We start from the raw sequence: 57,156 nt of genomic DNA, 5'->3' as shown, positions 1-57,156 counted from the left end.
CGGCAGAGAGCCGTGCCGTAAAGCCGGCGATCATCGCGCTGCTGGCCACGAAATCGATCCACATGCCAGCCAGGTGATACGCCACCGCATCGGCCTGGTTCGCCAGCTTCAGCGGGATGTAGTTGCCGAGCATCATGCTGTAGGCGGCCAGCGCATACAGCGTCAGGCCGACCACGTGTGCAATCGGCAGCATGGCCGCGGCAATCGCCAGTGCCGGGAGATAAAACGAGACGAACGGGTTGGTCGCGCCACCCGTGAAATACAGCAGGGCGGATAGCGCGGTCAGGTCCACCAGCAATTGAACGGTGATCTCGATATGCTGCACGGGCCGGTTGCGCCGCACCCGCCATCCGGTGAGCAGGTTAAACAGCGCATGCAGCCCCATCACGCTCAGCAGCGGCACCACCGGCAGTTGCACGCCAAATACCAGCGGCGCGAGCAGCATCAGGACCAGTTGGGTGGCCAGGAGGCTCCATCGCAGCCAAAAGAGGCGGCGTAGACTGGAAGCGTCCAGCAGTGGCGCGGCAAGAGACAGGGTGGAAAGCATGGTGGGCAAGTGTAAACGTGCGCACCGCGCGGTTCTCCGTGCGGCGATGCGTCAATCAGCCGCACAATTGTGCACCCAACCTATCTCCCCACAGACGCTGTGCTTTAATGCGCAGCACGTTTGTCCCCGACAGGAGCCCTTGATGATGACGTCCCGATCGATCCGTTCTTCCGCTTGCTTGGCTGTGCTTACTGCAGGCCTGCTCGCAAGCGCCGCCGCTTTCGCACAGGTCACGGTGCAGGACGCCTGGGTGCGCGGCACGGTGCCGGGCCAGACATCCAGCGGCGCGTTCATGACGCTGCAATCGGCCGACGGTGCCAAGGTGGTGGGCGTGTCGACGCCCGTGGCCGGCACGGCCGAGATCCACGAGATGAAGATGGAGGGTGACGTGATGCGTATGCGCGCGATGCCCTCGCTGGACCTGCCCAAGGGCCAGACGGTGCAGCTCAAGCCGGGCGGCTACCACGTGATGTTGATGAACCTGAAACAACCGCTGGTGAAGGACACCACCGTGCCGCTCACGCTCAAGGTGGAGCTGGCCGACAAGCGCGTCGTCGAGCAAAAGGTCGAGGCCCGCGTGCGCGACCTGACCGCCGGCAACATGCCCGCCATGAACCACGGCGGCGAACACAAACATTGATGGCTTGCGGCGAGTGTCGCTTCAAGCCACGCAAGGACGCATTCCCATGGCTAACAAGACACTGGGCACTCGCCAGAAACTGACGTTCCGCATCGAGCCATCAACGAAGGCCGGCACGGCGCGCCCGCGCAACCTTCTCGTGCCGCTCGCGCGCGGCCGTAAAGCCGGCGCCCATACCGAAGGCGGCCACGCTGAACGCCAGCGCGGGCGCGCCGACGTCCGCCGCGCACTGCGCACGCTCGACGACGACAGCAAAGACAAAGACTGATCAACTCGCTTCAGGCGCTGCCTTTGCCTGCGCAATCGCTTCGCGCAGGCAACGCTGGCAGCGGCAGCCCTGTCCCGGGCGCCGCGCGCTGGCGGGCAGCGTTTCTTCGGTCATGCACCAGCATGTTGTGTCGGGCTGCGTGCCATCGCCGATGGCTCCGCAGCGCAATTCTGCGCCGCAGATTGCACATACGGCGTTGGCGGCCCACGGGGTCACGCTGCGCTGCTCCCGTCATCGTCTTGCCCGAGCTTGTGCATCGCTTGACGCAGAAACCCCATCTGGTGCGAGAACCGCGTACACGCATCGCAGGCAAACAGATGCACGCGCAGGCGTAGCCGCTCGCCTGTGGACAGGTCGCGGTCCATCTTCGACACCAGCATGCGGTGGGCTTCTTTGCAGGTGGGCAGTCCCCAGCGGTTCGGCATGGTTGTTCTCTGTGATGCGGCTTGGGTGCGCTTACGGGCGATTCAGGCGGCGGCGGGCTGATTGCCGAACCAGTGCAGGTCAAGGCACTCGCGCAGGCGCATGCGGGCACGGTAAAGCAGTGCCCAGGCATTGGTCGCGGTGATCTGCAATTCCTGACAGATTTCGTCGGTTTCCAGCTCCAGCCACTCGCGCATCATGAACACGCGGCCAACGCGCGGGGGCAGGCGATCGACGCACATCTGCAGCACGTCGAAGAACTCGCGTCGTGACAGCGCGGCATCGGGGTCCCCCCAATCGGACGGCGGGCTCGTGTAGTGACCGTCGGCTGCGAATAGGCTGTCGAAGACGGCCTCGTCGGAACGCATGCCGGCTTCGTCGGATTCACCGCCCGCAAGCAGCGAGACGCGCACTTCGCGACGCCCTGAGCGGATCGCATCGATGATTTTGTGCTTGAGTATGCCGATCACGTACGTCTTGAGGGAGGCGTTGCCGGCAAAACGCTCCGGGTGTTCGAGCACCGCCAGGATGGTGTCGGCCACCGTGTCTTCAGCCAGGGCCGTGTCACGCAATTGCAGTTGCGCAAAGCGCAGCAGGTGAGGGCGCAGCGCGTCGAGTTGGTCGGGTGCGATGGCCATGTTTCCCCAGGGTGTTCTTTCGTGGCAACGGTATGGCGGGCACGCAAGGTGCGCTATCAGACCGTAGCGCCTTTTCTTGTAAAATCGCGCCTGCCGAAAATGGGCTGCTTCGTTTTTGTAGCACGCGACATTCGGCGCTCCATCATACCCGCCCAACCGGATGTCACCGTCATGACCGCTTCTGCTGCCCCCGACCCTGCTGGCCTCGCCCCCGAACTCGCGCACGTTGCGCCGGCGTTGAAGGCTGAAATTCTCGCGCAGGCCCTGCCTTACATTCGCAAGTTCCACGGCAAGACCATCGTCATCAAGTACGGCGGCAACGCCATGACGGAGGAAAAGCTCAAGCACGGCTTCGCGCGCGACGTGATCCTGCTCAAGCTGGTCGGCATGAACCCGGTGGTGGTGCACGGCGGCGGTCCGCAAATCGACGAAGCCCTGAAGAAGGTCGGCAAGCAAGGCACCTTCATCCAAGGCATGCGCGTGACCGATGAAGAGACCATGGAAGTGGTCGAGTGGGTGCTTGGCGGCGAAGTCCAGCAGGACATCGTCATGCTGATCAACCAATACGGCGGCCAGGCGGTCGGTCTGACCGGCAAGGACGGCGGCCTGATCCGCGCCAAGAAACTGAAGATGCCGGACCGCGAGCGCCCAGGCGAATTCATCGACATCGGCTTCGTGGGCGACATCGAGACGATCAACCCGGCCGTGGTCAAAGCGCTGCAGGACGATGCATTTATTCCTGTCATTTCGCCCATCGGCTTCTCTGACGAAGGCCAGGCCTACAACATCAATGCCGACGTCGTGGCCGGCAAGATGGCCGAGATCCTGAAGGCCGAGAAGCTGGTCATGATGACCAACATTCCGGGCGTGATGGACAAACAGGGCAACCTGCTGACCGATCTGTCGGCGCGCGAGATCGACGAGCTGTTTGCCGATGGCACGATCTCAGGCGGCATGCTGCCGAAGATCTCGTCGGCGCTGGATGCTGCCAAGAGCGGCGTGAACTCGGTGCACATCGTCGATGGCCGTATCGAGCACTCGCTGCTGCTGGAAATCCTGACCGAACAGGCGTTCGGCACGATGATCCGCTCGCACTGATGCGAACCACTCGGGCGGTGCGGGTGCGCCATGCTGCGCGCGCCTTCCCGCGCGAGGTGCCGGCGGGCTCCCCACCCGCCCGGCAGCCGGTCTGGCTGTTCGACCTCGACAACACTCTCCACCACGCATCGCACGCGATCTTTCCGCAGATCAACCGGCTGATGACGGCGTACGTGGCCCGCGTGCTCGGCACGGATGACGCCACCGCCAGCCAGGTGCGCGTGGATTATTGGCGCCGCTATGGCGCCACGATTCTGGGCATGGTCCGCCATCACGGCGTCGACCCCGATGATTTTCTTGCCGAGGCCCACCGCTTTGAAGACCTTCGCGCCATGGTGCGCGCGGAGCGCGGCCTCGCCCAATTGCTGCGCGCCCTGCCGGGGCGCAAGATTTTGCTGACCAACGCGCCGGCCGCTTACGCGCGCGAGGTGCTGCGGCTCATTGGGCTGAAGCGCGCGTTCCTACGCGAAATTGCCGTCGAACACATGTGGGTGCACCGGCGCCTGCGTCCGAAGCCCGACCCGCTGATGCTGCGCCGCTTGCTGGCGCGCGAACGTATTGCGCCATCGCGCGCCATCCTCGTCGAAGACACGCTTTCTCACCTCAAACGCTATCGGCGCCTGGGGATCGGCACGGTATGGGTGACGGGCTATCTGCGGCGCGTGCCGCCCGGCGTGCTGCCAACTTCCGCTGCCGACGCATTGCATCCAATGCAAGCGTCAGCGGTGGGCGCGCGTGCAAATTCACCACATCAACCGGCTGCCACACCGATTTTGTTCGCCAACCGGCCCGGCTATGTGAGCGTGAAAGTAAAATCGGTGCTTCAACTAAAACGAAGGCTTGTTCGACGCGGCTAGGCAGTGGTAACTCCGCGCTCGGAACGGGAGAGGGGCCAGGAAGTCATGAGCAACGCGCAAACGGAGTTTCCGACCGCCGAGCCGGTCGCGGACGTCGCCATAGAAGCACTGCCAGTACGCAAACGCCCCCGCCCGGGCGAGCGCCGTGTGCAGATTCTGCAGACGCTTGCCAGCATGCTCGAGCATCCGCGTGGTGAAAAGATCACAACTGCGGGCTTGGCTGCACGGCTAGATGTCTCCGAAGCGGCGCTGTATCGCCACTTCGCCAGCAAGGCGCAGATGTTCGAAGGGCTGATCGAATTCATAGAGCAGACCGTCTTCGGCCTCATCAACCAGATCACCTTGCGTGAGGAACACGGCCTGCGTCAGGCGCATGCCATCGCGCACATGCTGCTGTCGTTTGCCGACAAGAATCCGGGCATGACGCGCGTGCTTGTGGGCGATGCGCTGGTCGGCGAAGACGAGCGCCTGCCCGAGCGCATGGCGCAGTGTCTGGATCGCATTGAAGCGTCGCTCAAGCAGAGTCTGCGCATGGCGGTCACGCAGGGGGCCTGGCCGGCGGATGCCGACATCGCTTCGCGTGCCAACTTGGTGGTATGTGCGGTGCTGGGGCGCTGGCATCGGTACGCCAAGAGCGGCTTCCGGAAGTCGCCGGTGGAAGGTGCGGATGCGCAGTTGCGAGTGCTGTTGGCCTGAGCGTGCTTCGTCCCAAGTAAAAGCCCCGCGATGCGGGGCTTTTTTGTCGCGTGCAGCGTGGGTCAGCCGATGGTGCGCACCGCCTTCGCCAACGTATGAAACCGCGTCGCAATCTGCTCGGTTTCCACATGGCCGTAGCCGAGCAGCAGCCCCGGCAGGCGACGCGCATCGTCCTGGTAATAGCGTGAGAGCGGGCGCGTGACGACGTCATTGGCGAGTGCCAGATCAGCAACGGCCACATCGTTGGTGCCGGCCGGCAAGCCCAGCACGAGATGCAAGCCCGACGCGCCGTCATGCACGGGCAGCGCGTCGCCAAACTCCTGGGCGATGGACGCCAGCAGCGTCTCGCGCCGTTCGGCATACACACCACGCATGCGCCGGATGTGAGAGACGAAATGGCCCTCCGCAATGAAGTCTGCCAGCACGGCCTGCGTGAGAATCTGGCCGCCGCGGAACATCTCCGACAGCCCCGTCGTAAACGCATCGGCCAGCGCGGGCGGCACGACCAGATAGCCGATCCGCAAACTGGGGAACAGTACTTTCGAGAACGTGCCCATGTAGAGCACGCGCCCGCCTTCATCCAGCCCTTGCAGTGAGGGCAGCGGGCGGCTGCCGTAGCGGAATTCGCTGTCGTAGTCGTCTTCGACGATCCATGCATCGGTTGCATGGGCGGTGGCCAGCAGCGCGCGGCGCCGCGCCAGGCTCATCACCGAGCCGAGCGGATATTGGTGCGAGGGCGAGACCACCATGAGCTTCGGCGGCTTGCTGCGCTGACGCCCGCGCGTGGGGATGTCAAAGCGCATGCCTTCGTCGTCCACCGGCAGTGGCACGGTGCGCACGCCCGCAGCGGTGAGTACGCTGCGCACGCCCCAGTAGCCGGGGTCTTCGATCCATGCGCTGTCGCCGGCGTCGCACAGCAGTTGGGCGATGAGCTGGAGCGACGGGTGAATGCCTGCGGTGATGATGATTTGCTCGGGCTCGCAGCGCACGCCACGCGCGGTGCGCAGGTAATCGGCCAGCGCGGTACGCAGAGGAAGGTAGCCGGCGCCAACCGGATACGTCAGCAGCGCGGGTGAAGGCTTGCGCAGCAGCCGGTTGTGCAGGCGCGACCAGATGCGCGCCGGAAACATCCGCACCTCCGGCACGCCCGGCATGAAGGCGCCCCATTGGCGCGAGCTGGCACCTGCATCGCGCACCAGCGCACGGCCGCGCGTTGAGAGCATCGGCGCAGACGGCGTGGCCGCTTCTGTGATCGGCTCGGGCGCCACCGCGGCAACCGCTGCAGCCGGTGCGGGGGCAGCGTCCAGCCGGTCTGGTGCGGTATCAGCGACGAAGGTGCCGCTGCCCACGCCCGCCGACACATAGCCTTCCACGCCAAGCTGCTCATAGACGTGGATGACCGTGTTGCGCGCAATGCCCAGCTCGGTAGCCAACTGTCGCGATGACGGCAGGCGCGTGCCCGGCTGCAGCTCGTCGCGCAGGATGCCTTCCTGCAACACGCGGTACAGGCGACGATGGTCGGGCTCGCCGCCCGGCTCTGCACGGTCGAAGCGGCGTTGCAGGTAGTCCACCAGCATGCTGGCGCGGTGGGTGGGTGAGTGATCGGCCATGGTGCGCGATGGAGCCAAAGTGGTTCCAAAAGAAAAACCTGATTGGGTCTTATTGTACAGAGCCAATGGGAACACACTGGCTCGCGTCGCCTCTTTCTTGACCCAACGCACACGACCGCCATGAACGCCCGAGACCCGCAACAGAACGCCCAATGGAATGCCCGCCGCCTGGCCGCCACGCCGCGCGGCGTTGGTGTGATGACCGACCGCTACGCCGAGCGCGCCGAGAACGCCCTGTTCTGGGACGTCGAAGGCCGCCGCTACATCGACTTCGCAGCCGGCATTGCCGTCGTCAACACGGGCCATCGCCACCCGCGTCTGGTGCAGGCTGTGCGCGAGCAGTTGGATCACTTCACACATACCGCTTTCCAGATCGTGCCGTACGGTTCGTACGTCGAGCTGGCCGAGCGCCTGAACGCGATCACGCCGGGCACGCACGCCAAGAAGACCGCGTTCTTCACCACCGGCGCCGAAGCAGTGGAAAACGCCATCAAGATCGCACGGGCGCACACGGGCCGCCCGGGTGTGATCGCACTCACGGGCGCGTTCCACGGCCGCACGTTCATGGGCATGTCGTTGACGGGCAAGGTGGTGCCGTACAAGACGGGCTTCGGGCCGTTCCCGGGAAGCATTTATCACGTGCCGGCGCCGGTCGCCCTGCATGGCGTGAGCACGCAGGATGCGCTTGACGCCATCCAGCGCCTGTTCAAGGCTGATATTGATCCGCGCCAGGTGGCAGCCATCATCTTCGAGCCGGTGCAGGGCGAGGGCGGCTTCTACCAGATGCCCGCCGATTTCGTACGCGCCGTGCGAGCGCTCTGCGATGAACACGGCATCGTGATGATCGCGGACGAAGTCCAAACCGGCTTTGCCCGGACCGGCAAGCTGTTCGCCATGGAGCACACCGGCGTGCTACCGGACATCACGACGATGGCCAAGGGCCTGGCCGGCGGCCTGCCGCTGTCCGCCGTCACGGGCCGTGCTGAGATCATGGACGCACCGGCTCCGGGCGGGCTTGGCGGCACCTACGCCGGCAACCCGCTGGCGGTGGCGTCCGCACATGCGGTGCTTGACATCATTGCCGACGAGAAACTCTGCGAGCGTTCCGCCGCGCTGGGCGCACGTTTGGTGGATGCACTGAATGCTGCCAAAGGCAAGCAGCCGCGCATTGCGGAAGTGCGTGGCGTGGGCGCGATGGTTGCTGTCGAATTCAATACGCCGGACGGCAAGCCGGACGCCGATTTCACCAAGCTCGTGCAGCAGCGCGCGCTCGAAGCCGGCCTGCTCCTCCTGTCGTGCGGCGTGTACGGCAACGTGATCCGCTTCCTGTTCCCGCTCACGATTGAAGACGCGGTGTTCGAAGAGGGCCTTGCCATCCTGCAACGCGCACTGGAGGGCTGACACCATGACCCGCACCGATTTGCCGAGCGCGCCGGTTACGCCACCGATCGCACTGAAAGACCCCGGCCTGTGGCGCACGCAAGCGTTCCTCGCCGGCATCTGGGCCGATGCCGATGACGGCGCCACGCGCGACGTGACCGACCCCGCTACCGGCCGCAAGATTGGCACCGTGCCCGGCATGGGCGCCGCCGAAACGCGACGCGCCATCGATGCCGCACAGGTTGCGCAACGCGCCTGGCGCAAGGTGAGCGCACGCGATCGCGCCAAGATTCTGCGCAAGCTGGCCGATCTGATGATGGAGCACCAGCAGGATCTCGCCGCCATCCTCACGGCCGAACAAGGCAAGCCGCTGCCCGAAGCCGCCGGCGAAATTGCCTACGCCGCGTCGTTCATCGAATGGTTTGCGGAAGAAGCACGCCGCATTTATGGCGACACGATTCCCGCGCCGCAGGGCGATCGCCGAATCGTCGTGCAGAAGGAACCGATCGGCGTGAGCGCGGCCATCACGCCCTGGAATTTCCCCATCGCGATGATGACGCGCAAGGTGGGCCCCGCGCTGGCAGCCGGTTGCTCGATGGTGGTGAAGCCCGCGCTGGAAACGCCCTACTCGGCCCTGGCATTTGCCGAGTTGGCGGTGCGCGCCGGCGTGCCGGCAGGCTTGCTGTCGATCGTCACGGGCGATTCGCAGGCGATTGGCGGCGAACTGACCTCCAACCCCGTCGTGCGCAAGCTCAGCTTCACGGGCTCCACCGCGGTTGGCCGCTTGCTGATGCGCCAGTGTGCCGACGACATCAAGAAGCTTTCGCTCGAACTGGGCGGCAACGCGCCGTTCATTGTGTTTGATGATGCCGACGTCGATGCGGCGGTGGAAGGCGCGATGATCGCCAAGTACCGCAACGCGGGCCAGACCTGCGTGTGCGCGAATCGCTTTTACGTGCAGCGCGGCATCTATGACGCATTTGCCGCCAAGCTGGCCGACGCCGTGCGTGCGCTGCGCGTGGGCAACGGCACAGAGCCCGGCGTGCAGCAGGGCCCGCTGATCCACATGCGCGCGATGGACAAGGTGCAGCAGCATCTGGACGACGCTGTGCACCAGGGCGCGCGCGTGCTGGTGGGTGGCAAGCCACATGCGTTGTCTGCACAGGGTGGTGCGTTCTTCGAGCCGACCGTCGTTGTCGATGCGAAGCCGGGTATGCTGGTCGCGCATGAAGAAACGTTCGGCCCGCTGGCTGCGCTCATTCCCTTCGACACGGAAGAGGAAGCCGTGGCCGCCGCCAACGACACCGAGTTCGGCCTCGCTGCGTATTTCTACACGCGCGATCTGGGCCGCGCGTGGCGCGTTTCGGATGCGCTGGAGTCGGGCATGGTCGGCGTCAATACGGGGCTGATCTCGACCGCCGAAGCGCCGTTTGGCGGCGTCAAGCAATCGGGGCTGGGCCGCGAGGGCTCGAAGTACGGCATCGACGAGTACCTGGAGATCAAGTACATCAACATGGCCGGCCTCTGACCAACGTATGGGCGCGGATCGGACGCATCACGATGCGGTGATGCGTCCGCCGCCGCTTGCTCTATAATCACCTTCCTCTGGCGCGCCGATTTGACGACTGGCTTGCGGGCGCGCGGGAGTTCAGATATCCACAGATGTGGCCCTGGGCTCTCATTACAAATGCGGCTAAAGAGGTTCGGTCAGAGCGGGGGTGGTGAAAGCAAGCGCCCCACGTGCGCCACATGAGAACCCGATTGGTTGCGTGAACAGCGTTGCCGGTCGGGTTTTTTCTTTGGTGCCATGACAGACATCCAGGCTGACCCCGCGGTCACCGCAGCCGATGCGGCGCAGGCCGATACCTCCTCTCCGAAGGCACATCAGGGCAAGCCGGCCAACGCCATCGGCCTGGTCGTGCCCGAGCGCATGCATTTTGCCGAGCCGCTGCCACTGCGTAACGGCTCGCAGATCAGCGGCTACGACCTGATGGTCGAAACTTACGGCACGCTCAATGCCGACCGCTCCAACGCCGTGCTTATCTGCCACGCGCTCAACGCATCGCACCACGTCGCGGGCGTGCACGCCGAGGGCGAAGTCGGTTGGTGGGACAACATGGTCGGCCCCGGCAAGCCGGTCGACACCAACCGGTTCTTCGTCATCGGAGTGAACAACCTGGGCTCGTGTTTCGGCTCGACGGGCCCCATGAGCCCGCATCCGGAAACCGGCCTGCCTTATGGCGCGCGCTTCCCCGTGGTGACGGTGGAAGACTGGGTGAACGCGCAGGCACGCGTGGCCGATCGTTTCGGTATCCAGCAGTTTGCGGCGGTGATGGGCGGCAGCCTCGGCGGCATGCAGGCGCTGGCCTGGAGCCTGATGTATCCGGACCGGTTGCGGCATTGCGTGGTGGTGGCGTCCACGCCCAAGCTGTCGGCGCAGAACATCGCCTTCAACGAGGTGGCGCGCAGCGCGATCCTGTCTGACCCCGATTTCCACGGGGGCGATTACTACGCGCACAACGTCAAGCCCAAGCGCGGTCTGCGTGTAGCCCGGATGATCGGCCACATCACGTATCTGTCGGACGAAGACATGGCCGCGAAATTCGGCCGCGAGCTGAAGGCGGAAGACATCCGTTTCTCGTTCGACGTCGAGTTCCAGGTCGAGAGCTACCTGCGTTACCAGGGTGACAAGTTTGCCGAGTACTTCGATGCGAATACGTATCTGCTGATCACGCGTGCGCTCGATTACTTCGACCCCGCACTGGCCTACGGCGGGAGCCTGACCAAGGCCGTCGCGCATACCAAGGCGAGCTATCTCGTCGTCAGCTTCATGACCGATTGGCGATTCGCCCCGGCGCGCAGCCGCGAGCTGGTCAAGGCACTGCTCGACAACAAGCATCCCGTCACCTACGGCGAGATCGACGCGCCGCACGGTCACGACGCTTTCCTTCTGGAAGACGCGCGCTACCACGCGCTGGTCCGCGCCTATTACGAACGCATCGCGCAGGAGATCGGCGCATGACAACGCAAACGCTGAACCCCGCAGCGCCGTCCGCGGTGCCGAACATCCTGACCGACCGCGCGGACTTTCGCGCCATCGCCCGCTGGATCGAGCCAAACTCCACCGTGCTCGACCTTGGCTGCGGCGACGGCAGCCTGTTGCGCGTGCTGCAGGATGAGCTCGACGTGCTGGCCTACGGCATTGAGATCGACGATGCGGGCGTGCTGGCCTCCGCGAAAAAGGGCGTGCACGTGATCCAGCAGAACATGGAAGGCGGGCTGGCACTGTTCGAAGACAAAAGCTTCGATACGGTCATCCTTTCGCAAACGCTGCAGACCATCCACAACACGGCGCAGGTGCTGCGCGAGATGCTGCGCGTGGGCCGCGAGTGCATCGTGTCGTTCCCGAACTTCGGCTACTGGCCGCATCGGCTTTCGATCTTCCGTGGGCGCATGCCGGTGTCCAAGTCGCTGCCGTACGAGTGGTACAACACGCCCAACGTGCGCGTGCTGACCATCCGCGACTTTGAGGCGCTGGCGCCCAAGGTTGGTCTGGTGATTCTCGATCGTGTTGTGCTGCACGAAGGCAGCGTGGTGCGCTGGGGAGCCAACTGGCGAGGCAGCGTGGCCGTGTACCGGGTGCGCGCGGGCTGATTGCCTTGGCAGCCGCGGGCGCCTCTGGTGTGCTGGTTTGTGCGCACCCGCACGTAGCAGATTGGCGCGTTACACTGGGCCATCTTCCGTTGAGGAGCGCGCGATGAGCAGACAGGTCCGGCGCAGAAGTCCGCGCATGCTGCAGGCGGTGTTGGCGTTGGTGATGAGTACGGCGATGTCGTTGGCAGCCGCTGCAACGTCACCTGCCGACACACAGGGCGATGCCGCCGCCCTCACCCAGATCGCCATCGCGCATTACGAGAAGAACGATTTCGGCCACGCCTTCGACGAGTTTGCCGAGGCTGCACAGCGCGGCAACCGGCTCGCGCAATTCAACTACGCGATGATGTTGATGCGCGGCGAAGGCACCGTCGCCCGCCCAGAAGAGGCGGTCAAATGGCTCCGCCGTGCCGCCGACAACCACATGACCCACGCGCAGTTTGCCTATGGCGAATTGTTTGAGCGCGGCGAGTTGGTACCGCGCTCCCTGGAAGAAGCCAACAAGTGGTACGAGCGCGCCGCGGCGGGCGGGCATGTCGAGGCACAGCGTGCGCTGGCCACCAACTACTTCACCGGGCGCGGTTTGCCGCGTGACTACGGGCGTGCGTTCAACTGGTACAAGAAGGCGGCCGAGGGGGGCGATGGGCCTTCGCAGTACATCGTCGGCAGCTATTACGAGCGTGGCGAACCCGGCGTAGTGCCTCAGGATATCGAGCTGGCCAAGAAGTGGTACGGCCGGGCGGCTGCACAAGGGGATGTGGGGGCGCTCGGCAAGCTGCGCGAGCTGGTGGAGAAAACCTACCGCGCCAAGCACGGTGACCCGCCCACAACGGCGCGCCAGTCCATGTAGCGCATCCAAGAAAAAACCGCCGGGCATGGCTGCATGCACCGGCGGTTTTGCTTTGGAGCGTGTCAACCGTTGATCAACAGCAGCGGCCGACGCGCCCCGCGTAGCGCGCGTCCTGGCGTTCGCGGAAGAAGTCTTCGTACGTCATGACGGTCTGGCCCGGATGGGTCTCCTGCATGTGGCGTACGTAAGTTTCGTAGTCCGGCACGCCAACCATCAGGCGCAGCGTCTGGCCCAGGTAGCGGCCGAAGTTTTCGAGTTCTTCGCGCATGCCCGTGCTCATGCGCCCAGCGCTTCGTACGGCGTTTCGTTGGCGGTCGGACGGCTCGCGGCGCGCGCCTTGAGTACCGTGCGCAGGCCATACCAGGCGATGCTCACCACCACGAGAATGAACAGGCCGCACAGGAATGCGTCGATGCGGTCGTTCAGCACCACCTGCTGCATCTGCGCCATCGACTTGGCCGGGGCGAGCAGCTTGCCTTCGGCAATCGCGCTGGCGTACTTGTTGGCGTGGGCCAGGAAGCCGATCTTCGGGTCCGGATCGAACAGCTTCTGCCAGCCGGCGGTGAGCGTGCAGATCAGCAGCCAGATGGTCGGCAGCAGCGTCACCCACACATAGCGGTCACGCTTCATCTTGACCAGCACGCAGGTGCCCAGTGTCAGCGCAATCGCGGCGAGCATCTGGTTGGAGATGCCGAACAGCGGCCACAGCGTATTGATGCCACCCAGCGGATCGACCACTCCCTGGTACAGGAAGTAACCCCACAGCGCGACGGTTGCGGCCGTGGCAATGAGGTTGGCGACGAGCGAATCCGTGCGCTTGAGTGCCGGCACAAAGGTGCCCAGCAGATCCTGCAGCATGAAGCGCCCGGCGCGCGTACCTGCATCCACCGCGGTGAGGATGAACAGCGCCTCGAACAGAATCGCAAAGTGGTACCAGAAGGCCATCATGGCCTGGCCGCCCACCACCTGGTGCAGGATGTGCGCCATACCCACGGCCAGCGTCGGCGCGCCGCCTGCGCGGGCGAGGATGGTGTTCTCGCCGACGTCCTTGGCGGTCTGGATCAGCACGTCAGGGGTGATGACGAAGCCCCAGGTGGACAGCGTGTGTGCCACCGTATCCGGCGTCGCGCCCACCAGCGCTGCCGGGCTGTTCATCGCGAAGTAGACTCCCGGGTCGATGACCGAAGCGGCCACCAGCGCCATGATGGCGACGAACGATTCCATCAGCATCGCACCGTAGCCGATGAAGCGCGCCTGGGTTTCGTTCTCCAGCAACTTGGGCGTGGTGCCCGACGAGATGAGCGAGTGGAAGCCCGACACCGCGCCGCACGCAATGGTAATGAACAGGAACGGGAACATGTTGCCCGACCACACCGGACCACCGCCGCCTGCAAACTGCGTGAGCGAAGGCATCTGCATCTGCGGCGCAACGATCAGGATGCCGATGGCCAGTGCCATGATCGTGCCGATTTTCAGGAACGTCGACAGGTAATCACGCGGGGCAAGCAGCAGCCACACCGGCAACACCGAGGCGACAAAACCGTAGCCGATCAGCATCCACGTAAGGGCCTTGCCGTCGAATGTGAACAGCGGCGCCAGCGCGGCGTTTTCGTGCACGGCCTGACCGCCGATGATGGCCAGCATCAGCAGCACGAAACCGATGATGGAGATCTCACCGATGCGGCCCGGGCGGATGTAGCGCACGTACACGCCCATGAAGAGCGCGATGGGAATCGTCGCGGCTACGGTGAAGGTGCCCCAGGGCGAGCCAACCAGCGCTTTCACCACAATCAGTGCCAGCACGGCCAGGATGATGATCATGATGAGGAACGCGCCAAACAGCGCGATCACGCCGGGCACCGTGCCCATCTCACTCTTCACCAGGTCGCCCAGCGAGCGGCCGTCGCGGCGCGTGGAGATGAACAGCACGATGAAATCCTGCACCGCACCGGCAAACACCACGCCGGCCAGAATCCAGAGCATGCCGGGCAGATAGCCCATCTGCGCGGCCAGCACGGGGCCCACCAGCGGGCCAGCGCCGGCAATCGCCGCAAAGTGGTGGCCAAACAGCACGTGCTTGTTGGTGGGGACGTAGTCGAGCCCGTCGTTGTAGCGCCAGGCGGGCGTCTTGCGGGTGCCGTCCAGGCCGAGCACCTTGTCGGCAATGAAGCGGCTGTAATAGCGATACGCGATCAGGTAGATGCATACGGCGGCCACCACCACCCATAGCGCGCTGACTGCCTCGCCGCGCGCAAGCGCAACGGTGGCAAAGGCAGACGCGCCAAGAATGGCAACGACCAGCCAGATCAGGTGTTGCCTGACGAAGCTCATGTCGGTCTCCTCGAACCTTGGTCGAAGTTATTTGCTGAACGCGGGATGTGGGTTCATCCCTGCAGTAAGTCCTGCCCCGTGACAGGGGCGTGTAGTATTTGCCAGCCTCACCCCGCGCCACAAGCGGAGGACTACGCAGCACACGTCCGTAGTTCTACGCAGGGCCCCACACCCGATCGAGACCGCGTCGCCATCTTGCGTTGCAGCAAAGCGCCGCGTTTTTGCCATGAAGCTCCGCCAGAAAATCCTGCTGCTCGCCGTTGCACCGCTGACCATCGCCATGCTGGCGATCATGTTGACCGTGCGGCATCAGTCGATTGCGCTGGCGCGGCACGAGCGACAGTTGGTGGAATCGGCGTACCTGCAGGCCAAGGAAACCGAGCTGCGGTCTTACGTCAAGCTTGCGCAGAGTGCCATCGCGCCGTTGCTTGCGTCCGGCCAAAGTGGCGACCCTGCCAAGGACGAAGCCACGCGCGACGAAGCCATGCGCACCCTCGCCCGCCTCGACTTCGGCACCGATGGCTACTTTTTCCTCTACGACTTGCGTGGCCGCAACCTGATGCACCCGCGCCAGCCCGAACTTGTCGGGCGCGATCTGTGGGACCTGACGGACTCCGGCGGCCAACCGACCATTCAGAAACTGGTGGCTGCCGCGCAGGCCGGCGGCGGGTTCGTGCGCTATATGTGGGACAAGCCATCGACGCACCAGAGCGTGCCCAAGCTCGGTTATGTCGAGCCCATTCCGCAGTGGGGCTGGATGGTCGGCACTGGTTTGTATCTGGACGACATCGAGCAGACCCTGCGAGAGATTGACCAACGCGCGCAGGCCAACATCGACCAGACACTGGCGTGGGTGGTCGGCATTGCCGCGATCAGCATCCTGCTGGTAGCCGGCAGCGGTTTGGCGCTGAACGTGAGCGATCACCGCCAGGCTGACGCCAAGCTGCGCCAGCTCGCGCAGCAAGTAGTGAAGTCTCAGGAAGACGAACGCGCGCGTGTTTCGCGCGAGTTGCACGACGGCATCAGCCAAGTGCTGGTGTCGACCAAGCTGCTGCTCGAAACCGCGCACGGACATCTCGAAGCGTCACCTGCATCGCCGCCGTCGATCGAACGGGCGGACAGCATGTTGCGTCGTGCGCTTGATCGGTTGAACGGCGCGCTCGGCGAGGTGCGGCGCGTGTCGCACAACCTGCGCCCTGCGCTGCTGGACGATCTCGGTTTGGCGGCTGCGCTGGAGCTGCTCGTGCGAGAAACGCGTGAGGCGCACGAAGACAGCCAGCCGGGGTTCGCGATTGCGCTCGAAGTTGTCGGTCCGCCCGTGCAGTTACCGGACGCATGCAACACCGCGCTGTTCCGCATTGCGCAGGAGGCTGTCTCGAACATCGAGCGCCATGCCACGCAAGCCACGCGCATCGGCGTATTGCTTGAAAACGATCTGGATGCCGTGCGCCTATCCGTTCGCGACAACGGCCCCGGCTTTGATGTGGAATCCGTGCAGGTGGACCCGCAGCACGGCATCGGCTTGCGCAACATGCGCGAACGCATGGCCGCGTTGGGCGGCACCTGTACCGTTGCCTCGGGCCCGCACGGCACCGAGGTGTGCGCTGTGCTCCCGCATGTCGTCATCGCTCAACTGGCTTCTGCTCCCTCTTCTTCCCTCGTATGAATATGCGACCAGCCGCGCCCGTCAAACTGCTCCTCGTCGACGATCACCCGCTCGTGCGCGATGGCGTGCGCATGCGGCTGGAAGCCGTGCCGCATTTCGAAGTGGTGGGGGAAGCTGGTGACGCCGATGCCGCTCTGCGTGCCGCGCGCACCTTGTCACCCGATCTGGCGCTGATGGACATCGGCATGCGCGGTATGAACGGCATTGCGCTCACCGAGAAGTTTGCCGAGGAATTTCCCGAGATTGCCGTGCTCGTGCTGTCGATGCACGACAACCTGGAATACGTACGGCAAGTGATTCGCGCCGGCGCGCGTGGCTACGTGCTCAAGGATGCGCCCGCCAGCGAACTGGTCGAGGCCATCGACGCTGTGCTGGCCGGCCGGCCGTTCTACAGCGCGCAGCTGGCGATGCGCATGGCCGAGCAGGCCGTCATGCCCACGCCGGTCGAGGCGCTCACGCCGCGCGAGCGCGACATTCTTGACGGCATCGCCAAGGGCTATGCCAATAAGCGCATCGCCGACGAGCTGGGCCTATCCGTTCGTACGGTGGAATCGCACCGCCTGAACCTCAAGCGCAAACTCGGCATCGAGGGCCAAGCGGAACTGGTGAAGTTTGCGGTCGAGCTGGGAAAGGGCCGCTAGACGGCCTTCGTGGCTTCCACGTAATCGCGCACCATCGCCTCGAACGAGGTGTCGCGGCCAAAGCCCATTGCGTCGGCGCGGGCGGTTTCGAAGCGCGCCGGCCAGCTTTGCACGATGGCCTTGATGCGCGCGTCCGGCTCCCATCGGATACGCGAGACCGGCGCATCGCCCGCCACCTTGCGCAACGCCTCCACCATCTCGCCCACGCGCACCGTAATGCCCGGCAGGTTCAGTGATCGGCGATTGCCCCATGCCGACGCCGACAGCGTGTACGCGTGCAGCAGCGAGGCCACGACCTGACGCGGCGAGGCAAGCCACAGCTCAGTCTCGGCTTCCACGGGGCAGATGGCTTCCTCGCCGGCCAGCGGCTCGCGGATGATGCCGCTGGCAAAGCTCGAGGCCGCGCCGTTCGGTTTGCCCGGGCGCACCGACACCGTCGGGATGCGCACCGCGCGCCCGTCGATGTAGCCCTTGCGCGAATACTCACCGACCAGGAATTCGCCCATCAGCTTCTGCACGCCGTACGAGGCCTGCGGCGTGGCCGCCGTGTTGTCGGTGACAACGGAGGGCAACTGGCCGCCAAACACCGCCACGGAGCTTGCGAACAGTACGCGCGGCGCACGGCCGGTCTTGGCGTGCTGCGCGCGCAGCGCATCGAGCAATGCGCGCGTGCCGTCCAGGTTCACGCGCATGCCCAGGTCGAAGTCGGCCTCGGCGGTGCCGCTCACCACGGCGGCCAGGTGGAACACGCCGCCCACGTTTTCGTCGATCACCTGGGCGATGAAGGCTGGGTCGGAAGCGTCGCCCGTCACATAGCGCACACGCGCATCGGCAATCTGGCCGGCCACCTGGTCCAGCACGATGAAGGTCTCAACCGGCTGCACCGAGCCGTCCGCACCGGGCAGGCCGGGTTGCTGGAGCAGTGCCGCCAGCACGCGCTGGCCCAGGAAACCGGCGCCGCCGGTGATGACGATGTTCATGGTGTCTCCTTGTTGCCTGGCCTGAGCGGCCCGACGTTTTGATTGATGCCTAGGGTAAACAGGGATGAAGCTCTGCGACTCAACTTGTATGATGACACGACGAATTTACGCTTGCCAAGACATCCCTGCCACCATGTTTGAACGACTCGACGCCGCGCCTTCCCTGTCCGACCGCGTGGCCCAGACCCTGATGGACAAGATCGACGCCGGAGAACTGCGCCGCGGTGAGCGCATGCCGTCCGAAACCGTGCTCGGCCAGGAATTCGGCGTGAGCCGCACCGTAATCCGCGAGGCCATCTCGCGTCTGCGCCACGAAGGCGTGGTCGAAGCGCGCCAGGGCAGCGGCGTGTACGTCACGCAGCAGGCTGGCCTCAAGCCGCTGCGGATCGATGCGGCGCAGGCCGGTTCGATCGATGCCGTGCTGCACATCATCGAGCTGCGCCGCGCGCTGGAGGCTGAAGGCGCTGCGCTGGCCGCCCAGCGCCGCACGGATGCCGAGATGATCGAGATCGACGCCGCACTCGACAGCATCGACGCTGCGGTGGCGGCCGGCGGTGACGGCGTGACCGAAGACCTGCGCTTTCACCACGCCATCGCCGCGGCCAGCGGCAATCCGTTTCTGGTGCAGGCACTCGGCTTTTTCAGCCAATACCTGGAAGAAGCGATTGGCGTGACGCGCAGCAACGAAGCGCGCCGCGAAGACTTCGCCCGCCAGGTCCGTGACGAACACCGCGCGATGGTCGAGGCGATCCGCCACCGCGACGCACTGGCTGCACGCAACGCCGCGCAAACCCACATGTTCAATGCCGCACGTCGTTTGGCCGAAGGGCGCGACGTGGCGCAAGACTGATTTTTGGAGTCATTCATGACGCAATCGATGGCTGATCGGAAGGTCGGCGTGATCGGACTCGGCGCCATGGGCCTGGGCATTGCCAAGACCCTGCGCAATCACGGCTACACCGTGCATGCCTGCGACGCGCGCCCGGGTGCCGCAGCGGATTTCGCCAAGGAAGGCGGTGTGGCCTGCGCAACGCCGGCGGAGGTTGCCGCTGGTGGGGATGTGGTGGTCTCGGTGGTGGTCAACGCCGCGCAGACCGAGGCCGTGCTGTTCGGAGAGGCAGGTGCAGCGGCCGCCATGCGACCGGGCAGCACGTTCGTCATGTGTTCCACGGTCGACCCGAACTGGTCGATTGCGCTGGAGGCACGCCTCGCGCAGCAGGGCATCCTGTATGTGGACGGCCCGATTTCGGGCGGCGCTGCCAAGGCCGCTTCGGGCCAGATGACGATGATGACGTCGGCCACGCCCGAGGCGTATGCGGCGGCGGGCCATGTGCTCGACGCCATGGCCGGCAAGGTCTATCGCCTGGGCGACAAGGCTGGCGCGGGCAGCAAGGTCAAGATCATCAACCAGTTGCTGGCCGGCGTGCACATTGCCGCCGCCGCCGAAGCCATGGCCCTGGGCCTGCGCGAAGGCGTGGCAGCGGATGCGCTGTACGAAGTCATCACCCATAGCGCGGGCAACAGCTGGATGTTCGAAAACCGCATGGCCCACGTGCTGGCCGGCGACTACACGCCGTTGTCCGCCGTCGACATCTTCGTCAAAGACTTGGGCCTCGTGCTCGATACCGCGCGCGCGAGCAAGTTTCCGCTGCCGCTGGCGGCTACCGCGCACCAGATGTTTATGCAGGCATCCACCGCCGGCTACGCCCGGGAAGACGATTCGGCCGTCATCAAAATCTTCCCCGGCATCACGTTGCCGGAGGGCCAATCGAAATGAACGTTGCGCAGACCTCCCGCCCCGTGCTCGGTTGCATCGCCGACGACTTCACCGGTGCAACCGACCTTGCCAACATGCTCGTGCGCGCCGGCATGCGCACGGTGCAGACCATCGGTGTGCCGCAGGCAGGCGGCGAGGGCATCGCTGCGGATGCCGATGCCATCGTCGTCGCGCTCAAGTCGCGCACGATTCCGGCGGCCGATGCCGTGGCGCAGTCGCTGAATGCACTGCATTGGCTGCGCGCGCAAGGCTGCTCGCGCTTCTTCTTCAAATACTGTTCTACCTTCGATTCCACTGACGCAGGCAACATCGGCCCCGTGGCCGAGGCGTTGATGGTTGAACTGGGCGCCGATTTCACATTGGCCTGCCCTGCGTTTCCCGAGAACGGCCGCACGATCTTCCGTGGTCATCTGTTCGTGGGCGACGTGCTGCTCAATGCGTCGGGCATGGAGCACCATCCGCTCACGCCGATGCGCGATCCGAACCTCGTGTCGGTGCTCGCGCGCCAGAGCGCGGGCAAGGTCGGCCTGCTGCGTTACGACACCATCATGCGCGGCGCCCAGGCTGCGCGCGATCAGACCCAGCAACTGCGCGCCGACGGTGTGAGGCTGGCGATTGCCGATGCCATTTCCAACGATGACCTGATCGTGCTGGGCGAGGCGTTTGCCGACCTGCCGCTGCTCACAGGTGGCTCGGGCCTGGCGCTTGGCTTGCCTGCGCAATACCGCCGCGCAGGGCTGATCACCGAACATGGCAACGCGGCCCAACTGCCAGCGGTGGCCGATTCAGCGATCGTATTGTCGGGCAGCTGCTCGCGCGCGACGAATGCCCAGGTAGCGCACTGGCGTGCATCGCGCCCTGCGTTCCAGATTGATCCGCTGGCGCTGGCTGAAGGCAAACCGGCGGTGGTCGACGCGCTCGATTTCGTACATCGCCATGCCGGGCAAACGGTGCTGGTGTACGCGACCAGCGCGCCCGAGCAAGTGGCCCACGTGCAGCAAACGCTGGGTGTGGAACGCGCCGGCAAGCTGGTTGAAGACGCACTGGGCCGCATCGCCCGCACGCTGCATGCTGACGGCGTGCGCCGCTTCGTGGTGGCCGGCGGTGAGACATCGGGCGCCGTGGTGCAGGCGCTTGACGTGCGTGCGCTCCGCATCGGCCCGCAGATCGATCCGGGCGTGCCCTGGACAGCCACCATCGACAACGACCCGGTTGCGCTGGCATTGAAGTCCGGCAACTTCGGGACGGTGGATTTCTTTGAGAAGGCGCTTGCGCAACTAGCGCACGCAACGACGGAGCCGGTCGCATGACCGCAACGAATGAAAATGCGCTGCGCGAAGAGATCGCGCGCGTCGGCCAGAGCCTGTATGCGCGGGGTTACACCGTCGGCACGGCAGGCAACATCAGTGCTCGCCTGCCCGACGGCTGGCTCATCACGCCCACCGATGCCTGCCTCGGCACGCTGGACCCGGCGCGCATCGCCAAGGTGCTGGCGACGGGCGAGTGGGTCGGCGGCGACAAACCGTCGAAGACGCTCGCATTGCATCGCGGTATCTACGACCGCAATGCCGACGCGCATGCCGTGGTGCACACGCATTCGACACATCTCGTGGCGCTCACGCTTGCCGGCGTCTGGCAGAAGGCCGATGTGCTGCCGCCGATCACGCCGTATTACGTGATGAAGGTCGGCCATGTGCCGCTTATCACGTATCGGCGTCCAGGCCATCCGGATGTGGCTGCGCAGATTGCGTCACTGGCCAATGACGTGCGGGCCGTACTGCTCGATCGATTGGGCCCCGTGGTGTGGCACAGCTCGGTGTCGAACGCAGCGTATGCGCTGGAAGAACTAGAGGAAACCGCACGGCTTTGGTTGATGACCGAACCCAAGCCCGCGCCGCTGTCCGACGCGCAGATCGACGAACTGCGCCAGACGTTCGGGGCCCGCTGGTAGCGCCCGCTGCACGGCCCACATAAAACCAAGACCGGAGACCACATGAACACTTCGACCGCCACCACGGCGGCGTTGCCTTCGCACGCCGTTTCAAAAGAGGACAGCGTCTATGCGCGCGTATCGCGCCGCATCGTCCCGCTCATCATGCTGTGCTACGTGGTCGCGTATCTCGATCGCGTGAACGTTGGATTTGCGAAGCTGCAGATGTCGCAGGCGCTGAATTTTTCCGAGACGGTCTACGGGCTCGGCGCCGGCATCTTCTTCATCGGTTACTTCCTCTTCGAGGTGCCGAGCAACCTGTTGATGAACAAGATCGGCGCGCGCATCTGGATCGCGCGAATCATGATCACGTGGGGTTTGATCTCGGGCGCATTCGCATTCGTGCAGACGCCGACGCAGTTCTACGTGATGCGGTTCCTGCTGGGTTTGGCCGAAGCGGGCTTCTACCCCGGCGTCATCCTGTACCTGACGTACTGGTATCCGTCGCATCGCCGTGCGCGCATTGTCGCGATGTTCATGGCGGCCATCCCCATCTCGGGCATTTTCGGCAATCCGCTGTCGGGCTGGATCATGAGCGCGTTTCACGGGACGGGCGCCGGCGGCGGCTGGCAGGGCTGGCAGGGCTGGCAGTGGATGTTCGTGATCGAAGCCATTCCCGCTGTGCTGGTCGGCCTGCTGGTGCTGTGGAAGTTCGATGACAGCATCCGCAAGGCCAAGTGGTTGTCGGAAGACGAGAAGCAGATTCTTGAAGCCAACATTGCTGCAGACAACAAAGGCAAGACCGAGCACCAAGGCATCGGCAAGGTGTTCTCCGACCCGCGTGTGTGGATGATGAGCCTGATCTACTTCGCCTTCGTCATGGGCCAATACGGCTTGACGTTCTGGATGCCGACGCTGGTGAAGAACGCCGGTGTGACAGACACCTTCATGGTGGGCGTGCTCTCCGCGATTCCGTACGTATGTGCGGCGATCACCATGGTGCTGATCGGCCGCAGTGCCGATGCACGACGTGAGCGTCGCTGGCACCTGGTTGTGCCGGCGCTGATGGGCGCAGTCGGTTTTGCCGTGGTGGCGACGGCCGGGCATAACGTGGCCTTGTCGATCGTGTTCCTGTCATTGGCCGCTGCGGGTGTGCTGACGTGTGCGCCGTTGTTCTGGTCCCTGCCGACGGCCTTCCTGCAGGGCACGGCTGCCGCTGCCGGCATTGCCGCCATCAACTCGGTCGGCAACTTGGCCGGCTTCGTGAGCCCCTATATGATCGGTGCGCTCAAGGACATGACGGGCAGCACATCCACCGGCATGTATGCGTTGGCGGGCGTGCTGGTGCTCGGCTGCATCGCCGTGTTGCGTACGCCGTCGAAGTTGGTCAATAAATAAGCAATCGTATCCAGAGGTCTGTCATGCCCCGCTTTGCCGCCAACCTTTCCATGATGTACCAGGAGCACGCGTTCCTCGACCGCTTTGCCGCTGCGGCAAAAGATGGGTTCGAGGGCGTTGAGTTTCTATTTCCCTACGACTTCGACAAGGCGGATATCCGTGCCCGCCTTGACGGCGCCGGCCTCACGCAAGCGCTGTTCAATGCCCCGCCGGGCGACTGGGCTGGCGGCGAGCGAGGCATCGCTTCGCTGCCCGGTCGCGAGGATGAATTCAAGCGCGGCATTGCGACAGCGCTGGAGTATGCGCAGGTGCTCGGCAACACGCGCCTGCACGTGATGGCCGGGCTGCTGCCCGCCGGTGCAGACCGCGCGCGCCATCACGGCACCTACGTGAGCAACATCGCCCACGCTGCGCGCGAGGCTGCCGGCGCGGGCGTCACCATCGTGCTCGAACCCATCAACACGCGCGACATGCCGGGCTTCTTCCTCACGCAACAGGCACAGGCGCATGCGGTATGCAAGGAAGTCGGCGCGACCAACGTCAAGGTGCAGTTCGACCTGTACCACGCGCAGATCATGGAGGGCGATCTGTCGGTCAAGCTCAAGCAGTACGTCGATGGCGTGGGCCACGTGCAGATTGCCGGCGTGCCGGATCGCCACGAACCGGACGAAGGCGAGCTGAACTATCCGCACCTCTTCGCGTTGTTGGATGCGCTCGGCTATGACGGCTGGGTCGGCTGCGAATATCGGCCGCGTGCCGGTACGAGCGAAGGGCTCGGCTGGCTCAAACGCTGGCGCGAAAGCCAGCGTTGACGCGCAGGCATAAGGGTTACGTGCGTTGATCTGCCCAGGCTACGGCGCGCATCGCCAAGCGCAGATATAAAAGAAAACCGCCGCTGCGCAATGCGCAAGCGGCGGTCTGCTCTGGCGGACAGGCTCGTCAGGCGCCCAACTGAGCGGGGCCAAGCGAGCGCGTCGTGGGGACGCGGCCGTATGCCGGCAGCTCCGCCTTGCGAGTTGCCACTTCCAGTTGCATGCCAATCGCTTCGGCAGCATGCGCCGCCGTTGCGCCGCTGGTGCCCACCACGAGGCGATAACCGCCACCGCGCACGGTCTGGATCAGGCCATCGCAGGGCGTGCCGGCCAGCGCTACGCGCAGCTTGCGCACATGCACATCCACTGTGCGCTCACCCACGAATACATGGTTGCCCCATACGCGGTCCAGCAGTTGCGTGCGCGAGTGCACGCGTTGCGGGTGCGCGACGAGAAAGTGCAGCAGGCGGAATTCCAGCGGGCTGAGCGGAATGGCGCGCGGACCGGTTTCGGTTTGCGCAGTCACGCCCAGCGTGAGCGGATCGAGGCGCAGGCCGTTGACCTGGAGGATGTCGTCGCCATGCTGATGCGGCGCGCGGCGGCGCAGTACGGCGCGAATGCGGGCGTGCAGCTCGCCCGTGTCGCACGGCTTGACGACGTAGTCGTCGGCACCGGCGTCGAGTGCGGCAATCTTGGCACGCGCATCGCCATGACGGGACAGCACGATGACCGGCAGGCCGCGCGTCTGCATGTTGGCGCGCAACGCCAGCAGCATGTCGATCGACTCGCGCTCGGGCCACGTCCACTCCATCAGGAGCAACTCAGGCATGGCCGCCAGGATGGCTGCCTGCGCCTGGCCCGGATGGCTGACCCGTTGTACCTCGTGTCCACCATCACGCAGGGAAAACGACAGACGCTCCCCCTCTGCCTGGTCTTGTTCGACCAGCAAGATCTGAATACCCACTTTGTGATACCTCCCGTCTAACCAGCCGACACACTCCGGCGAGCAGCCTCGCGGCTGCGCTCTGCTGTCTGCGGTGCGCGTTGTTATGAGTGCCATGCGGGCAGTTGCGCGTGTGCTCGCATGTCGTTTCTTGCGGGTGCTGTTGCCCGGCCGTCGGCCTTGCGCAGATCGTCATGCTGCTGTTCCCGTCGACGATCGCCAGCGGAGCCTCCTGGGTGGTGTCCAGGGTGGTCCTGAGAAAGGTCTGCAAACCCCTCGGTGCCTGCTGCGGCATGCCGAACCATGCAATCGTTTGCACAGTTTGCGGCCTTGCCTGCGCGCAATCCGAGCCGGCGCCCCCCCGAGCGCCGGTGAAGTAGGGATTCCCCACCTCCGTTGGCATAAGGCTTGTTAGCCCTTTCCCGTTTCCTCTAGTCATGACCCCCCCCTCTGGCTCAGAGAAAAGGGATTCCGTTTTGCCGGATTATAAGAATCCCGTAGGGATTCGTCACGCAGGAATTTTAAAATTTGGAAATTCATTCAATTCGACACGCATTGGGGTGGCGCGGTTGACATGCATTCTTCATAAAGCTATGCCAGGCAACGTTCTTGGCTGATGCTATGCGTGCAATGATTCGGGTCCGGCATAAATGCATGGCGATTATGCTCGTGCCGGCATAATGATCGATCTCATGTGTGTGTCGGTATTTTTTACAAAACAATTCGATTCCCTAAAAATCAATTGATCTGTTTTGTTGGAGGGGGTAATTCGCGCGATTTAAAACTTTAGGATTACTGCTCATTGTTTGGGCAACCTTCTGCGGATGGACGAAAAAAGCCCGCGCAAGGCGGGCTTCCTGTCCTGATGCCAAAAAGGCGGCGGGCGTTAGCCCTCGAGGCGTTCTTCCAGGCGGGTCTTTGCGTCGGGCAGCGCTTGCGGCAGGCCGTGCGCCAGTTTCGTGAACAGCTCGTCGTGCAGCGCCAGTTCCTGCTTCCAGGCGTCCGCGTCCAGCGAGATCACCTTGGCGAACTGCTCGGCCGTGAAGTCCAGGCCGTCCCAGCTCAGTTCTTCGTAGCGCGGCGATACGCCAAAGACGTGTTCATCGCCCTGCACCTGACCTTCGATGCGATCGATCATCCATTTGAGCACGCGCATGTTTTCGCCAAAGCCCGGCCACACGAACTTGCCGTTTTCGTCCTTGCGGAACCAGTTCACGCAGAAGATCTTCGGCAGCGTGGCGCCGCTCTCGGCAAGCTTCTCGCCGACGTTGAGCCAGTGGGCGAAGTAGTCGGCCATGTTGTAGCCGCAGAACGGCAACATGGCGAACGGGTCGCGGCGCACCACGCCTTGCTGGCCTGCGGCGGCGGCGGTGGTTTCGGAGCCCATCGTGGCAGCCATATATACGCCTTCCGTCCAGTCGCGCGCTTCGGTCACGAGCGGCACGGTGGTCGAGCGGCGGCCGCCGAAGATGAACGCATCAATGGGTACGCCTGCCGGGTTGTCCCATTCCGGATCGATCGAGGGGCATTGTGCTGCCGGCGCCGTGAAACGCGCGTTCGGATGCGCTGCCTTGCGGCCGGTTTCCTTGGCGGTCTCGGGCGTCCAATCCTGGCCTTGCCAGTCGATCAGGTGGGCCGGCGGCGTGTCGGTCATGCCTTCCCACCACACATCGCCGTCATCCGTGAGGGCCACGTTGGTGAAGATGACGTTTTCTTTGAGCGTAGCCATCGCGTTGAAGTTGGTCTTCTCGCTGGTGCCCGGGGCCACGCCAAAGTAGCCGGCTTCCGGGTTGATGGCGTACAGGCGGGTCTTGCCGGTGGCGTCCTTGCGGGGCTTGATCCAGGCGATGTCGTCGCCGATGGTCGTGACCTTCCAGCCATTTAGGCCGGCCGGCGGAATCAGCATCGCAAAGTTGGTCTTGCCGCAGGCCGACGGGAAGGCCGCCGCCACGTGATACGTCTTGCCTTCCGGCGACGTCACGCCCAGGATCAGCATGTGCTCGGCCAGCCAGCCCTGGTCGCGGCCCATGGTGGAGGCAATCCGCAGCGCGAAGCATTTCTTGCCCAGCAGCGCGTTGCCGCCGTAGCCCGAACCGAACGACCAGATTTCGCGCGTTTCCGGGAAATGCACGATGTACTTGGTCGGGTTGCACGGCCACGGCACGTCCTTCTCGCCGGCGGCGAGCGGCTTGCCGACGGTGTGAACGCACGGTACGAAATCGCCGTCGCTGCCCAGCACGTCATACACGGCGCGGCCCATGCGGGTCATGATGCGCATGTTGACGGCCACGTACGGGCTGTCCGACAGCTCCACGCCGATGTGCGCGATCGGCGAGCCCAGCGGGCCCATCGAGAACGGCACGACGTAGAGCGTGCGGCCGCGCATGCTGCCGTCAAACAGGCCGTTCAGCGTCTGGCGCATCTCGGCCGGGGCCGTCCAGTTGTTGGTGGGGCCAGCGTCTTCCTTCTTCTGCGAGCAGATGAAAGTGCGGTCTTCCACGCGCGCCACGTCCGACGGGTCCGACAGCGCCAGGTACGAGTTCTTGCGCTTGGCCGGGTTGAGCTGCTTCATCGTCCCGGCGGCCACCATTTCGGCGCACAGGCGGTCGTATTCCTCTTGCGAACCATCGCACCAGACAATGCGCTCCGGCTTGGTGAGTGCTGCTACCTCGCCCACCCACGCGATCAGGCGCGGGTGTTTCACGTAATCGGGCACGTTCAATGCGGGCACGCCCTGCATCACGGGTTGATTCATGACCAAAACTCCAATGGAAGTGAGAAAGAAATCGATGGCGGATCAGCACGGTGGCCGCGTCCAGCGGCAGGGTGGAAAGCGATCGACGGCACCTCATGGGCAGGCCGGATCAGCGATTTCCAGAGGGAGAGGTGAGGCAGGCGGAGGGACGGGAGCCGTGCTGATTTCACATTCAGTTACAAAGCGGTGCGCTGACGGAAGGTGGGTTTTTCCGGGCAGCGGGGGCCGCGTGCGCTAAAGTGGCGGGACCGAGGTCAACAGACCCTAGAACAAGGACTCGTCACCAGCGGGGCTGCGCAAATTGCGTGCCCGCGGCGGGCAATTCCGAACGTCGACACAGATTGTCGTGCGACGAGGGATGGGAAGAATACCACCGCGAGGGATCGCTGTTTTTTGCTGCGCACCATTGTTCGAAGTGAGATGTCGATGAAGATTGCCGTACTGGACGACTACCAAGACGCTGTTCGCAAGCTGGATTGCTTCAGCCTGATGCAGGACCACGAAGTCAAAGTATTCAACAACACCGTCAAGGGTGTGGGTCAATTGGCCGCACGTGTGGCGGACGTTGAAGCCATCGTGCTGATCCGGGAGCGCACGCGTGTGACGCGTCAGTTGCTGGACCGCCTGCCCAAACTCAAGATCATCAGCCAGACTGGCCGCGTATCGCGCGATTCGGGCAGCCATATCGACCTGGATGCCTGTACCGACAAGGGGGTGGTGGTGCTGGAGGGCAAGGGCTCGCCAGTGGCGCCGGCTGAACTGACCTGGGCGCTCGTGATGGCCGCGCAGCGCCGCATTCCGCAATACGTGGCGAGCCTCAAGCACGGCGCGTGGCAGCAGTCGGGACTGAAATCCACCACGATGCCGCCCAACTTTGGCATCGGCCGCGTCCTGAAGGGCCAGACGCTGGGCATCTTTGGCTACGGCAAGATCGGTCAGCTCGTGGCCGGTTACGGGCGCGCTTTCGGCATGAATGTGCTGGTGTGGGGCCGCGAGGGATCGCAGGAGCGCGCGCGCGCTGATGGTTTTGCCGTTGCGGAATCGAAAGATGCGCTGTTCGAGCAGTCCGACGTGCTGTCCGTTCACCTGCGGCTGAACGACGAAACGCGCGGCATCGTGACCGTGGCCGACCTCACGCGCATGAAGCCGACCGCCCTCTTCGTCAACACGAGCCGCGCTGAATTGGTGGAAGAAAATGGCCTGGTGACGTCGCTCAATCGCGGGCGCCCGGGCATGGCCGCCATCGACGTGTTTGAAACGGAGCCCATCCTGCAGGGCCACACCCTGCTGCGCATGGAGAACTGCATCTGCACGCCGCACATCGGCTATGTCGAGCGCGAGGGCTACGAGCTCTACTTCAGCATCGCGTTCCAGAACATCCTCGATGTCCTGCAGGGCAACGTCGATAGCGTGGTCAATCCGACGGCGCTGGCGCCCGCGCTGATCCGCGCATAACGCCAGCGTTCTTTACGTCGTTTTTCGTCAATCAAGCCGCGGCACGCAGCTGCGGTTGGTTGGCGCCAGCGCCATCGAAGCGGAAGCTGTCCATCGCCAGCGATCCGTACGTCACCGTATCGACCACGTGCTGAGCCTGCACGCCGCCCGGCGTGGCTTGGCTCAGCTGGCCCATGGCGGCGCCCAATGCCACGTACAGCGGCATGAGGTGTTCGTCGGTCGGGTGGGCGTGAGCGGCGTTCGGGGCTTGCGCGCGGTAATCGCAGAACTGGGTGAAATCGCCGCTGCGGATGCCCTCGGTCATTGACTCGATCATCCACTCGCGGAACGCCGTCACCCAAGGCTCGGCCGGCACGCCATGCTGGGCCATGCCGGGGCCGCGCATCAGCGCGCGCAAGTTGTGTGTGAAGCTGCCGGAGCCGACGATCAGCACGCCTTCATCGCGCAGCGGCGCGAGCGTGCGCCCCATCGCCATCTGGCAAGCCGGTGACAGGCCAGGCATCAACGACACCTGCACCACGGGAATCTTCGCCTCGGGAAACATCAGCATCAGGGGCATCCAGGCGCCGTGGTCCAGGGGCTGGCGCGGGTCCAGCACAGTGGAGGCCTGTTCTTCCAGCCCCGGGACGATGTTGCCGTCGATCAGCGCACGGATGCGCTCGGCCAAGTCCGGCGCGCCGGGCGGGGCGTATTCCAAGGCGTAGAGCTGTGGCGGGAAGCCGCCGAAGTCGTGCCACGCTTCCTGCTGGGCGCGGGCGGTTACGGTCGGCCGACGCGTCATCCAATGCGGCGAAACCACGACGATGGCGCGCGGCTTGAGGGCGATCATCTCTTGCCCGAGCGCCGCCAGCAGCTTGCCGACAGGGCCCGGATCGGCCGCCAACATGGGCGACCCATGGGACAGATAAAGCACGGGAAGCATGTCAAATTTCCTGAAGAATATATTTACTATTCTGCGCCGACATAGCACCAGCAACGTGCATGGATTTGCAGGTCGGGATCAGGAAAATTGAACGAGTGCGCTTACATGCTCAGCATTTCCTCTGCCACGGTTGGGTGCAGGCCGACGGTTGTATGCAGGTGCTTGAGCCGGACGCCCATGCGCACGGCCACCGCCAACGCCTGGATGATCTCCGGCGCGGCGTTGTCGACGATGTGCGCGCCCAGCACGCGTCCACTGCGCGCATTGCACACCAGCTTGATCAGCGATTCCATGCCCGAGCCTGCAAAACGCTGCTCCAACGAGACGAAGCGGCGTACCACCACGTCGATCCGATCTGCCAACGCGCGTTTGTCGGTGTCCGGCCCGCGTTTGCTCAATTCAGGCCAGCGCGTGCGCGCGTCAGTCTCGGTCAGGCCTACGCTGGCGATCGCCGGATCGCAGAACACGGCCATCGGCACGGTGTTCATGTCGGGCAGCTTGGTGCCTTTGCCGAATAAGCGTTCAGCCACGTAGCGGCCCTGCGCTGCGGCCACGGGCGTCAATTGCAGCGGGCTGCCGCCACAAATGTCGCCCACGGCATGCACGCCGCGGGCGCGCGTGCGGAAATGGCGATCGACCGCGACGCGTCCGTGTGCGTCGAGCGTGACGCCGGCCGCGTCCAGGCCGAGGCCCGCGATGTTCGGCGCGCGGCCGATGGCGCTCAACACACGCTGGGCACGCAGCACGCGCGGAACATCGCTGCCTTCGGTGCTCGCGTAGACGGCCACGCCGCCGCCGTTCACAGCATCGCGTTCGACGCGGACGACGTCGGCGTTCAGGATCAGCTCGACGCCGCAGCCGGCCAGCGACTGCGCAGCGGCCTCGGCCACCGTGACGTCGAATACAGGCAGCACACGCGCATCGCGCGTCAGCACCGTAACCCGCACGCCAAAGCGTGCCAGCGTGGACGCCATCTCCACCGCGATGACGCCGCCGCCCGCGATGATGAGCGATGCGGGGAGCGTGTCCCAGTCAAACACGTCGTCAGAGGTGCAGGCCAGTTCCGCGCCGGGTACGGGAAGCGGCATGGGGCGGGCGCCGGCGGCGAGCACGATCTGGCGTGCCCGCAACGTGGTCTTGCCGGTATCGGCTTGCAGGCGGACGATGCCGCGGCCGCGCAGCGAGGCCGTGCCGCTCAACCACTGCACGCCGGCATTGGCAAGGTGGGCGAAATGCGCTTCGTGCAGCCGTGCGACTTCGGCGCGCGTGCGAGCGATGGCATCGGCCCAGGCGTCGGCGGCGTTGGCGGTGCGCAGGCATCGCGCCACGGTCTGCGACCAGGCGGCGCCGTAGCCAAGCAGCTTCTTGGGCACGCACCCGCGGTTGACGCAGGTGCCGCCCACTTGCGCGCGGTCGATCAGCAGCGTGCGTGCCCCCAGTTGCGCAGACCGGCGCGCAGCCGCGAGCCCGGCCGAACCGGCGCCGATCACGATCAGGTCAAACGCATGTGCAGGGTTTGCGGGCATGAGGTGTCCGTCGAAGAAGCATCGGCCGGACGACCTTGGTGGCACGCCGGCGGGCGCGCCATGTGCAGCAAGCGGCGCGCCCGCCGCCTGTCTTAGAGGAGGTGGTTACGCAGCCGCCGCCGTGGCGAACCCGCGTGGAAGTTCGCGCAGGAAGGTTTCGCCGTCATGACGGCCGAGCGCATAGGCGTCGCGCATAGCGCCCGGGCGGGTGTAATCCCAGCTTGAAATGGGAACCTTGCGCGAGGGCTGCACGTAAAAGCGGCGCTGCACGCCGTCGGCCACGGGCACATCCATGCGGAAATACGTCGGACGCGGGTACAGGCGCGTGACCAGCACCAGCGCGTCGCCGGGCGTGGCGTCCAGCGCGTGCACGGGCACGTTGTCGACCATGCCGCCGTCGAGTACTGGCCGCCCCGCGCGCCGCAGCACCGGCGTGAACGGCGGCGTGGATGCCGATTGCAGCAACAGGTCCGCCAAGTCTTCCGGGGTGGCGCAATCCTGCGCGCGCACGATTTCTGGCGTGAAGCCGAGGCGCTTGCCCAGCGTCGGGTGCAGGGTCTTGCGGACGTGCTTTTCGATGTTGTAGGCAATCAGCCCCGCCGCCACCGCCGACCGTGCGCCTAGCCAGCGCGGGATATGCGCCACGCCGATGCGGATCTCGGGCGCCTGCGCCAGCCGCCCGAAGCGGCCCTCGCCGAACACCGTCAGCAGCGCCGTGCGGTACATGCCGTAATGCGGAAACACGCGCTCGCCGCGCAACAGGTTGCCCCAATGGGCGTTGCGGGTGTTTTGGCGCAGGGCTTCGCCGTAGTAATCCATCAGCTCGGCAGAATTCCAGGCATGCAGCATGCACGCCGTCGATGCGCCGGCCGAGATGCCGGCAATCACGCGCGGCGCCAAGCCCAGTTCGGGCTGCACGACATCCCACCAGCCGGCCTGCCACCAGCAGCGGTTGCCGCCGCCGGCAAAGACCATCTGGTCGAACACGGGCGTGTTCATGCCGACGCCCCGGTATGGGCGGCCGCGGCCGCGGCCGGCTCCAGCCGCAGCGACGGCGCGTATTTGAGGGTGTCGATGCACGCATCCAGTAGGCGCTCGCGCTTGGTGGCGAGGCTGGAAGCGTCCGGGTAGAAGAGGTAATCGCCCATGATGCCGTTGAACGTGGCATGAAAATGGGCCACGGCCAGCGGGATGTCGAGGTCGGCCGGCAACTGCCCGCGCCGTGTTGCCTGCTCGATGATGCTCGTCAGGTGGGTCATGCCTTCCTCAAATGATTCTTGTTGGCGCTTGAGGATGGGGCTGGTGTCTTCCACGAACTCGCACTTGTTGAACATGATCTCGAAGACCTTGCGCCAGTGCGCATCTTCCACGAGTTGCCGCAGCACGAAGTTGCCTACGGTGCGCAATTCCCCCAGCGGATCGTCGGCTTCCACCCCGAACGGGGTGCCCATGGTCTCCATGGGCAGTTTCACGCGCTCGCACATGGCGGCAAAAACATCGGTCTTATTACGGAAGTGCCAGTAGATGGCGCCGCGCGTCACGCCCGCGGCCTGCGCGATATCCGATAACGATGTGCGTGCCACGCCGCGCGCATAGAACACGTCTTCCGCCGCATCCAGGATGCGGTTACGTGTTTCCAGTGCTTCTTCCTTCGTTCGTCTAACCATGATCTTCCAGAGGAACGCCGTATCACCTGAGTCGACGTTCTTTCGATTGGCTTTTGTGCAATGCACAATTCCAGGCAACGCACTATTGCGCTTCGCACAACGCGGCAGCGGGTCCGTTGGCTGACAATGCTTGTCGCAGCGCGGTATTTGCCGCACGTTCGCTTGATCGCCGTCATTGCTACGAACTCCGGAAAGGTGTCAACGGAGTCCCTATTCGTAACGGCGTCACTTACATACATACGCGAACGTATCTATAATAGCGCGCACTCCGTCGCTTGCCCATGGCCGTATGCGCCACATCCAATCCCGGGTACGTGGTCTGGAGCCGACTTCTGTCTGTCGGCAGCCAGTCGGAGATCGACTGCCGATCGCTCCCGCGTCTTAGCATTCTGGTCCCAGTTGTTGCGAGTTCGTCGCAAAGGCCATATCGCATGCCGCGAGATGCAGCTAGCATCGGACGTTTTCGTTTTGTGTTTTTTGGTTTCGCTGACGGTTTGCCGGCGTCGCACTCGTTTGCGCGGCGTGGCGGCACCCGGCATTCCGCTTATCGCCACATGGGGTCATCTATGACGAACACCCGCCGTTATCACCAACTCGCTGCCGCCGCATTCACGGTGGTGGCACTTGCAGCCTGCGGCAACAAGCAGGCACAAGGGCCGGGCGGCGCCGGCATGCCTCCGACCGAAGTCGGCGTTGTGACCGTGCAGCCGCACTCCGTTGGTCTGACCAGCGAGTTGCCGGGCCGCCTGGAGGCCACGCGTGTGGCACAGGTGCGCGCACGGGTCGCGGGCATCGTACTTAAGCGCACCTACGCCGAAGGCAGCGACGTGAAGGCCGGCCAGCAGTTGTTCCAGATCGATCCGGCGCAGTATCAGGCGTCGCTCGACAGCGCCAAGGCACAGCTTGCGCGCTCGGAAGCCACGCAAACGCAGGCGCAACTGAAGGCTGAACGCTACAAGCCGCTGGTTGCCACCAACGCCATCAGCAAGCAGGACTACGACGACGCCACCGCCGCCGCCAAGCAAGCCACCGCTGACGTGGCCGCCGCCCGTGCTGCCGTGGAAACCGCCAAGCTGAACGTCGGCTACGCCAGCGTGACTTCGCCCATCTCCGGGCGTGCTGGTCTGGCGCAGGTCACCGAAGGCGCGCTGGTGGGCCAGGGCGAGGCGACGCTGCTGACGACTGTGCAGCAGATCGACCCGATCTACCTGACCTTCACGCAGTCGAGCACCGAAGTGATGCGTCTGCAGCAAGCGCTCAAGGACGGCAAGCTGGCCAAGGCCGGCGGTGATGCAGCCAAGGTCACGCTCGTGACGGAAGACGGCCGTGCCTATGCACAGTCGGGCAAGCTGTACTTCTCCGACCTGACAGTGGACCCGGCCACGGGCACGATCACGTTGCGCGCAATTGTTCCGAACGCCGATCGTACGCTGCTGCCGGGCATGTACGTACGCGCCCGCCTGGAGCAGGCCGTCGACGAGCAGGCGATCACGGTGCCGCAACAAGCGGTGACGCGCAGCCCGGACGGCGCCTCGGTCATGGTGGTCGACGAGAAGGGCATGGCTGCAGTGCGCCAGGTCCAGGCCGATCGCTCGACCGGTACGGAATGGATCGTCGCCAGCGGCCTGAAGGCAGGCGACAAGGTGATCGTCGACGGCCTGCAGAAGGTTCATCCGGGCGCACCGGTCAAGGCTGTGCCGTGGCAGCCGATGTCGGCAGGCCAGGGCAAGGGCCCGCAAGGTCAGGGCGGCCAGGGTAGCGGCGCCGCACCCGCATCGTCGGCCAGCGCCCCTGCTGCAAGCACTCCCGCTGCCAGCGCACCGGCAGCCAAGCAGTAAACAAGGAGCCATCGCATGGCAAAGTTTTTTATCGATCGCCCGGTCTTTGCCTGGGTGCTCGCGCTGTTCATCATCCTTGCTGGGGCGATCTCGATCACCCAGCTGCCGATCTCGCAGTACCCGACCATCGCGCCGCCGTCCGTCATCATCACGGCAACGTATCCGGGCGCCAATGCGAAGACGCTGGACGAATCCGTCACCAGCATCATCGAGCAGGAAATGAACGGTGCGGACGGCCTGCTCTATATGGAGTCGGTCAGCCAGGGTGGTAACGGCCAGGCGCAGATCACCGTGACGTTCAAGGCCGGCACTGATCCGGCACTGGCGCAGGTGGACGTGCAGAACCGCTTGAAGCGCGTGGAAGCCCGGTTGCCTTCTGCTGTGACGCAGCAGGGCGTGCAGGTCGACAAGGCCCGCGCGAACTTCCTGCTGTTTGCCACGCTGGCATCCACCGACGGCAAGATGGACCCGGTCGCACTGGGTGACTACATCTCACGCAACGTGCTGAATGAAATCAAGCGCGTGCCGGGTGTGGGTCAGGCCATCCTGTTCGGTACGGAACGCGCCATGCGCGTCTGGATCGATCCGGCCAAGCTGGTCGGCTACAAGCTGACGCCCACGGATGTCTACAACGCCATCCGCGCACAGAACGCATTGGTCTCGGCCGGTACGATCGGCGATCTGCCGTCGGTCTCCGATCAGCCTCTCGCGGCCACGGTCGTGGTGGAAGGCCAACTCACGACCACTGAGCAGTTCGGCAACATCGTGCTGGTGGCCAAGCCTGACGGTTCGCTGGTGCGCGTGAAGGACGTTGCACGCCTGGAACTGGGCGGCCAGACTTACTCGACCTCTGCGCGGATCAACGGCCAGCCGATTTCGGCCATTGGTGTGCAGCTCTCGCCCACGGGTAACGCTCTGGGTACGGCCAAGGCCGTGAAGGCCAAGCTGGAAGAGCTCTCGAAGTACTTCCCGGCGGGCGTGGAATACAAGGTGCCGTACGACACCTCCAAGTTCGTCCAGATCTCGATCGAGGAAGTGGTCAAGACGCTGTTCGAAGCCATGGTGCTGGTGTTCCTGGTGATGCTGCTGTTCCTGCAGAACATCCGCTACACGCTGGTGCCGTCGATCGTGGTGCCGATCTCGCTGCTGGGCGCGTTTGCCGTCATGAACGCGATGGGCTTCTCGATCAACGTGCTGACGATGTTCGGCCTTGTGCTGGCGATCGGTATTCTCGTTGACGATGCCATCGTGGTGGTGGAAAACGTCGAGCGGATCATGGCCGAAGAAGGCCTGCCCCCGCGCGAAGCGACCCGCAAGGCCATGGGCCAGATCACGGGCGCCATCATCGGTATTACGCTGGTGCTGATGGCCGTGTTCATCCCGATGGCGTTCTTCTCGGGCTCGGTGGGCGCGATCTATCGCCAGTTCTCGCTGTCGATGGTGTCGTCGATCTTCTTCTCGGCACTCATGGCGCTGACGCTCACGCCAGCACTGTGCTCCACGCTGCTCAAGCCGATCGAGAAGGGTTCGCACCACGAGAAGAAGGGCTTCTTCGGCTGGTTCAACCGCATGTTCAGCTCCACCACGAATCACTACCAAAGCTTCGTGGAGCGCATGCTGAAGAAAACCTTCCGCTACATGGTCATCTACGCTGCATTGATCGTTGCGGTGGTGTTCCTGTTCCTGCGCCTGCCGTCTTCGTTCCTGCCGACCGAAGACCAGGGCTACATCGTGACCAATATCCAGTTGCCGCCGGGTGCATCGGCCAACCGGACGTTGGAGGTGATCAAGCAGGTCGAGAACTACTACAAGCAGGAAAAGGCGGTCGAGAACATCGTGGCCGTGCAGGGTTTCAGCTTCTCGGGCAACGGGCCGAACGCCGGTATCGTATTCACCCCGTTCAAGGATTGGAGTGAGCGCAAGGGTAAGGATCAAACCGCTGATGCCGTGGCCGGCCGTGCCTTTGGTGCGCTGTTCGGTGGTATTCGCGATGCGATTGTGTTCCCGCTGAACCCGCCGCCGATTCCGGAACTGGGCAATGCCACCGGCTTTACCTTCCGTCTGCAGGATCGAGCTGGCCTGGGGCATGACGCCCTGATGGCAGCTCGCAATCAACTGATGGGGATGGCGGCGAAAAGCAAGATCATTACTGGCATGCGCCCGGAAGGTCTGGAAGATTCGCCGCAGTACCAGGTGGATATCGACCGCGAGAAGGCCAACGCGCTGGGTGTCTCGTTCACCGACATCAACGCTGTGCTGTCGACGGCGCTGGGTTCGGCGTACGCCAACGACTTCCCGAACTACGGTCGTCAGCAGCGTGTGATCGTCCAAGCGGACAAGATCAACCGCATGCAGCCCGAAGACATCATGAACCTGTACGTGCGCAACGCGCAGGGCAACATGGTGCCGATGTCGACGTTCGCTAAGGGCCATTGGATCGTCGGCCCGGTGCAGCTCGTGCGCTACAACGGCTATCCGGCTGTTCGCCTTTCGGGTGCGGCCGCGCCGGGTGCCAGCTCGGGCGACGCCATGGCCGAGATGGAACGCCTGGCCGCCAAGCTGCCGGCCGGTATCGGCTACGAGTGGACGGGCCAGTCGCTGCAGGAAAAGGCCTCGGGCTCGCAGGCGCCGGCGCTGTATGCGCTGTCGCTGCTGGCGGTGTTCCTGGTGCTGGCGGCGCTGTATGAAAGTTGGTCGATCCCGGCGGCTGTGATTCTGGTGGTGCCGCTGGGTGTGCTTGGCGCACTGCTGGGCGTGACGCTGCGCGCGATGCCCGATGACGTGTACTTCAAGGTCGGCCTGATTGCGGTGGTGGGCTTGTCCGCCAAGAACGCAATTCTGATCATCGAGTTTGCGAAGGACTTGCAGGCGCAAGGCAAGGGCCTGATCGAGGCGACGCTGGAAGCCGTGCACCTGCGGTTCCGCCCGATCATCATGACGTCGTTCGCCTTCATCCTTGGCGTGCTGCCGTTGGCGATTGCCACCGGCGCCAGCTCTGCCAGCCAACGCGCCATCGGTACCGGCGTGATGGGCGGGATGATCACCGCGACGGTGCTGGCCGTGGTGCTGGTGCCTGTGTTCTTCGTGGTGGTCCGCCGCATCTTCAAGGGCAGCGAGCGTCAACGCCGTCTGGATGCCGCGCACCGTCCGCTGGACGAGGAAATCTGAACATGCAGAAAACGATGACCTTTCGAACCCCTGCGCTGCTGCCGGCGCTCCTGCTGGCTGCCGGCGTGTTGTCCGGCTGCTCGCTGGCGCCGACGTACGAGCGCCCGGATGCTCCGGTAACGAGCACCTATCCGCAGGCACCGGCCGGCTATGCCGTGCCGGCGGACTCTGCCAAGCCCGGCGAGAACGCGCCCCGCGCGACCGAACTGGGCTGGCGCGAGTTCTTCCCCGATGCGCGCCTGCAAAAGCTGATTGGCCTTGCGCTTGAGAACAACCGCGACCTGCGCGTGGCCATGCTCAACGTCGAGGCGGCGCGTGCGCAGTACCGCCTGCAGATCGCCGACCTGCTGCCGCCGGTCAACGCATCTGCCACGTACACGCGTAGCCATACGCCGCCGTCGATCTCGTCCACCGGCGGCGACATCTACACCAAGCAGTACCAGCTTGGCGTGGGTATCAGCAACTACCAGGTGAACCTGTTCAGCGTGGGCGACGTTACGTCGTCCGCGCGTGCGAGCTATCTGGCGACGGACGAAGGCCGGCGTGCCGCGCAGATCAGCCTGATCTCGCAAGTGGCGAAGGCCTACCTGAACGAGCGCGCCTACGCCGAGCAGCTGGACCTGGCACAGCAGACCCTGAAGGGCCGCGAGGATTACTACAAGCTCGCCAAGCAGCGGTTTGACGTCGGCGCTTCGTCGGCGCTGGACCTGCGCCAGACCGAGACGCTGGTGGAGTCGGCCCGCGTGTCGGTGGCTCAGCTCACGCGCCAGTACGCGCAGGCGACCAACGCCCTGGTGGTGCTGGTCGGCGCTCCCTTGCCGGCCGACCTGCCCGCGCCGACCACGGTGTCGTCGGAAATGATCGTCGCTGACATTCCGCCCGGTGTGCCGTCCGAGCTGCTGGAGCAGCGCCCCGATATTCGTCAGGCCGAGCAGAAGCTGATTGCCGCCAACGCCAACATTGGCGTGGCGCGTGCGGCGTTCTTCCCGAGCATTGGGCTGACGTCGAATATCGGTACGGCCAGCACGGCGCTGCACGATCTCTTCAAGAGCGGAACGGGGCTGTGGTCGTTCGTGCCGAACTTGACGCTGCCGATCTTCAACTGGGGCACCAACATCTTCAACCTGGACTTGACCAAGACCAACCAGAAGATCGCGGTTGCCAACTACGAGAAGACGATCCAGACCGCGTTCCGCGAAGTGTCCGACGCCCTCGTGGCGCGCGGCACGCTGGAAGAGCAGGTGGCAGCGCAGAAGCGCTTCCGCGATGCGACGGCCGATCGCCTGACGCTGTCTGACCAGCGCTATCGCAACGGCGTGTCGAGCTTCCTCGACGTGCTTGACGCACAGCGCGATCTGTTCAGCGCCGACCAGACGTTGGTGCAGACGCGCCTGGCGCGCCTGACCAACGCCATTGATCTGTACACGGCGTTGGGCGGCGGTCTGCAGGAACACAGCACCACCGTGGCCGCACAGCAGGCTCAGCCGACGGCTGCGCCGGGCGTTGCACCCGCCACGCCGGACATGACGCCGCAGCAGTCGAAGTAAATTCGCGTCTGTTCGCTCGAAAGCCCGCCTTGTTCAGGCGGGCTTTTTTTCGCCCTTGCCCTGTGCGCCGGCAGTGTGTTCGAGAAATCGAAGCAGGGCCACTTCTTCGCGTCGCAGACCCTTGCGCGCGCGGGTTGGGGGCAGTGCTTCCAGCTCGCCGGCCAGGAAGGCGTCCACCACGGCCGGATGAACATAGCACTTGCGACAGACGGCCGGCGTGTTTCCCAGGCGTTGGGCCACGGCAGCAATGGCTTCCACCACCTGCCGGCGCGCCTCGGTAACGCTCGCCGAGGTGCGCCCGCGCAACAGATCCAGCGCGAGCACGCTGCCGGCCCAGGTGCGGTAGTCCTTTGCCGTGAAATCCGCGCCGGTAATCTCTTGTAAGTATGTATTTACATCGGTGGAATCAATTGCGCGGCGTTCGCCCGCTTCGTCGATGTACTGGAACAACTCCTGCCCCGGAAGATCGACGCAGCGCCGAATGATGCGCGCCAGGCGCGGGTCCGATACCGACACGTCGTGCTCCACGCCACTCTTGCCGCGAAACTGAAAACGCACAGTGTTGCCGTGCACCTCCACGTGGCGATTGCGCAGCGTCGTGAGCCCGTATGAGCGGTTGTCGCGCGCATACGCTGCGTTGCCCACGCGCACTAGCGTCACGTCCAGAAGAAAGACCACCGTCGCCAGCATCTTCTCGCGCGACAGGCCGGGCGCCGCCAGGTGGGCGGTGATCGCCTCACGCACGCGCGGCAGCGCTGCCCCGAAGGCCAGCAGCCGCCCGTATTTGTCGGCATCGCGAAAAGCGCGCCAGTCGGCGTGATAGCGATATTGCTTGCGCCCACGCGCGTCGCGCCCTGTCGCCTGCAAATGGCCGCCCGCGTGGGGGCAGATCCATACGTCGGTATAGGCCGGCGGAATCGCCAGTTTGTTGATGCGCGCAATGACCGCCGGATCGCGGATGCGCTCGCCGCGCGTATCGAAATAGACGAAGCGGCCGCGCAGCCGGCGCCGGGTGTAGCCCGGGCGCGTGTCGTCCACATAGCGCAGCCGTTCGGGCAGCGCTTCGGCAGCGGGCGGTGCGCTTGTGGCAACCAACGCAGGCGCAGACTTGGGAACGCGTTCCACGATAGAAGTCAGGAGGGATGCTCGCGCTGAGCAAGCGGCGTTCCTCTTCTGTGCGCATCCCGATGGTTGGCCGCCCCATGGCGTAGTATCGAGGCCACGCATCTGCACAAAATTGCGGCAGGAAATGGCCTTTCCGCCACAATCGGAAGTGCCTTGCATCGGTAAACAGATTCAACTACACTGCACGCCCTCTGGGCGGTATATAATCCGCTGTTTCGCCGTCCACCCGAATACTGAGCAAGGGACCCGATGACCACCATCCGTCTGAAAGAAAACGAGCCGGTCGAAGTTGCGCTGCGCCGCTTCCGCCGTGAAATCGAGCGCACTGGCCTGATCAAGGAACTGCGCGCCCGCACCGCTTACGAAAAGCCGACGACCGAGCGCAAGCGCAAGAAGGCTGCTGCCGTGTCGCGTACGCGTAAACGCCTGCGTTCGCAAATGCTGCCGAAGAAGCTCTACTAAGATCGCGCGATTGTTTCGGTAGCACCAATCGGGTGCTGCCGCTGGCGGTGTGAAGTCAATCGACCTCCGTTCCGCCGAGCTTGGTTTGTAGCGCCTAGCGCGTACCGGAAGCCTTTCCGGACTCAACCAACGCTCCACTCCCCGATACAGAAGCTAGCAAGATGCGGTTGATGGCCTGTGCGCCATTGTCCGCCGCTTCGGTGCGCTCAGCGCGCCCTTCTCTGCTGCAAACGACATCCGCCAGCGGTAATTGACCGGCTGGCTGTTGGCGTTTGTTGCGCGGATTCTGCCTGGGAGTACAGTGGCATGCGTCCTTTGCACACGTGCTCTCAGGCAACGATGCCTACCAATTCCAACGAGTACTGGTTCCCGGCCAAACGCTACGGCTGGGGATGGGGCTTGCCTTCGCGTTGGCAGGGCTGGGTGGTGCTCGCCATCTATGCCGTACTGCTGGTGGCGGGCATCGTGGGGCTGCACCCAGGCCGCACGCAGTCGAGCTTTGCGTTGTACGTGCTGGCCGTGACAGCGCTGCTGGTGCTGGTTTGCTGGTGGAAGGGCGAGCCGCCGCGCTGGCGTTGGGGCAAGGATTGAACGGCTTGCTTACCAATCAACCGCGCAGATACGGACCAACCCGTTTCTCCAGCAAGGTGACGAGTTCCGGCTGCATGAACACGTAGTCGTCGGAAATATCCAGACACACCACGCGCTTGCCGCGTAACCGCGAACCAAACCGTTGGGACAGGCGTCGCTGGTGGCTGCGTTCCATGACAAAAACCACCTCAGCCCACTCGAGCTGATCGGCATCGAGTTGCACGTCTGCGTCGGGAGCCAAGCCCGCCGAATCTGTCTCGACGTTTGGCCACTTGGCGAAGACCACTTCCGCCGTCGGGCTACGCAGCCGATTGCGGCTGCAGATGAAGAGCACACGCATCGGGCTAAACCGACGCCTCCAGCGTCGCCGCAATCGATGCCCGATAGCCCTTCGGCAAATTCACCGGCAACGCGTCGGGCGCAAACAGCCCAAGGCGCTTGTGCTCATGACTGACGATGGGTTCAAACGGACCAGCCAGCGCGCACGCATACGTGGCAACGAACACATGCTTGCCCGGTACGACTTCAAACAGATACGTGTCGATCGGAGCGCGCACCTCCACCTGCAGGTTCAGCTCTTCAGCAATCTCACGTGCAAGGCATTCGACGGGGGATTCGCCGAGTTCAATACGGCCGCCGGGCAACTCCCATTCTTCGCGCTCATTGAGCAGCAGGACGATCTCGCCGGTGGGCGCGTGCAGGACGCCCTTGATGGAGACGGGGTAAGCAGACATGGCGCTCACTTGCCAATACAAAACCGACTAAAAATCACGCCCAGCAAATCATCACTTGAAAACGCCCCCGTGATGCTGTTCAGCGCCTCCTGCGCAAGCCGCAGTTCTTCGGCAAACAGGTCCAGCGATTGCGCTTGCTGATCTGCGTGCTCCGCGGCCGTGGCCAGATGTTCGCGGGCCGTGCGCAGCGCAGCGAGATGGCGCTCACGTGCGAGGTAAAGCCCCTCGCCACCGCCCTGCCAGCCGGCAATCTCCAGTAACGCCGCCCGCAGCAATTCAACGCCCAGGCCATCGCGCGCCGAGAGCCATACCTCGGGCGGCTCCGAATCCACGCGGCCTGGTACGGCCACGCCTGAGAGATCGATCTTGTTGACGACGCGAAGGGTGGGCACGCCGGCGGGTACGTGTTCGGCGATGCGGGCGTCGATGGCGGCATCTTCGGGCGAGAGGCCGTTGGCGCGATAGTCCGCTGCGTCCAGCAGATGCAGGACGACATCGGCGCGAGCGATGGCAGCCCAGGTGCGCTCGATACCGATGCGCTCGACTTCGTCTTCCGTGTCACGCAGGCCCGCCGTGTCGACGATGTTCAGCGGGATGCCTTCGATCTGGATGGTCTGCTGCACCTTGTCGCGCGTGGTGCCGGCAATGGGCGTGACGATGGCCAGTTCCGCGCCGGCCAGCGCATTGAGCAGCGACGACTTGCCGACGTTCGGCTGCCCCGCCAGCACCACGTGCAGGCCTTCGCGCAGCAGCGCACCCTGGCGCGCCTGCGCCAGCACGCCATCCACGGCCGCGCGAATGTCGGCGAGTTGACCGCGCGCGTCGGAGGCTTCCAGGAAGTCGATTTCCTCCTCGGGAAAATCCAGCGTTGCCTCCACCAGCATGCGCAGATGGATCACGCGCTCGACCAGCGCATGTACCGCCTGCGAAAACGCGCCATCGAGCGAACGCGCCGCCGAACGTGCAGCAGCTTCGGTGCTGGCCTCGATCAGGTCGGCGACGGCCTCGGCCTGCGCCAGATCCATCTTGTCGTTGAGGAAGGCGCGGCGCGTGAACTCGCCGGGCTCCGCCACGCGCAGGCCGATCTCGCGGCCGGCGGCCAGGCAGCGTTGCAGCAGCAGTTGCATCACGACGGGGCCGCCGTGGCCCTGCAGCTCCAGCACGTCTTCGCCCGTGTACGAATGCGGCGCGGGAAACCACAGCGCGATGCCGCGATCGATGGCGTTACCGTCGGCGTCGAGGAAGGGCAGGTAGGTTGCCTGGCGCGGTGTCAGCAGGCGTCCGCACACGGCTTGCATGACGGCGCGCACGTCGGGCCCCGATACGCGCACCACGCCAATGCCGCCCCGCCCGGGCGCGGTGGCAATCGCCGCGATGGGGATCGTGAGGATGGGCGTGCGCGGCGTGGTGGAAGCGTTCGGCAAGGCGGTGGGGTGGTCAGCAGCGGTCATGGGCGGTATTGTGCGGCAGCCGCACAGTTGCGCGCCAGTTTCCAACCAAGGAGATTCGGATGATCGATCACACCGGCGTCGTCGTCAGCGACTTCGAGGCCAGCAAGCGGTTCTACGAACAGGCGCTCGGCGCCATTGGCCTGGCTAAGGTGCTGGAGTTTCCGGCGGCCGTCACGGGCCACACCGATGTGGCCGGTTTTGGCCAGCCCGGCAAGGCGGAGTTCTGGATTTCAGCAGCAATGGCTGGGCAGGGGCCGAACAAGCCGCCGCTGCACGTGGCCTTCCGCGTTGATACGCGTGCCGAGGTGGAGGCGTTCTACGCTGCGGCAACGGCCGCAGGCGGCACCGACAATGGCGCACCCGGCGTGCGCGCGCACTATCACCCGAACTACTACGGCGCTTTCGTGCGCGATCCGGATGGCCACAACATCGAGGCTGTCTGCCACGCTCCCGTTTGAAGCGCTTGAAGCGTTTCAGGGAGGCGTAAAAAAGGGCACCCGGAGGTGCCCTTTTTGCTGAAGCGCATTCGCCTTACTTGGCGGGTGCCGCCTTCTTGTTGGTACCCAGCATGCGGTTGATCGACCATTGCTGCGCGATCGACAGGCAGTTGTTCACCACCCAGTACAGCACCAGGCCGGCCGGGAAGAAGAAGAACATCACCGAGAACGCGATCGGCATGAACATCATGACCTTGGCCTGCACCGGGTCCGGCGGGGTCGGGTTCAGCTTGGTCTGCACGAACATCGACACGGCCATCAGCACCGGCAGGATGTAGAACGGGTCAGGCGCGGACAGATCGTGCACCCAGCCGATCCAAGGCGCGCCGCGCATTTCCACCGACGACAGCAGCGCCCAGTACAACGCCATGAACACCGGAATCTGGATCACGATCGGCAGGCAGCCGCCGAGCGGATTGACCTTCTCGGTGCGGTACAGCGTCATCATTTCCTGGTTCATCTTCTGCGGATCGCCCTTGTGGCGTTCGCGGATGGCCGTCATGCGCGGCTGCAGGTCCTTCATCTTGGCCATCGACCGGTAGCTCGTGGCCGACAGTGGGAAGAACACCAGCTTGATCAGCACCGTGAGCGCGACGATCGACCAGCCCCAGTTGCCCAGCAGCCCGTGGATCTTTTCGAGCAGCCAGAACAGCGGCTTGGCCACGATGGTCAGCCAGCCATAGTCCTTCACCAGATCCAGGCCCGGCGTGATGGCCTCAAGCATGCGTGCTTGCTGCGGGCCGGCAAACAGGCGGGCCGTGGCCGACACACTGGCGCCGGGTGCGATCGTGCCCAGCGGCTCCTGGAGTCCGATGCGGTAGAAGTTGGTGTCGACGCGGTTGACGTAATACTCGCGCTTGACGTTATCAGCCGGAATCCAGGCCGATGCAAAGTAGTGCTGCACCATCGCCACCCAGCCGCTGTCGGTCGGGGCCGGCACGTGCGCCTTGCCCTTGTCGATGTCGGCGAAGGTGATCTTGTGGAACTTGTCGCCGTCGGTGTACACGGCCGGGCCGGTGAACGTGCTGTAGAAGCGCGATTGCTCCACAGCGCCGCCGTCACGGGCCAGTTCCAGGTACAGCGTCGGGTTGATTGGCACGGTGCCGTCGTTCGTCACGTCGAAACGCGTATCGATCACGTAGCTGCCGCGCTTGAAGACATACGTCTTGGCCAGCTTGGCGCCGCCCTTGTCAGCCGTCAGCGTGATGGAGACATCGTTGCCCGTGCCCAGGTCACGCGGGCCGGCCGATGCCGTGAACACCGTCGTGTGGTTCGGGAAGTCGCCGCCAATGATGCCCGAGCGCGCCAGATAGGTGCGCTCGACGCTGCGGTCGAACAGCACCATCGGGTTGCCATCGTGGTCCTTCTGGTCAAGCAGTTCGAGCTTGGTGACGATAGCGCCGTCGGTGTCGATGGTGGCGCGCAGCAGGTCGGTCGAGATGACGATCTTTTCCGAAGCCGGTGCCTGCGAAGCAGCGCCCGTGGCCGGGGCGGCCTGCGATCCGGCGGCGGCTGCCGTGGTGGCACTGTTCGGCACGTCGCCTGCGGGCGTGCTGCCCGGCGCGGCGGCCGTCGTGGCCATTTGCGGCGTCGGGAAGAACATCGACTGGTGGCCATTCGCGCGTTGCCAGTTGTCGAACAGCAGGACAACCGCCAGCGAGAAGATCACCCAGAGAATGGTGCGTTTGATATCCATGTCGGATTACGGTCTGGGAAGGTGAAGCCAGCGCCGAAAAACGGCTGCGCAGCCCGATCTTGAACCTGCGATGCTCTCCGTACCCTTGTACGGTTGCGCTTCTCGGTCCAACCTCGGGCTGCTCGCTACGTTTTCCGGCACTGCCTGGATCGACGGCCGCGCAGGCTGGGAGTCAGCTGCGGTCGCGTCGGTCGATGCGGGATCGTTGGAGCGGGGCACAGCGTCGCCAGCGGCGGGCGGCACAGGATCATACCCGCCTTGTGCGAACGGATGGCAGCGGCATAGACGTTTTGCCGCAAGATAACTGCCGTAACCGGGCCCGTGAGTGAGCACGGCGTCGCGCGCGTAGTCAGAACAGGTCGGTAGGAAACGGCATTGCGCGCCCACAAACGGGCTGAACGCCACTTTGTAGATGCGCAGCAGAAACAGCAGCACGCGCGTCATGGCGTGCTCCCAGCGGTGGGCTGGGAAGGGGTGGCTGCAGGTGGAGCTGGCAGCGGTCGCGTGGCAATCTCAAAGAGATGGGCCAGCTCTTCACGGCAGATGCGCTTGAAGGCGGCCACGGTAGGAACGTCCTGGCGCGGAAACTTCGCCTGTAAGCGGATCAGCACGTCGCGCCCACCCAGCAAAGGCTGTCGCAGGCGAAACAACTCCCGGCACTGCCGTTTGATGAGATTGCGCTCGACAGCGCGCTTGGCGAATTTCTTGCCGATCACTACGCCCAGGCGCGCTTGGGCGTTGCCGTTGGCGCGCACATACAGCACGAAGTGACGACTACGCCGGACCGGCCGCAAAGCAAAAACGGATGAAAACTCATCCGTTTTTGTCAGCCTTGCGGCCTTGGGGTAGGCGTGCAGGCCCATCGCCAGCGTGCCGCAAAGCCAGGGGCAACGGCCATGAGCCGCCACCCTCGGCGCGGCCGTCTTTAGATGGCCAGGCGCTTACGGCCCTTGGCGCGGCGTGCGTTCAGCACGGCACGGCCACCACGGGTCTTCATGCGGACACGGAAACCGTGGGTGCGCTTGCGACGGGTAACGGAAGGTTGATAGGTACGCTTCATGATGCACTCTCTTGTTAATGGGTGGTGCGGACATCGCCGCACGCGCCGGGCCTAGGGCTGCCCCTGCGGCCTGGTGTCGATTCAGTCAGAGAAATCGCCCACGCAGACCGCCGTGCGCTGTGTTGTTCAGGTCTAGGGTGTCACCGGAACATCGGGCACCGAGAGCATCGGGCCTAAGCCGGATCAGTCGCGACGAAGTGTTTCTCGCCCCGCATCTGACACGAACAAGCGTGCGCTCCCCTGCTGCGCATCGCAGAACCCGACATTTAAGCGGCATTTCCCACATCTGTCAAGCCTTGCTGACTGGGGATAACGTGGGCCCGGCACCCGAATTCCACTCGGCGACGAGTTGTCCCCATCGCCTTGTGCGGCTTGGTATGCTCTGCGCAAAGCCTTGTCGGGGCTTGATTTGCAGCGAGTCAATAAAAGCGGTTGTCCACCGCTACTCACAGCGGGTCCACAGGTTATCCACAGACTTATCCTTTGTGGATAACTTTCCGCAGGGGGTACAATCCCGTTCCAATAACGAAAGCCACCCGGTTTCTGGCCTGCGCCAGACGCCCGGCGGCCGGCCCTCCCGGGGACGTCAACAGACGCGTGTGGCGCCGGTCAAACACCTAACGATAACGATGCAGGATTTCTGGCATGCGGCGTCTGCTCAGCTTGAAAGTGAGCTAACGCCGCAACAATTCAAGACGTGGATCAAGCCGCTGACGCCGCTGTCATTCGACGAGCAGGCGTGCACGCTGCGGATTGCCGCGCCCAACCGCTTCAAGCTCGACTGGGTCAAGAGCCAGTTCTCGGGCCGCATCCAGTCGCTTGCGTGCGACTACTGGGAGGCGACGGTCGACGTGCAGTTCGTGCTCGACCCGACCGCCGGCCAGCGCCAGGCGGCCTTGCAACCGTCGCTTGCGCCGGTGCCGATGCAGCCTCTGGGGGGGCAACAGATTCAACCGCGACAGGCCATGCCGGCCGGCAACGGTGCTGCGCATGATGCGACCAATCTGCGCCCCGCGCCGGCCGTGTATCGCGAAACCGCGCTCGCAACGGCCAGCCATACCGCTGCCGATATCGATGTGCCCGTGATGGACGCCGCCGAAGTCCGGGCCCAGTCGTACCGCATGCCGCAAGCGCCCGCCGTGGTCACAAACCTGGCCCCGCCCCCGCAAGCGCCGGTGGATGATTCCGTGCACGAGCGCTCGCGACTGAACCAGATCCTGACGTTCGACAACTTCGTCACCGGTAAGGCGAACCAGCTGGCGCGTGCCGCGGCCATCCAGGTCGCCAACAACCCGGGCAAGTCGTACAACCCGCTGTACTTGTACGGCGGCGTGGGCTTGGGCAAGACGCACTTGATCCATGCCATCGGCAACTTCATGCTGATGGAGAACCCGCGCGCGCGCATCCGCTACATCCACGCGGAGCAGTACGTGTCGGATGTGGTGAAGGCGTACCAACGCAAGGCGTTCGACGATTTCAAGCGCTATTACCACTCGCTCGATCTGCTGCTGATCGATGACATCCAGTTCTTCTCGGGCAAGAACCGCACGCAAGAAGAGTTCTTCTACGCGTTTGAGGCGCTGATCGCCAACCGCGCGCAGGTCATCATCACCAGCGATACGTATCCGAAAGAGATCACCGGCATCGATGACCGCCTGATCTCGCGCTTCGACTCCGGCCTGACCGTGGCCATCGAGCCGCCCGAGCTGGAGATGCGCGTCGCGATTCTGATGAAGAAGGCGCAGGCCGAGAACGTGACCGTGCCGGAAGAGGTGGCCTTCTTCGTGGCCAAGCACCTGCGCTCGAACGTGCGTGAGCTGGAAGGCGCGCTGCGCAAGATCTTGGCGTACTCCAACTTCCACGGCAAAGAGATCACGATCGAGGTCACGCGCGAGGCGCTGAAAGACCTGCTGACGGTGCAGAACCGCCAGATCTCGGTGGAAAACATCCAGAAGACCTGCGCGGATTTCTACAACATCAAGGTCGCGGATATGTATTCCAAGAAGCGGCCGGCCAACATCGCGCGCCCGCGCCAGATCGCCATGTATCTGGCCAAGGAACTCACGCAGAAGAGCCTGCCTGAGATTGGCGAATTGTTCGGCGGACGCGACCACACCACGGTGCTGCACGCCGTGCGAAAGATCGCCGACGAGCGCACCAAGGACGCCCAGCTCAACCACGAGTTGCACGTGCTGGAGCAAACGCTCAAGGGCTGACCGCGCGATGGTCAGCGGAGCGCATGGCAACGCCATTCGCCCTGAATCAAGCCTCGACAGACGCCCGCTCGAATGCGGGCGTCTTTTCATGCACAATAGACATATTTGCCGCGCGCGTGACGCTATCCAGCGCCCCCTTATTTGCGGTATAATTTGTGATTAACCCCTTGATTTACAACAACTTTGGGTTAATCGCGAATGCTCCTGCAGGCACCGGCCCACGTGGGCCCAGGCTGGGGCGCGCGCGGTGTCACCTCTCAAGCCAAGGATCGCCTTCATGCAATTGGTCAAAACCTCGCGAGACAACCTGCTGCGTCCGCTGCAAATCGTGAGCGGCATCGTGGAACGCCGACACACGCTGCCCATCCTGGCCAATCTGCTCATCACCAAGCAAGGGGAACGGGTTTCCTTCCTGTCCACCGACATCGAAATCCAGATCACCACGCACGCCGATTGCGGCGCCGGCACCGGCGATGTGGCCACCACCGTGGCCGCCCGCAAGCTGGTCGACATCCTGCGTGCCATGCCTGACGGCGAAGTTGCCCTCACGCTCAACGACAAGCGCATGACAGTGCAATCCGGCAAGAGCCGCTTTGCGCTGCAGACGCTGGCCGCCGAAGAATTCCCGACCGTCGCAGAGGCAACCGATTTCGGTGCCCGCATCACGGTGCCGCAGAAGACGCTCAAGCACCTGCTGGCGATGGTGCACTTCGCGATGGCCCAGCAAGACATCCGCTACTACCTCAACGGCATGCTGCTGGTGGTGGACGGCAAGCAAGTCATGGCAGTCGCCACCGACGGCCACCGCCTGGCCTACTGCGGTGTTGAAACCGGCGAGCAACCGGCAGGCGCCGGCGGCCGCCAGGAAGTCATCATCCCGCGCAAGACCATTCTCGAACTCCAACGCCTGCTGGAAGACGTGGACGATCCTGTCTCGGTGCAACTGGCGTCGAACCAAGTCAAGTTCACCTTCGGCAATATCGAGCTGATCTCCAAGCTGGTCGAAGGCAAGTTCCCGGATTTCCAGCGCGTGATCCCGAAGGGCTATCGCAACAGCTTCACGATCGACCGCACGTTCCTGCAGAGCGCACTGCAACGCACGGCCATCCTGACGACTGACAAGTTCAAGGGCGTGCGCTGCATGCTCGACACCAACGTCCTGAAGATCAGCTCCACCAACGCTGACCAGGAAGAAGCGCAGGAAGAACTCGAAATCGACTACCAGGGCGACGCGCTGGATATCGGTTTCAACGTCACCTACCTGCTGGACGTGCTGGCCAACCTCAAGGCCGAAAAAGTGCAGGTGAGCCTGGGCGACTCCAATTCGAGCGCACTCATCACCCTGCCCGACGACGACACCTTCAAGTACGTCGTCATGCCGATGCGCATTTGACGCACCGCTGGACCCAGAGCAAGACGAGGGGCTGGATCGTGACGATCCGCCCCTTCGCCGTTTTTAAGCAACCCCGCTGTGTGCGTTGAGATAACTATTTCCGCGCCCATGGCTGCGAGCAGAACGACATGACCGAAGAGCAGAAACCGCAATCCACCCCCGCCGAGGCCAACAGCTACGACGCCGCCTCGATCCAGATCCTGGAAGGCCTGGAGGCGGTACGCAAGCGGCCGGGCATGTACATCGGCGACACCTCGGATGGCACCGGCCTGCACCACCTCGTGTTCGAGGTGCTGGATAACTCCATCGACGAAGCACTGGCCGGACATTGCACCGAGATCCAAGTCACCATCCACACGGACAACTCGATCTCCGTGATCGACAACGGCCGTGGCATCCCGACCGGCATCAAGTTTGACGACAAGCACGAGCCCAAGCGCAGCGCGACCGAGATCGCCATGACCGAGCTGCACGCCGGTGGCAAGTTCAACCAGAACAGCTACAAGGTGTCGGGCGGCCTGCACGGCGTGGGCGTGTCTTGCGTCAACGGCCTGTCGAAGTGGATGAAGGTGACGGTGCGCCAGGGTGGCAAGGTGCATTACATCGAGTTTGCACAGGGCGTTCCGCAAAACCGCCTGATCGAAACCGTGCAAGGGCCGGACGGCCAGATGGTCGAAGTCTCGCCGCTGCGTGTGTCGGGCACCACCGACAAGCGCGGCACCGAAGTGCACTTCCTGGCCGACGAAACGATCTTCACCAACGTCGAATACCACTACGAGATCCTCTCCAAGCGCATTCGCGAGCTCTCGTTCCTGAACAACGGCGTGCACATCAGGCTGACCGACCAGCGCACCGGCAAGGAAGAAGACTTCGCCTTCTCGGGCGGCGTGAAGGGCTTCGTTGAGTACATCAACAAGAACAAGACCGTGCTGCACCCGACCGTCTTCTTTGCCGCGGGCGAGAAAGACGGCGTGGCCGTAGAAGTGTCGATGCAGTGGAACGACGCCTACAACGAGCAGGTGCTCTGCTTCACCAACAACATCCCGCAGCGCGACGGCGGCACCCACCTCACGGGCCTGCGCGCCGCCATGACGCGCGTCATCAACAAGTACATCGCCGACAACGAGATCGCCAAGAAAGCCAAGGTCGACACCTCGGGTGACGACATGCGCGAAGGCCTGACCTGCGTGCTGTCCGTCAAGGTGCCCGAGCCCAAGTTCAGCTCGCAGACCAAAGACAAGCTCGTCTCGTCGGAAGTGCGCCTGCCGGTGGAAGAAGTCGTGGCCAAGGCGCTGAGCGACTTCCTGCTGGAAACGCCCGTCGACGCCAAGATCATCTGCGGCAAGATCGTAGAAGCGGCCCGCGCGCGTGAAGCCGCCCGCAAGGCCCGCGAAATGACCCGCCGCAAGGGCGTGCTCGACGGCATGGGCCTGCCCGGCAAGCTGGCCGACTGCCAGGAGAAAGACCCCGCGCTGTCAGAACTCTTCATCGTCGAGGGTGACTCCGCAGGTGGATCGGCCAAGCAAGGGCGCGACCGCAAGTTCCAGGCAATCCTGCCACTCAAGGGCAAGATCCTGAACGTCGAGCGCGCGCGCTTTGACAAGATGCTGTCCAGCCAAGAAGTGCTCACGCTCATCACCGCCATGGGCACCGGCATTGGCAAAGACGACTACAACCTCGACAAGCTGCGCTACCACCGCATCATCATCATGACCGATGCTGACGTAGACGGCTCGCACATCCGCACGCTGCTGCTCACGTTCTTCTACCGCCAGATGCCCGAGATCATCGAGCGCGGCCACGTCTACATCGCCCAACCGCCGCTCTACAAGATCAAGCACGGCAAGGAAGAGCGCTACATCAAAGACGACGTCGAGATGGCCGCCTACCTCGTGCGCCAGGCGCTGGACACCGCCGTGCTCGTGCGCCCCGACGGCACCGAGATTGCCGGCGACGCCCTGGCCGAACTCGCACGCCAGTACCAGCTCAGCCGCGGCGTGATCGAGCGCCTGTCTCGCGTGATTGACGCCGACGCCCTGCGCGCCATTGCCGAAGGCGTGTCGCTGGACCTGAGTAACGAAGCCGCAGCCGAAGCCAGCGCCCGCACGCTCAAGGCCCGCCTGCTGGAAATGCAAGGCAACGCCAGCAACGCCAACGGCGGCGCCACCGCAGACGCCTTCATGCAGTACGACGAGAAGACCGAGAAGTACCGCATCATGGTCGTCCGCCGCCAGCACGGCAACCAGCGCCTGAGCCACATCGACGCCGACTTTGTGGCCGGCGCCGACTACACCGCGCTCTCAAGCACCGCCGCCACCTTCCAGGGCCTGATTGGCGACGGCGCGAAGGTGCGGCGCGGCACCGGCGACAAGGTGCGCGAGCAGAACGTTGCCGACTTCCACGCCGCCATGAACTGGCTGCTGAGCGAAGCCGAGCGCGGCGTGAGCCGCCAGCGCTACAAGGGCCTGGGCGAAATGAACCCCGAGCAGCTGTGGGAAACCACCATGGACGTCACCCAGCGCCGCCTGCTGCGCGTGCAGATTGAAGACGCCATTGCCGCAGACCAGATTTTCACCACGCTGATGGGCGACGACGTTGAACCGCGCCGGAACTTCATTGAGAGCAATGCGTTGGTGGCGCGGAATATTGATGTTTGAGTGATTCCGTTGACAAAAAAAGCGCCCGTTTTCTTCGGGCGCTTTTTTTTTGAGCCCTGCGAATTATCGTCCCTCCGCCCTGAGGCAACCCCCCCGATGGGGGTCGATTTTGGGGAAACTCTACTTATAATCGATGTGCACACGGTGATGGTTTTTGGAATCTGCCGTAGCTAAAGCGAGCGTCGCAACACAACACGAACTTATAAGCGGAGATTCTCTTGGGCGGAGAGACAGGTGCCATTGCAAAAATGGCGGTACGCGTATCAGACGATATTTTCGAGTGGTTTCGTTGGTCCCGCGTTAAGCTGCCGGACCAAAATTTTGACTGCGTGAAAACCACCGCGCACGCTCCGAACAAAGATAGTCATACGCATCCGGTGGATGCAGTATTTTGGTATCTCGATCCATATCTAAATAAAATAATCTACCTAAATACGGATCTCAAAAGCTACGCAAGTGGCAGCATAGATGCGAATCGAATATTTTCCGCACTAAAGTCGCTTGCGTTAACTATCGACTGCGCCCGTGTATCCGAGGAATGGCAGGATCGTTACCATACATTGGGAGATATTCCGTATGAGGTGCGGGGCATGCTGTTCGTTTATAACCACGACTCGGAATTCGATAAAACTTTCTACGATCTCCTCTCGTCGCCCGTGAAGCGTCGAGGCGCTTCGGAAAAGAGATCTGTGAAGTTGGAAACTCTACCTATAGCTGACGGCCAACTTATTCATCTATTTGAGCCCGGTCTGATCAGCTACCTCACAACGGTAGTGACCGACGCTCAACGCTTACATAGCGACGGCACTTTCCCTGAGAAAAACTACGAATTTTTTTATCCCGACTTGCGGCTCCACAAGGCAAGCGGAGCTGAATTTGAAAGGGCTGCCACCGCAGAGCTACTAGCAGGGCCCTACCTCATTATTCGCCACGATCAAGTTAAAAAACTAAATGAATCGACCGGGGACATCGAAGTTAGATTTCCTGAGGGCTACGTCATTTACTACAACCGTCCGGGGGCCTCTGCCGAGGAGTTTGCGTATTTTCTCGACGTGCTATCCGGTTATCAAATACTCGACGGGCAGCACAAAATAAGAATTCGCATTGCTCATCGCTCTATTGCGAGTGACCCGCGAAGTAATTTCAGGCGAGCTATTTCTCTGTACGCACAGGAATGGGGGTTTGATGGGCACAAACTAAGTAGACTTGAATCCATTGAGGTGGAGGTGGTTGAGATATACCAGTACTCCTTTTCTAGAACGGACATTGGCTGGGAGCGATGATGCGAGGCGGGACAATTTTCAGCGCGAATGACAAATCGCTTAACGATGCTCTCAATCAGAAAAACGTGACGAACTCGGATCTTCGAGAGTTGTTCCTCGCAAGAGGTGTGTTGATCTCTAAAGATTCAAGTCGAAAAAGCCTGGCGTTACATTTTTCGAGGCTTACGCACGACTATCTAGACTATGATCGGTTGGCAAGAATATTTGGGAACCAAACGCACCGAGAGAAGATGGCGAGCAGTCGGATAAAAACCGCAATTCCGATTTCAGCATTCGAATCAAGCGCTCATGAGCTTAAGGCCGACTTGGAGAAAGATGGTGCTGTAGTGAAGGTTTATGCTACGCAAGGAACTCGTCTAGATATAGAGATAAAATATCAAAAGCTCTTATTTAATAAGAGCGAGTTTCGCCAAGTTGCGAATAGGGTCGCAATAATTTCCATACAGAGGGATGGTGACGATCTTGTCTTTCATGGACCCCACAACGACGATGTGCAAGAGTGGGTCGGTCAACTCGCCAAAGTCGTGAGTGAAAAAAACGGGGAAGACCTAGAATTTAGTGAAATAGAACTGCCCCCGAATTTTTCTGCTAAGCAGAGGAGTGCCTTTTTTACGGATCTGATCAAGAAAGTGGATGGGTACCAGTTTAGCGATGTATCCGATGTATATGTATCTCACCCCCGGACCAAGGATGATGACGACGAGGACGAGGAATCGGAGAGTGTGCAGTCGGGTATCCATATTTCTAAGGCCTCTTTAAAAGGACAAGGCGTTCTTCACTCTGATGAGTTGAGGATCTTGGAAGGGAAGGGATTCTATATTAGTAGAGTCGTGTGGACGAGCAAAAATGGCTCCGTAGATTCCGATTTGTACGAATTTGAGGCTCAATTTTCCTCACCCGAAGATTGCACTGGATTTACTTATCTGCCGAGGGGATTTTATCGGCATCTGGACGGTTATGATTTTTCTCAAAATAGAATTTCCTTCACGAGCGATGAGGAATACCGTCTTGGAAAATTGATTGAGTCAGCTGCGAGGGCTACGCTGGCGAAATTGATTGGGGGCGGCAATGTATAGGGCTAAATGGATAAGAATTGATGTCGACTGTACACATAAGGCGTTAATTACCGGGATTCGGGCGACCCAGTTCAGTGACGAGGTTGGGTGCGGTTTTGACCTTTCGTTTCGTGATGATCGGACGATTAGGGCCAAATTTATTGAGAAGATTGCGACAGTTGAGATTGTTACCGATCCATTCGGGGTTAGCTCGAGTATCGAAACAACAAGGTATTCGTCTACGGAGTTTCAGCTAACCATCTTCTCATCCGACGGTGTTCGGTCATATTTAATGGAGGTGAGGTTTCCTCCGAGGACGCTACGTACACTTATTGCGGCGCTGGATACTTTCGCAACCGGCTTGGTCGTGTCGGAAGTGCAACTACCTCTTATGGATGTGTTTTCCATTTTGCGAAAATCGTCTGTGACGTCCAGGTTGACGCGCATAAAGGCATCGCAGTTAAAGTTGACGCCGGATTCCGTGGCAAAGATCGATGTAATTTCTAGCGGAAATGCAGTGACGGATTTAAAACGTCACTTTGAAGTTGATGCAATCAGTATCGACAAGATCCGTGTGGAGCGTCCGTTTGGAGCGGCGGCGCATTCGATGGAGTTGAGTCGCAACGGGCTGATTTCTGTGGATGACTCTTACCAAGAAGTCGCTTCGGATTTTTTGCTGGACTTGCTTATGAATCAATATATGGCCCCATCGGGAAGCCGGCGGCGTCTCTGACCGTTCGGCGCGAGCGGAACGAGGATGTCACGGGAGGGGGCGTAAGGTTCTCATGCCCGAATTAAAAAGCCGCCCAAGGGCGGCTTTCTTCACATCAAAAATTTGGCTTTAATTCACTCCGCCACCTCCTCCACCTTCTTCCTACGCCCCCGGCTAAACCGAGCCGACAACGCCTGCCGAGCCGTA

At 63.4% G+C, this 57,156-nt stretch carries 52 protein-coding genes and 1 pseudogene (2 of these 53 cut by a window edge); 31 read left to right on the top strand and 22 right to left on the bottom strand.

Features of this window, described 5'->3' with window-relative positions:
• Positions 1-547 carry the beginning of an ATP-binding protein gene (locus NG898_RS09645; RefSeq protein WP_252692108.1) on the bottom strand. Its footprint begins 800 nt before the window's first position, so only the first 547 of its 1,347 coding nucleotides appear in the window; the start codon lies at positions 545-547; its stop codon lies beyond the left edge, outside the window.
• A 145-nt stretch (positions 548-692) separates the two neighbouring features.
• Between NG898_RS09645 and NG898_RS09640 the strand changes: the two genes are divergently transcribed.
• Positions 693-1,187 (top strand): copper chaperone PCu(A)C, encoded by a 495-nt coding sequence (locus NG898_RS09640; RefSeq protein ID WP_092974493.1) that lies wholly within the window; start codon positions 693-695, stop codon positions 1,185-1,187.
• A gap of 46 nt (positions 1,188-1,233) precedes the next feature.
• The gene (locus NG898_RS09635) at positions 1,234-1,455 is read left to right on the top strand and encodes a hypothetical protein (RefSeq protein ID WP_252692107.1); all 222 of its coding nucleotides are present in this window, start codon (positions 1,234-1,236) and stop codon (positions 1,453-1,455) included.
• A 212-nt stretch (positions 1,456-1,667) separates the two neighbouring features.
• Here the strand turns inward: NG898_RS09635 and NG898_RS09625 are convergent, their stop codons facing one another.
• Entirely contained in the window at positions 1,668-1,880 is a 213-nt protein-coding gene (locus NG898_RS09625; protein ID WP_252692105.1) for a zf-HC2 domain-containing protein, read from the bottom strand.
• Between the two features lie 42 nt (positions 1,881-1,922).
• On the bottom strand, positions 1,923-2,516 hold the full coding sequence (locus NG898_RS09620; RefSeq protein ID WP_004628241.1) for a sigma-70 family RNA polymerase sigma factor: 594 nt from the start codon (positions 2,514-2,516) through the stop codon (positions 1,923-1,925).
• 171 nt (positions 2,517-2,687) lie between these two features.
• Between NG898_RS09620 and argB the strand changes: the two genes are divergently transcribed.
• The 3 genes from argB to slmA are packed head-to-tail and all read left to right on the top strand — an operon-like array spanning position 2,688 to position 5,167.
• On the top strand, positions 2,688-3,614 hold the full coding sequence (gene argB, locus NG898_RS09615; protein WP_092974093.1) for an acetylglutamate kinase: 927 nt from the start codon (positions 2,688-2,690) through the stop codon (positions 3,612-3,614).
• On the top strand, positions 3,614-4,471 hold the full coding sequence (locus NG898_RS09610) for an HAD-IA family hydrolase (RefSeq protein WP_252692104.1): 858 nt from the start codon (positions 3,614-3,616) through the stop codon (positions 4,469-4,471). The genes argB and NG898_RS09610 overlap by 1 nt, the downstream gene beginning before the upstream one ends.
• 45 nt (positions 4,472-4,516) lie before the next feature.
• Entirely contained in the window at positions 4,517-5,167 is a 651-nt protein-coding gene (gene slmA / locus NG898_RS09605) for a nucleoid occlusion factor SlmA (RefSeq protein ID WP_252692103.1), read from the top strand.
• 62 nt (positions 5,168-5,229) lie between these two features.
• Here slmA and pdxR read toward each other — a convergent pair whose 3' ends face one another.
• A complete protein-coding gene (gene pdxR, locus NG898_RS09600) occupies positions 5,230-6,744 on the bottom strand; it encodes a MocR-like pyridoxine biosynthesis transcription factor PdxR (protein ID WP_252692506.1) in 1,515 nt (504 codons plus the stop codon).
• A gap of 153 nt (positions 6,745-6,897) precedes the next feature.
• On the opposite strand from pdxR, the gene gabT reads away from it, so the two are divergent.
• The 5 genes from gabT (at position 6,898) to NG898_RS09575 (ending at position 12,661) form a co-directional block, all read left to right on the top strand.
• A complete protein-coding gene (gene gabT / locus NG898_RS09595) occupies positions 6,898-8,178 on the top strand; it encodes a 4-aminobutyrate--2-oxoglutarate transaminase (RefSeq protein ID WP_252692102.1) in 1,281 nt (426 codons plus the stop codon).
• A 4-nt stretch (positions 8,179-8,182) separates the two neighbouring features.
• Positions 8,183-9,685 (top strand): NAD-dependent succinate-semialdehyde dehydrogenase, encoded by a 1,503-nt coding sequence (locus tag NG898_RS09590; protein WP_252692101.1) that lies wholly within the window; start codon positions 8,183-8,185, stop codon positions 9,683-9,685.
• Between the two features lie 279 nt (positions 9,686-9,964).
• Positions 9,965-11,179: a homoserine O-succinyltransferase MetX gene (metX, locus tag NG898_RS09585; protein ID WP_252692100.1), complete on the top strand. Its 1,215-nt coding sequence runs from the start codon at positions 9,965-9,967 to the stop codon at positions 11,177-11,179.
• Positions 11,176-11,811, top strand: coding sequence for a methionine biosynthesis protein MetW (metW, locus tag NG898_RS09580; RefSeq protein ID WP_045205121.1), 636 nt, complete (start codon positions 11,176-11,178; stop codon positions 11,809-11,811). Before metX ends, metW begins: the two co-directional genes overlap by 4 nt.
• A gap of 103 nt (positions 11,812-11,914) precedes the next feature.
• On the top strand, positions 11,915-12,661 hold the full coding sequence (locus tag NG898_RS09575; RefSeq protein WP_252692099.1) for a tetratricopeptide repeat protein: 747 nt from the start codon (positions 11,915-11,917) through the stop codon (positions 12,659-12,661).
• A gap of 73 nt (positions 12,662-12,734) precedes the next feature.
• Here the strand turns inward: NG898_RS09575 and NG898_RS09570 are convergent, their stop codons facing one another.
• Positions 12,735-12,929 (bottom strand): YbdD/YjiX family protein, encoded by a 195-nt coding sequence (locus NG898_RS09570; RefSeq protein ID WP_252692098.1) that lies wholly within the window; start codon positions 12,927-12,929, stop codon positions 12,735-12,737.
• An 8-nt stretch (positions 12,930-12,937) separates the two neighbouring features.
• Positions 12,938-14,992 (bottom strand): carbon starvation CstA family protein, encoded by a 2,055-nt coding sequence (locus NG898_RS09565; RefSeq protein ID WP_252692097.1) that lies wholly within the window; start codon positions 14,990-14,992, stop codon positions 12,938-12,940.
• Between the two features lie 226 nt (positions 14,993-15,218).
• Here NG898_RS09565 and NG898_RS09560 point away from each other — a divergent pair, with 226 nt between their 5' ends.
• Together NG898_RS09560 and NG898_RS09555 are read left to right on the top strand one after the other, a co-directional pair.
• On the top strand, positions 15,219-16,658 hold the full coding sequence (locus NG898_RS09560) for a cache domain-containing protein (protein ID WP_252692096.1): 1,440 nt from the start codon (positions 15,219-15,221) through the stop codon (positions 16,656-16,658).
• Entirely contained in the window at positions 16,655-17,299 is a 645-nt protein-coding gene (locus tag NG898_RS09555; protein WP_024977019.1) for a response regulator, read from the top strand. Before NG898_RS09560 ends, NG898_RS09555 begins: the two co-directional genes overlap by 4 nt.
• Here the strand turns inward: NG898_RS09555 and denD are convergent.
• Positions 17,296-18,279 (bottom strand): D-erythronate dehydrogenase, encoded by a 984-nt coding sequence (denD, locus tag NG898_RS09550; RefSeq protein WP_252692095.1) that lies wholly within the window; start codon positions 18,277-18,279, stop codon positions 17,296-17,298. The two genes, NG898_RS09555 and denD, sit on opposite strands and share 4 nt — an antisense overlap.
• Positions 18,280-18,412: 133 nt before the next feature.
• Here denD and NG898_RS09545 point away from each other — a divergent pair, with 133 nt between their 5' ends.
• The 6 genes from NG898_RS09545 to otnI are packed head-to-tail and all read left to right on the top strand — an operon-like array spanning position 18,413 to position 24,196.
• The gene (locus NG898_RS09545; protein ID WP_252692094.1) at positions 18,413-19,129 is read left to right on the top strand and encodes a FadR/GntR family transcriptional regulator; all 717 of its coding nucleotides are present in this window, start codon (positions 18,413-18,415) and stop codon (positions 19,127-19,129) included.
• 15 nt (positions 19,130-19,144) lie between these two features.
• On the top strand, positions 19,145-20,056 hold the full coding sequence (ltnD, locus tag NG898_RS09540) for an L-threonate dehydrogenase (protein WP_252692093.1): 912 nt from the start codon (positions 19,145-19,147) through the stop codon (positions 20,054-20,056).
• Positions 20,053-21,366, top strand: coding sequence for a 3-oxo-tetronate kinase (otnK, locus tag NG898_RS09535; protein WP_252692092.1), 1,314 nt, complete (start codon positions 20,053-20,055; stop codon positions 21,364-21,366). Before ltnD ends, otnK begins: the two co-directional genes overlap by 4 nt.
• Positions 21,363-22,007 (top strand): 3-oxo-tetronate 4-phosphate decarboxylase, encoded by a 645-nt coding sequence (gene otnC / locus NG898_RS09530; protein ID WP_252692091.1) that lies wholly within the window; start codon positions 21,363-21,365, stop codon positions 22,005-22,007. The genes otnK and otnC overlap by 4 nt, the downstream gene beginning before the upstream one ends.
• 42 nt (positions 22,008-22,049) lie before the next feature.
• A complete protein-coding gene (locus tag NG898_RS09525) occupies positions 22,050-23,384 on the top strand; it encodes an MFS transporter (protein ID WP_252692090.1) in 1,335 nt (444 codons plus the stop codon).
• Between the two features lie 23 nt (positions 23,385-23,407).
• A complete protein-coding gene (gene otnI, locus NG898_RS09520; RefSeq protein WP_252692089.1) occupies positions 23,408-24,196 on the top strand; it encodes a 2-oxo-tetronate isomerase in 789 nt (262 codons plus the stop codon).
• Between the two features lie 127 nt (positions 24,197-24,323).
• Here the strand turns inward: otnI and NG898_RS09515 are convergent, their stop codons facing one another.
• Positions 24,324-25,160, bottom strand: coding sequence for a winged helix-turn-helix domain-containing protein (locus NG898_RS09515; protein ID WP_252692088.1), 837 nt, complete (start codon positions 25,158-25,160; stop codon positions 24,324-24,326).
• 865 nt (positions 25,161-26,025) lie between these two features.
• Positions 26,026-27,894 carry a phosphoenolpyruvate carboxykinase (GTP) gene (locus tag NG898_RS09510; RefSeq protein WP_252692087.1) on the bottom strand — a complete coding sequence of 623 codons (1,869 nt, stop codon included), beginning with the start codon at positions 27,892-27,894 and terminating at the stop codon, positions 26,026-26,028.
• Between the two features lie 426 nt (positions 27,895-28,320).
• Here NG898_RS09510 and NG898_RS09505 point away from each other — a divergent pair, with 426 nt between their 5' ends.
• A complete protein-coding gene (locus NG898_RS09505; protein ID WP_252692086.1) occupies positions 28,321-29,349 on the top strand; it encodes a D-2-hydroxyacid dehydrogenase family protein in 1,029 nt (342 codons plus the stop codon).
• A 31-nt stretch (positions 29,350-29,380) separates the two neighbouring features.
• Here NG898_RS09505 and NG898_RS09500 read toward each other — a convergent pair whose 3' ends face one another.
• The 4 genes from NG898_RS09500 to NG898_RS09485 all read right to left on the bottom strand — a co-directional run bounded on the left by NG898_RS09500 (position 29,381) and on the right by NG898_RS09485 (position 33,464).
• The gene (locus NG898_RS09500) at positions 29,381-30,271 is read right to left on the bottom strand and encodes a DODA-type extradiol aromatic ring-opening family dioxygenase (protein WP_252692085.1); all 891 of its coding nucleotides are present in this window, start codon (positions 30,269-30,271) and stop codon (positions 29,381-29,383) included.
• Positions 30,272-30,372: 101 nt separating this feature from the next.
• Complete coding sequence (locus NG898_RS09495; protein WP_252692084.1) at positions 30,373-31,797, bottom strand: dihydrolipoyl dehydrogenase family protein; 1,425 nt, start codon at positions 31,795-31,797, stop codon at positions 30,373-30,375.
• A gap of 105 nt (positions 31,798-31,902) precedes the next feature.
• On the bottom strand, positions 31,903-32,796 hold the full coding sequence (locus NG898_RS09490) for a patatin-like phospholipase family protein (protein ID WP_252692083.1): 894 nt from the start codon (positions 32,794-32,796) through the stop codon (positions 31,903-31,905).
• Positions 32,793-33,464, bottom strand: a complete 672-nt coding sequence (locus tag NG898_RS09485) for a TetR family transcriptional regulator (RefSeq protein ID WP_252692082.1) — start codon at positions 33,462-33,464, stop codon at positions 32,793-32,795. Before NG898_RS09485 ends, NG898_RS09490 begins: the two co-directional genes overlap by 4 nt.
• A 566-nt stretch (positions 33,465-34,030) precedes the next feature.
• On the opposite strand from NG898_RS09485, the gene NG898_RS09480 reads away from it, so the two are divergent.
• From NG898_RS09480 to NG898_RS09470, 3 genes are read left to right on the top strand one after another with little or no spacing between them, the layout of a single operon-like run.
• Entirely contained in the window at positions 34,031-35,302 is a 1,272-nt protein-coding gene (locus NG898_RS09480) for an efflux RND transporter periplasmic adaptor subunit (RefSeq protein WP_252692081.1), read from the top strand.
• 15 nt (positions 35,303-35,317) lie between these two features.
• Positions 35,318-38,470 carry an efflux RND transporter permease subunit gene (locus NG898_RS09475; protein ID WP_252692080.1) on the top strand — a complete coding sequence of 1,051 codons (3,153 nt, stop codon included), beginning with the start codon at positions 35,318-35,320 and terminating at the stop codon, positions 38,468-38,470.
• Positions 38,471-38,472: 2 nt separating this feature from the next.
• Complete coding sequence (locus NG898_RS09470; protein WP_252692079.1) at positions 38,473-40,017, top strand: efflux transporter outer membrane subunit; 1,545 nt, start codon at positions 38,473-38,475, stop codon at positions 40,015-40,017.
• Positions 40,018-40,050: 33 nt separating this feature from the next.
• On the opposite strand, the gene NG898_RS09465 is transcribed toward NG898_RS09470, so the two are convergent.
• On the bottom strand, positions 40,051-41,142 hold the full coding sequence (locus NG898_RS09465; protein ID WP_252692078.1) for a DNA topoisomerase IB: 1,092 nt from the start codon (positions 41,140-41,142) through the stop codon (positions 40,051-40,053).
• Between the two features lie 249 nt (positions 41,143-41,391).
• Here NG898_RS09465 and rpsU point away from each other — a divergent pair, with 249 nt between their 5' ends.
• Positions 41,392-41,604 (top strand): 30S ribosomal protein S21, encoded by a 213-nt coding sequence (rpsU, locus tag NG898_RS09460; protein ID WP_003262970.1) that lies wholly within the window; start codon positions 41,392-41,394, stop codon positions 41,602-41,604.
• 339 nt (positions 41,605-41,943) lie between these two features.
• Positions 41,944-42,195: a hypothetical protein gene (locus NG898_RS09455; RefSeq protein WP_252692077.1), complete on the top strand. Its 252-nt coding sequence runs from the start codon at positions 41,944-41,946 to the stop codon at positions 42,193-42,195.
• A 16-nt stretch (positions 42,196-42,211) separates the two neighbouring features.
• Here the strand turns inward: NG898_RS09455 and NG898_RS09450 are convergent, their stop codons facing one another.
• Genes NG898_RS09450 through mnmE form a run of 3 tightly spaced genes read right to left on the bottom strand, consistent with a single transcriptional unit; the run spans position 42,212 to position 44,320 of the window.
• On the bottom strand, positions 42,212-42,535 hold the full coding sequence (locus NG898_RS09450) for a low molecular weight protein tyrosine phosphatase family protein (RefSeq protein WP_252692076.1): 324 nt from the start codon (positions 42,533-42,535) through the stop codon (positions 42,212-42,214).
• Positions 42,536-42,539: 4 nt separating this feature from the next.
• Positions 42,540-42,929, bottom strand: a complete 390-nt coding sequence (locus NG898_RS09445; RefSeq protein WP_252692075.1) for an NUDIX hydrolase — start codon at positions 42,927-42,929, stop codon at positions 42,540-42,542.
• Positions 42,930-42,934: 5 nt separating this feature from the next.
• Complete coding sequence (gene mnmE, locus NG898_RS09440) at positions 42,935-44,320, bottom strand: tRNA uridine-5-carboxymethylaminomethyl(34) synthesis GTPase MnmE (protein WP_392397935.1); 1,386 nt, start codon at positions 44,318-44,320, stop codon at positions 42,935-42,937.
• Between the two features lie 119 nt (positions 44,321-44,439).
• On the opposite strand from mnmE, the gene NG898_RS09435 reads away from it, so the two are divergent.
• Positions 44,440-44,838: a VOC family protein gene (locus NG898_RS09435; protein ID WP_252692073.1), complete on the top strand. Its 399-nt coding sequence runs from the start codon at positions 44,440-44,442 to the stop codon at positions 44,836-44,838.
• A 73-nt stretch (positions 44,839-44,911) separates the two neighbouring features.
• Here NG898_RS09435 and yidC read toward each other — a convergent pair whose 3' ends face one another.
• From yidC to rpmH, 4 genes and pseudogenes are all read right to left on the bottom strand, one after another.
• Positions 44,912-46,573, bottom strand: coding sequence for a membrane protein insertase YidC (gene yidC / locus NG898_RS09430; protein ID WP_252692072.1), 1,662 nt, complete (start codon positions 46,571-46,573; stop codon positions 44,912-44,914).
• A 147-nt stretch (positions 46,574-46,720) separates the two neighbouring features.
• Positions 46,721-47,017 (bottom strand): annotated as a pseudogene (gene yidD, locus NG898_RS09425) (membrane protein insertion efficiency factor YidD); the annotation flags it as partial.
• Positions 47,014-47,436, bottom strand: a complete 423-nt coding sequence (gene rnpA / locus NG898_RS09420) for a ribonuclease P protein component (RefSeq protein ID WP_092974198.1) — start codon at positions 47,434-47,436, stop codon at positions 47,014-47,016. The pseudogene yidD and the gene rnpA, both read right to left, overlap by 4 nt.
• Before the next feature lie 62 nt (positions 47,437-47,498).
• Positions 47,499-47,633 (bottom strand): 50S ribosomal protein L34, encoded by a 135-nt coding sequence (gene rpmH / locus NG898_RS09415; protein ID WP_003262958.1) that lies wholly within the window; start codon positions 47,631-47,633, stop codon positions 47,499-47,501.
• A gap of 629 nt (positions 47,634-48,262) precedes the next feature.
• Here rpmH and dnaA point away from each other — a divergent pair.
• The 6 genes from dnaA to NG898_RS09385 all read left to right on the top strand — a co-directional run bounded on the left by dnaA (position 48,263) and on the right by NG898_RS09385 (position 56,970).
• A complete protein-coding gene (gene dnaA, locus NG898_RS09410) occupies positions 48,263-49,849 on the top strand; it encodes a chromosomal replication initiator protein DnaA (protein WP_252692071.1) in 1,587 nt (528 codons plus the stop codon).
• A 277-nt stretch (positions 49,850-50,126) separates the two neighbouring features.
• On the top strand, positions 50,127-51,242 hold the full coding sequence (gene dnaN / locus NG898_RS09405) for a DNA polymerase III subunit beta (RefSeq protein ID WP_092974203.1): 1,116 nt from the start codon (positions 50,127-50,129) through the stop codon (positions 51,240-51,242).
• A 128-nt stretch (positions 51,243-51,370) separates the two neighbouring features.
• The gene (gene gyrB / locus NG898_RS09400; protein WP_252692070.1) at positions 51,371-53,899 is read left to right on the top strand and encodes a DNA topoisomerase (ATP-hydrolyzing) subunit B; all 2,529 of its coding nucleotides are present in this window, start codon (positions 51,371-51,373) and stop codon (positions 53,897-53,899) included.
• A 218-nt stretch (positions 53,900-54,117) separates the two neighbouring features.
• A complete protein-coding gene (locus NG898_RS09395; RefSeq protein ID WP_252692069.1) occupies positions 54,118-55,182 on the top strand; it encodes a PD-(D/E)XK nuclease domain-containing protein in 1,065 nt (354 codons plus the stop codon).
• 65 nt (positions 55,183-55,247) lie between these two features.
• Positions 55,248-56,258 carry a hypothetical protein gene (locus NG898_RS09390; protein ID WP_252692068.1) on the top strand — a complete coding sequence of 337 codons (1,011 nt, stop codon included), beginning with the start codon at positions 55,248-55,250 and terminating at the stop codon, positions 56,256-56,258.
• Between the two features lie 445 nt (positions 56,259-56,703).
• Entirely contained in the window at positions 56,704-56,970 is a 267-nt protein-coding gene (locus tag NG898_RS09385) for a hypothetical protein (protein WP_252692067.1), read from the top strand.
• A gap of 113 nt (positions 56,971-57,083) precedes the next feature.
• Here NG898_RS09385 and NG898_RS09380 read toward each other — a convergent pair whose 3' ends face one another.
• Positions 57,084-57,156, bottom strand: partial view of a hypothetical protein gene (locus NG898_RS09380; RefSeq protein ID WP_252692066.1) — the final stretch only. The gene runs 398 nt beyond the window's last position; only the last 73 of its 471 coding nucleotides appear in the window; the start codon falls outside the window, past its right edge — the gene reads right to left on this strand; it ends in the stop codon at positions 57,084-57,086.

The organism is Ralstonia mojiangensis (assembly GCF_023955645.1).
Classification (GTDB): Bacteria; Pseudomonadota; Gammaproteobacteria; order Burkholderiales; family Burkholderiaceae; genus Ralstonia; species Ralstonia mojiangensis.
This window is presented reverse-complemented; position numbering and strand designations above follow the sequence as displayed.

Coding starts and splice junctions, on each gene's coding strand:
- NG898_RS09640 (WP_092974493.1), top strand. CDS start 693: ATGACGTCCCGATCGATCCGTTCTTCCGCTTGCTTGGCTGTGCTTACT.
- NG898_RS09635 (WP_252692107.1), top strand. CDS start 1,234: ATGGCTAACAAGACACTGGGCACTCGCCAGAAACTGACGTTCCGCATC.
- NG898_RS09625 (WP_252692105.1), bottom strand. CDS start 1,880: ATGCCGAACCGCTGGGGACTGCCCACCTGCAAAGAAGCCCACCGCATG.
- NG898_RS09620 (WP_004628241.1), bottom strand. CDS start 2,516: ATGGCCATCGCACCCGACCAACTCGACGCGCTGCGCCCTCACCTGCTG.
- argB (WP_092974093.1), top strand. CDS start 2,688: ATGACCGCTTCTGCTGCCCCCGACCCTGCTGGCCTCGCCCCCGAACTC.
- NG898_RS09610 (WP_252692104.1), top strand. CDS start 3,614: ATGCGAACCACTCGGGCGGTGCGGGTGCGCCATGCTGCGCGCGCCTTC.
- slmA (WP_252692103.1), top strand. CDS start 4,517: ATGAGCAACGCGCAAACGGAGTTTCCGACCGCCGAGCCGGTCGCGGAC.
- pdxR (WP_252692506.1), bottom strand. CDS start 6,744: ATGCTGGTGGACTACCTGCAACGCCGCTTCGACCGTGCAGAGCCGGGC.
- gabT (WP_252692102.1), top strand. CDS start 6,898: ATGAACGCCCGAGACCCGCAACAGAACGCCCAATGGAATGCCCGCCGC.
- NG898_RS09590 (WP_252692101.1), top strand. CDS start 8,183: ATGACCCGCACCGATTTGCCGAGCGCGCCGGTTACGCCACCGATCGCA.
- metX (WP_252692100.1), top strand. CDS start 9,965: ATGACAGACATCCAGGCTGACCCCGCGGTCACCGCAGCCGATGCGGCG.
- metW (WP_045205121.1), top strand. CDS start 11,176: ATGACAACGCAAACGCTGAACCCCGCAGCGCCGTCCGCGGTGCCGAAC.
- NG898_RS09575 (WP_252692099.1), top strand. CDS start 11,915: ATGAGCAGACAGGTCCGGCGCAGAAGTCCGCGCATGCTGCAGGCGGTG.
- NG898_RS09570 (WP_252692098.1), bottom strand. CDS start 12,929: ATGCGCGAAGAACTCGAAAACTTCGGCCGCTACCTGGGCCAGACGCTG.
- NG898_RS09565 (WP_252692097.1), bottom strand. CDS start 14,992: ATGAGCTTCGTCAGGCAACACCTGATCTGGCTGGTCGTTGCCATTCTT.
- NG898_RS09560 (WP_252692096.1), top strand. CDS start 15,219: ATGAAGCTCCGCCAGAAAATCCTGCTGCTCGCCGTTGCACCGCTGACC.
- NG898_RS09555 (WP_024977019.1), top strand. CDS start 16,655: ATGAATATGCGACCAGCCGCGCCCGTCAAACTGCTCCTCGTCGACGAT.
- denD (WP_252692095.1), bottom strand. CDS start 18,279: ATGAACATCGTCATCACCGGCGGCGCCGGTTTCCTGGGCCAGCGCGTG.
- NG898_RS09545 (WP_252692094.1), top strand. CDS start 18,413: ATGTTTGAACGACTCGACGCCGCGCCTTCCCTGTCCGACCGCGTGGCC.
- ltnD (WP_252692093.1), top strand. CDS start 19,145: ATGACGCAATCGATGGCTGATCGGAAGGTCGGCGTGATCGGACTCGGC.
- otnK (WP_252692092.1), top strand. CDS start 20,053: ATGAACGTTGCGCAGACCTCCCGCCCCGTGCTCGGTTGCATCGCCGAC.
- otnC (WP_252692091.1), top strand. CDS start 21,363: ATGACCGCAACGAATGAAAATGCGCTGCGCGAAGAGATCGCGCGCGTC.
- NG898_RS09525 (WP_252692090.1), top strand. CDS start 22,050: ATGAACACTTCGACCGCCACCACGGCGGCGTTGCCTTCGCACGCCGTT.
- otnI (WP_252692089.1), top strand. CDS start 23,408: ATGCCCCGCTTTGCCGCCAACCTTTCCATGATGTACCAGGAGCACGCG.
- NG898_RS09510 (WP_252692087.1), bottom strand. CDS start 27,894: ATGAATCAACCCGTGATGCAGGGCGTGCCCGCATTGAACGTGCCCGAT.
- NG898_RS09505 (WP_252692086.1), top strand. CDS start 28,321: ATGAAGATTGCCGTACTGGACGACTACCAAGACGCTGTTCGCAAGCTG.
- NG898_RS09500 (WP_252692085.1), bottom strand. CDS start 30,271: ATGCTTCCCGTGCTTTATCTGTCCCATGGGTCGCCCATGTTGGCGGCC.
- NG898_RS09495 (WP_252692084.1), bottom strand. CDS start 31,797: ATGCCCGCAAACCCTGCACATGCGTTTGACCTGATCGTGATCGGCGCC.
- NG898_RS09490 (WP_252692083.1), bottom strand. CDS start 32,796: ATGAACACGCCCGTGTTCGACCAGATGGTCTTTGCCGGCGGCGGCAAC.
- NG898_RS09485 (WP_252692082.1), bottom strand. CDS start 33,464: ATGGTTAGACGAACGAAGGAAGAAGCACTGGAAACACGTAACCGCATC.
- NG898_RS09480 (WP_252692081.1), top strand. CDS start 34,031: ATGACGAACACCCGCCGTTATCACCAACTCGCTGCCGCCGCATTCACG.
- NG898_RS09475 (WP_252692080.1), top strand. CDS start 35,318: ATGGCAAAGTTTTTTATCGATCGCCCGGTCTTTGCCTGGGTGCTCGCG.
- NG898_RS09470 (WP_252692079.1), top strand. CDS start 38,473: ATGCAGAAAACGATGACCTTTCGAACCCCTGCGCTGCTGCCGGCGCTC.
- rpsU (WP_003262970.1), top strand. CDS start 41,392: ATGACCACCATCCGTCTGAAAGAAAACGAGCCGGTCGAAGTTGCGCTG.
- NG898_RS09455 (WP_252692077.1), top strand. CDS start 41,944: ATGCCTACCAATTCCAACGAGTACTGGTTCCCGGCCAAACGCTACGGC.
- NG898_RS09450 (WP_252692076.1), bottom strand. CDS start 42,535: ATGCGTGTGCTCTTCATCTGCAGCCGCAATCGGCTGCGTAGCCCGACG.
- NG898_RS09445 (WP_252692075.1), bottom strand. CDS start 42,929: ATGTCTGCTTACCCCGTCTCCATCAAGGGCGTCCTGCACGCGCCCACC.
- NG898_RS09435 (WP_252692073.1), top strand. CDS start 44,440: ATGATCGATCACACCGGCGTCGTCGTCAGCGACTTCGAGGCCAGCAAG.
- yidC (WP_252692072.1), bottom strand. CDS start 46,573: ATGGATATCAAACGCACCATTCTCTGGGTGATCTTCTCGCTGGCGGTT.
- rnpA (WP_092974198.1), bottom strand. CDS start 47,436: ATGGGCCTGCACGCCTACCCCAAGGCCGCAAGGCTGACAAAAACGGAT.
- rpmH (WP_003262958.1), bottom strand. CDS start 47,633: ATGAAGCGTACCTATCAACCTTCCGTTACCCGTCGCAAGCGCACCCAC.
- dnaA (WP_252692071.1), top strand. CDS start 48,263: ATGCAGGATTTCTGGCATGCGGCGTCTGCTCAGCTTGAAAGTGAGCTA.
- dnaN (WP_092974203.1), top strand. CDS start 50,127: ATGCAATTGGTCAAAACCTCGCGAGACAACCTGCTGCGTCCGCTGCAA.
- gyrB (WP_252692070.1), top strand. CDS start 51,371: ATGACCGAAGAGCAGAAACCGCAATCCACCCCCGCCGAGGCCAACAGC.